The sequence below is a fragment of the Bartonella sp. TT121SHDZB genome (assembly GCF_042193415.1).
Classification (GTDB): Bacteria; Pseudomonadota; Alphaproteobacteria; order Rhizobiales; family Rhizobiaceae; genus Bartonella.
On sequence record NZ_JBHILR010000002.1, the window covers coordinates 115,344 to 173,014 of the forward strand.

Sequence of the window (57,671 nt, forward strand, 5' to 3'; positions counted from 1 at the left end):
CTTTTCTTCTATCACAAATTGTGAATGCTAATGCAACTCAGTTGAACAATAGCCTTCCCAAAGAAAGTTTTTCTGTTTCTGTAATAGAAAAAGCAACCAATATGGCTACTCTTTATATTTCAAATTTAAATTATGGAGTAGGAAATGAAGCTACTGTTGAAGGAAAAATCGAGAAAGTTCTTGAGCCTATTACAATAGGAACTTTCGGTATTTCAATGTTAGCTGGGTATGGAATAGGGATAACAGGTACACTTTTAGCGTGGCCCATATTGAAGATACAACAATTAATAAAATCTCGCTAATTAACAGTAATACCGACGACCTTATACTTAAACATTTGAGATATAAGAACGAAAATCTGAACATGGGGCATAGCTACATTATCTGCTCATTGTTATTAAACTAAGACACATAAATAGCTTTCCCCCAAAAATAACAAGATTAGAAAATATTTGAGGTGAAATTATGACAAAAGTGTTTAAAAATCATGTATTAAGTACTTTTATAGCGATTGCTTTCTTTCTTTCACAAATTGTAAATGTTAACGCAAATCATTTAAACAATAGCCTTCCAAAAGAAAGTGTTTCTATTTCCGTAATAGAAAAAGCAACCAATATGGCTACTCTTTATATTTCAAATTTAAATTATGGAGTAGGAAATGAAGCTACTGTTGAAGGAAAATTTGTAAAGGTATTTGAGCCCATTACGTTAGGAGCTTTTACTACAATAGGATCTTATATTTTTGGTGGACTTAGTGGATTTGTTATGGCCGCAGTCAGTGCGATGCTCGGAGGAGGAGTAGCTAGAAGTGTAAAGTAAAAATCTAAATAATCTGAAATTAAAAGCAATGCCTTAAATGGCGGACTGCCTCAGTAATTGGGGCAGTTTTTTTGTGTTTTCTATGGATAAATTTGTTCATTATGAATAATACCTGTGTAGTTTCAATATAATACCTATTAGCATAAAAACTGATAATTTAAACTGAATAAAAACCTCTCAAAATGCACAATTTAGGCACATAAAACTAGGAATTTATCTCATAAATCCTCCAACACAAGTTATAAATACCACTTTCCAGAAGCTAATTGTAATATGCATTTTGATTCTAAAAAGTCTAAGCAAAAATGGGTAAAATAAATGAATCTTTGCAAGAAAACTCTTTGAGAAATACCGCAATATGTAGAAAGCAATATAAATTATAAAATAGATTAACAAATAACAGAACAAAGTCTTTTGAAGATAAATTTTTAATATCAATATGTTATATCAAAATTTCTAAAGGACAATACCACTGTTTCATCATTATTGATAAGTATAAGCAAACAAACTTCCATTCATTTCACAATTCAAATATTATTAAAAATGTGAAATATACCACTGCATCAGTTTATCGACAATAAATAAATGAAAGAAAAAATTCATGAAATATATCAGCACAAGAGGCGTAGCCCCTGCTCTAGGCTTTACCGAAACGGTTATGGCTGGTCTCGCTAATGATGGCGGTCTGTACCTTCCAGAAAAATTTCCTCAATTATCACCCGATGCATTACGAGCACTGCGCGGACAATCCTATATGACCATTGCTAAAACTATTCTTTGGCCCTTTGTGAATAACGAAATCGAATATGTATCTTTTGAGAATATGATTACCGAATCGTACAATACCTTTCGTCACCCAGCAACCTGCCCGTTACTGCAAATTGGTCCAGATGAATTTATCCTTGAACTTTTTTACGGTCCTACCTTGGCATTTAAAGATGTTGCAATGCAGTTTCTTTCTAGATTGATGGATTATATTTTAACTAAACAAAATAAATGGGCAACGATTGTTGCTGCAACATCGGGTGATACAGGTGGTGCTGCAATACAAGCCTTTGCTGGAAGAAAAAATTCAGATGTTTTTATTTTATTTCCCAAAGGACGTGTATCATCCATTCAACAACGGCAAATGACCACCAGTCAAAGTGATAATGTTCATGCCATAGCTATCGAAGGAAATTTTGATGATTGCCAAGCACTCGTCAAAGCAATGTTTAATGACCATAACTTTCGTCAAAAAAGAGCGCTTTCAGGGGTTAACTCTATAAACTGGGCGCGCATCATGGCGCAAATTGTTTATTATTTTTCATCTGCCCTTTCCCTAGGTGCTCCTGATAGAGCCGTCTCATTTACTGTTCCTACTGGAAATTTCGGTGATATTTTTGCAGGGTATGTCGCTGCCCGTATGGGATTACCTATCGCACAACTGGTCATTGCAACAAATGATAATGACATCCTTCCACGCACATTAACCAGTGGCACTTACGAAATACAACCTATAACCCATACAACATCGCCTTCTATGGACATTCAAGTCTCTTCTAATTTTGAGCGCTTGTTGTTTGAAAGTGGTAATCGTGATCCAGTATGGATTCGCAATGCCATGGAGAACTTGAAACAATCAGGACGTTTTACTCTTGATGAAAAACAGCTTCAAAATATTCGCTCCCTGTTTTGTGCTGGGAAAAGTAGCATGGCTGAAACAGCACAAACAATTAATAGTGTTTATAAAGAAAGTGGCTATCTTATTGATCCACATACAGCCGTTGCACTCAAGGTAGCGCGCGAACACAAAAAGCCGCATATTCCAATGATCACTCTTGCCACAGCTCATCCTGCTAAATTTCCTGATGCAATCCAAAATGCCTGTGGTATTAATCCACCATGGACATCTTGCCTAGATGGATTGATGGAATCCAAAGAGTGCTTTACAAGTCTTGCTAATAATGAAAAAATAGTAAAAGATTATATTTCTTTAAAATCAAATGCATCTTACTAAGTTCAGCTGCATTGTAATTAAAATCACAAATATTCCAATGCCCTTATAGAGGTATTTGGCTTGCTTAATGGAGTCGTAAACACATGGGTGTAGATATCAGTCGCCTGAGTAACGGTTTGACTATCGCCACACAGACAATGCAACAAATTGATAGTGTAGCGCTCGGAATATGGGTTAAAGTGGGCGCACGCAATGAAACCTTTACACAACATGGCATCGCCCATCTCCTTGAGCATATGGCTTTCAAAGGAACCGCCAATCGTACAGCTCTTAAAATTGCAACTGATATTGAAGATGTTGGCGGTGAAATCAATGCCACCACCAGTATTGAAACAACAGCTTATTTTGCACGTGTACTTAAAAGCGATATCCCGCTTGCTATCGACATTTTAGCCGATATTTTGACGCATTCAAAATTTGACGAAGATGAACTAGAACGAGAAAAACAAGTAATTTTTCAGGAAATTGGTGCCGCCCATGACACGCCTGATGATATTGTTTTTGATCACTTTACAGAAACAGCCTTTCGTCATCAATCCCTTGGTCGCTCTATTTTAGGAACAGCTAAAACTATTCAATCATTTACATCCGCTGATCTCCATGATTTCATTAATAAACAATATAGTGCAGATCGTATGATTGTCGTTGCAGCAGGAGCTGTAAAGCACGAAAATTTCTTGCGAGAAGTTGAACGTCGCCTTGGTACTTTTCGCCCCCATTCAACTACCCCCCTTACTAATCTTGCAAATTATGTCGGAGGCGACTTTCGTGAATATCGCGATTTAATGGATACACAAGTTGTTCTAGGATTTGAAGGGCGTGCTTATCACGCGCGTGATTTTTATGCGGCCCAAATTCTTTCAATCATTCTTGGTGGTGGTATGTCTTCACGTCTTTTTCAAGAGGTAAGAGAAAAACGTGGATTATGCTATTCTATTTATGCTTTTCATTGGGGATTTTCAGATACTGGACTTTTTGGTGTTCACGCAGCTACCGGACAAAAAGGGCTCAAAGAACTTATTCCTATGATTCTTGATGAACTTTCCAAGATCAGCAAAAATATTCACGCCAATGAACTTCAACGAGCACAAACACAATATCGTGCTAATCTCATAATGTCACAAGAAAATCCTTCTAGTCAGGCACATCTCATTGCTCGCCAAATACTCCTTTACGGTCGACCAATTCCAATATCGGAAACAATTGAACGCCTCAATCTCATCACTCCTAAAAGATTAACTGATTTAGCGCATCGTCTTTTTACAAATTCCACTCCAACACTAACTGCTGTCGGACCTGTCGGCCCCCTCATGAATTTTGATGATTTAACATCAACTCTTTCATACAAGCTAAAGTAAAAAATTCTTTTCAAAGCAGCATCACAATAACATCACATATTTTATCATAAAATTTACCACAAAAGCTCTTCTCATTAAATAAGTTTTGGAAATATTGGGCAAAGAGGCATACAAAACTACCCAATTCATACTTCATGTGATAAAGATTCTAATGAGTGAAGGTATATCCGTGAATATCTGGAAATTCATGGTTTAACTTTGCCCTTTTAAAATATAAAACTTCATTCGCTTCAATTTCCATTGGAGCAAATGGGTGTGTGGTCTATTTGTATATAAAATCATATAACTTAAGAAAAAGTGATTACAATTTATTATGTAAATAAATTATAAAAGGTGGACGTTTTTTCTCAAAAATCGAAATGAAAATTAAACATCCTAAAATATTGAGAGTGGGACATTGTGAAGAGTTTGCGTAAAATAATTGACATCATTTTCATTGTAGTCGTTAGTTCTTTTGTCCATCTTACATCAGCACAAGCAATTGAGCCAGTTAAAATTTCTTCTCAAGATGCTGCTCTTGATCTCTCAAAAGCAATTGAAATTCACCATACAAACAACTCTATTTTTCAAACAAGTACAGCGCCAGGACCAGATGGTATTGTATGGCGTATTGAAGTGCAGGCAAAAAATGAAAAATTTTCCGGAAATTGGGCAGTTTTTTCTCTTGCAAATCCAACAGATGAACAAGTTGATCGTCTCATCGTTGCCCCCCATTACCGCATGGCACGTTCTGGATTTTTTTGGCCAGACCTTGGATCAGCAAGGATTCAATCCATAACGCCAAGCGAAGGTTTTTCCCTCGATCGTCAACTTAGTGCAAACTCTGATATCTTTCGTATTACCCTTAACCCTGGTGCTGTTGTTACATTTGTGGCCGAACTTAACTCTGCCACTCTACCGCAAATCTATTTATGGCAACCTGAAGCTTATAAGGATGCAATTAATTCTTATACGCTTTATCATGGTATTCTTCTTGGTATATCAGGTCTCTTAGCACTTTTGTTAACTGTTCTCTTCGTTGTCCGTGGGACAGGACTGTTTCCTGCAACAGCTGCTGTCGCTTGGGCGGTGCTTTTTTATATTGGTATTGACTTCAATTTTTTAAATAAATTCTTTGCTGTTACACTCACAACACAGCCAATCTGGCGTGCTGGTACAGAAGTAGCGCTTGCCGCTACACTCTTCATTTTTCTTTTTACTTACCTCAACCTTAATCGCTGGCATTATCATTTTAGTTATGGTGCTATCGCTTGGACCATTGCCTTTTGCAGTCTAGGAGCCTTTGCTATTTATGATCCAATCAGAGCTGCTGGAATTGCGCGTTTGTCTTTTGGCCTTACCGCTGTGCTTGGTATAATATTAATCATCTATTTCTCAATCAGAAGCTATGACCGTGCCATTATGCTTATTCCAACATGGTTGCTCATTAGCTTTTGGTGTGTTGGAGCCTATGCCTGCATAGCTGGACATTTAAACAATGATATTATCCAGCCAGCATTAGCGGGGGGATTAGTGCTCATTGTTCTTCTCATAAGCTTTACTGTCCTGCAACAAACTTTTTCTAATGATGCTTTCCATGAAGGAATATTTTCCGACCTTGAACAACAAGTACTCGCAGCAAAGGGAGCTGGAAATATTATTTGGGATTGGAATATTGAGCGTGACCGTATTGTTGTACACCCAAACATGGCAACCCTTTTTGGTACTGAAATTCATAATCTCAATGGACCTATGCGAAACTGGATTTCAGCTTTGCACCATGATGATCGTGAACGCTTTCAAGCCGTATTGGATATCATTCTTAAAAATAAAAAAGGGCGCATTGATCAAATTTTTCGGCTTTCTTCCGGGGGTGGTTACTATCATTGGTTTTCTCTTCGTGCACGTCCGGCGATGCAAAAAGATGGAAAAATCACACGTGTCATTGGAACCATTGTCAATATTACTAACCACAAAAAATCTGAAGAACGTTTATTGCATGATGCAATCCACGACAGCTTAACCGGACTTCCTAATCAACAAATTTTCTTTGATAGACTACAAAATTATACCTCTTTAGCGAAAGCAAATATCAAAATTAGACCAACCGTCTTTATGATTGATTTTGACAATTTTCGCCAAATTAATCGCAAATTAGGCATCGCTGTTGGGGATACTGTACTCCTTATAATCGCACGTCGTTTAAATCGTCTCATTAACTTTCAAGACACCTTATCGCGCCTTTCAGCAGACCGCTTTGCAATTATTTTACTCAGCGAAACTGAACCACAAAAAATTGCAGCATTTGCAGATCATTTGCACAAAACAATTTCAGCACCTATTTCACTTTCAGAAAACAAAATAATCCTTTCAACCTCTATCGGATTGGTTACATGGAGTGAAAATCGCTCAACTGCTAAAGATATTTTTAATGATAGCGAATTAGCGATGATTCGTGCAAAACAAATGGGTGGAAACCATATTGAACCTTTTCGTCCTAATTTTCGCACTTTGGGTCTCGAACATAATACTCTGGAGAAAGATGTTCATTATGCCATAAAACGTCATGAGATAAAAATCCTCTACCATCCTATTCTTAATTTATCAGACGGACATATTATTGGTTTTGAAACAATTGTAGAATGGCATCATCCAACTTATGGAAATTTAAATGTTTCTGATTTCATAAAGATCGTAGAAAACGAACACATTGTTAGGGATTTGTCACAATTTATTATCGATAATGCTATTATCGATCTTATAAATGTACAAGAAAAATTTTCTCAACAATCTTTCTTTATTTCAATTAATTTACCAAGCGCAGAAATGCTTCATCCTCGTTTTATCAGTCAATTGCGTACTGCTCTGCTTCGCCATCCTCTTCACAAAGGGCGTTTGATGATTGAAATATCTGAATTTGTCTTAAGAAATAATCCTGAACAATCAGCGCACTTTCTCGAACAAATTAAAACACTTGGAATGAATCTCGCACTCGATAATTTTGGAACAGGTTATTCGTCTCTGACCTATCTCGTACGTTATCCATTTGATATGGTTAAACTTGATCGTTCACTTATCTCAATCGACTCTCTTAAGAAGAAAATTGTTCTAAAGTCTATCATTAATATGGCAACAGATCTTAATTTGCAAATTATCGCAGAGGGTGTTGAAAATGAAAAAGAAGCAATCTTCCTCCGTCAAGAAGGCTGTAAATATGTTCAAAGTACACTTGTGACGAAACCGATTGCCATAGAAGAATTAATTACACTCGTTCAGAGCCATTTCCCTTATAAAATAAAAACATAAGGGATAAAATAACGTGAAAGTTAAAAAGCTTAGAAAAAATTCTAAGCGTGTCCCATTTCAGAAGCAAGGTAAGTTGGATCGATACCCATGCGTGTTAAACTTTTATCATACTTGCAGCTTAAATCGCTCTCAAAAAGAAAACTAGGTGATGTAGAACTGATTAGCCAACCATTTGTAGAAATTTCTGCCTCAAGTTGCCCCGCTTTCCATCCAGCATAACCTAATGCTACCAGTGCATGCTGCGGTCCTTGTTCACAACTGATCGCTTTTAATATATCAATTGTTGCAGTAAAACAGACCTTATCTGCAATAAAAACAGTTTCTTCACAAGCGTAATCATCTGAATGAAGGACAAAACCACGTGAAGGATCAACAGGACCACCATAGCGAACTGGAAACTTTTTTATCGGTTCAGAAAGACATTTTTTTTTGCCACTGTCTATGACTCCCAAGTGAAGCAAAAGCTCTGGAAAATCAATATGGTGTAATTGATTGAGAATAATGCCCATTGCACCAGCATCAGAATGCGCGCAAACATAAATAACAGAACGAATAAAGCGTTTGTTATTCATCCCAGGCATTGCTATGAGTAATTGTCCACCTAAAAAGCCATTACACCGCTTCATTAATCTGTTATTCTCCATAATTTACATGATAAAAGTTTATTCATTTAGCACACTAGGAAAATAAAACTCCAATGAAAAAAAGTCGTATATTTACAAATTTACAAAATATCGCAACTTTCTTTTATAAAAAGCTTTTCGTTACTTTAAGCTTAACATTCATAGTTTTAGAATTACTTAACATTCCTGTAAATGCTCAAACAGAACAAAAACTCCAGCTTTTCGCAACATCTTGGTATGAATCAGATGGTGGTCGTATCCGATTAGCGATCACTGAACCTTCTCTTTCTGGAATAAGAGAAGGCATTATTGAAATTGAGCTTAAACCAGGATGGAAAACTTACTGGCGTAATCCAGGTAATTCTGGCATGGCACCATTTTTTAATTTCAACCAACAGATTTCTTATGAAATCTTTTATCCTACTCCACAGCTTTTTGAAACAGAAAATGATTGGTCATTAGGTTATAAAGATAAAGTAATATTGCCCTTCAATCTTTCTGGTTCAAGCAAAAATTTAAGTGGTGCTTTCACTCTTGGATTATGTAACAAAATCTGTCTTCCATTTACTATTAACTTTGATTTTTCGCCATCTACTCTTAAAAACAAACATCTTCCCGTTTCCTTCTTAAAAAATGCTCAAGATTCTTTGCCTCGCATGATGCAGAATGCACTAAAAATAAGCGCCGAAAAAAATAACAATACCCTCTTTATAAAAATCAAAAATAACAACAAAAACACTCCTTCCTCTCTCTTTTTAGATGGAGGAGAAATGCAAATTGGAGCAGCAAGAAAAGTCAGTGATAACGCAGAATATACACTCTTCAGTGCTCCACTCTATTTCGCACCAGAAGAAATAAACCAAAAAATTTTTTATACAATTTCTTTTAAAGATCACGCCTTAAGTGGAACATTCATATTCCATACGCAGCCAACCCCTCTTGCAACTCCGTGATAAAAGAAAAAACTCCCAAACAGCAATTATGCTGGAAAACGTCCATTTTCACGATATTGAGTAATTGCTTTGCGAGCAAGGGCATCTGCGCGTTCATTTTCTGGATGTCCCGCATGCCCTTTTACCCAGTGCCATCTGACTGTATGACAAGAACTAGCATCCTCAAGAGCTTGCCATAGCTCCATATTTTTAACAGGATTTTTTGATGCGGTGCGCCAATTATTCTTTTTCCAACCTTCAATCCATTTAGATATACCGTTACGCACATAAACTGAGTCTGTATAAAGATCGACCAAACAAGGCTCTTTAAGCGCATTTAATGCACAAATTGCCGCCATGAGCTCCATTTGATTGTTTGTCGTATGAACTTTACCGCCATAAAGCTCACGTTCATGACCATTCCAGCGTAAAATTGCCCCCCAGCCTCCAACCCCAGGATTCCCAGAGCAAGCACCATCTGTATAAATTTCAACGACTTTTTGTTGAGCTGCCATAAAATTTAAAAACCTAATTCACTCAGAGAATTTACATTACTGAAAAAACAAAGCTTGTGCCAATACTCCCATGGATCTTTCTTAATAACAAAGCTATTAGGCGGTGTATTAAACCAATCATATAGACGTGTGAGTAAGAAACGTAGAGACGCACCACGAGCTAATAAAACCATCTTGTCCAATTCTAAAGGGATCAATGGTCTTATTTTTTGATAACTTTCCAATAACTTACGTGCTTTGGTAAGATTATAGGAATGATCAGGCTCAAAGCACCAAGCATTTAAACAGATCGCTAAATCATAAGCAAAAAAGTCATTACAAGCAAAATAGAAATCTATCATCCCAGAAAGACGATGATTCACAAAAAAGACGTTATCATTAAATAGATCAGCATGAATAATACCTGTTGGTAAATTTAATGGCCAATTTTCTTGTAAAAAAGCCAATTCCCCCTCAATTTTTTGTCCAAATTCCTTTAACAATGCATCTTCTCTGGTTTGACAACGTTGCCACAATAACTGCCAATCCATAACAGAAAGAGTATTTTTACGACTGAGTGTAAAATCCTGTCCTGCTAAATGCAATTGTGCTAACCCCGTACCCACTTCGCCACAATGCCCCATATCGGGCTGTCGGACCCACATTCCTTCCAAAAAAGTAATAATAGCAGCAGGACGTCCTGCTAATTCACTAATCATCATTCCATCATTTTGAATAACGGGTTGAGGACAAGGAATTCCACGCTGTCCTAAATGCTGCATCAAGCGACAAAAAAAAGGTAAATCATCTTTTGAAATACGCTTTTCATAAAGTGTTAAAATAAACTGCCCTTGTGTTGTCTCTAGCATAAAATTAGAATTTTCGATCCCCTCCTCTATACCTTGATAAGACAAAAGTGAACCTATTGCGTAACGTGTTAAGAACGCTTTTAAATCATTTGGATGAATATCTGTATAAACGGCCATTATTCTACTTTCGTTTTAGACATGGCGGTATCTTGATGTTCATTTTTTGCGTTACTTGCTTGACCATTAACAAAAGCCATATCTTGAGACGTTAAAATGACATCACGTAATTCGCGACTCACTAAAAATTTTTCCGTTTCTACCGCTGTTTCAGCTAATTCTATTGTGACATCATAACGCTCACGAAATGCTGAAATAATTTCATCAATAATAATTTCAGGAGCCGAAGCCCCTGCTGAAAGACTGACAATAGAAAGAGATTTTAGGTTTTCAAAATTAATTTCATCAGCGCGCTGAACTAAAATAGCTTGCCGCGCACCAGACTTTTCGGCAACCTCTACTAAACGTCGTGAATTAGAGGAATTTGGTGCTCCAACAATCAAAAACAAATCGCTCCCCTGTGCCGCTGCTTTAACCGCATCTTGTCGATTCGTTGTAGCATAACAAATTGACTCAGCCGCTGGGGCTGCTAATGTAGGAAAACGTTGTTGTAATATATCGATAATTCCTGCTGTATCTTCAACAGAAAGCGTTGTTTGTGTCACAAATCCTAATTTATCCGGATCATCGGGTTGATAATGCAAAGCATCTTCTATCGTTTCAATGAGCGTCACAGCCCCTTCTTCAAGCTGTCCCATCGTTCCTATCACCTCAGGATGACCAGCATGACCAATCAATATAACATGACGACCATGACGTTGATGTCGTATCGCTTGTTTGTGAACTTTTGAGACCAACGGACATGTTGCATCAAGATAAAACAAATTATAGCATCGTGCTTCTTCTGAAACAGATTTTGGTACACCATGAGCAGAAAAAACAACCGGTTGATTGCGATGTTCTTCTGGGATCTCATCAAGTTCTTCGACAAAAACAGCTCCCCGTTGCTGTAATCCCTCAACCACGTAGCGGTTGTGTACAATTTCATGACGAACATATACTGGAGCACTATATTTTTTTAATGCAAGCAGAACAATCTGGATAGCACGATCAACCCCTGCACAAAATCCACGTGGACCACAAAGACGTATCGTTAAAGGGGGAAGTCCAGACATAAATCATCCTTAATCTCTATAGTTTTAGCTATATATTCAAACAACCTATCATTATGCACGAATAAGCAATGCAAAAAAGCTAGCAATACCATCTTTTGCATAAGAACACACTCTATCGTATTTTCTTACAGCATTTTCTTGCAGCAAAGCTCTTTTTAAATTTGCTCTTTCATTTTATTTGCCTAAAGAGCGATAAAATACCAAACAAGAGATTCAATCAAAAGAATGCTAAAGATACCTGCCAAATAAAGTAACGAAAAGAAAAACAGTTTTTTTGCCATCGAAACAGTTTCATTATGTGTATCAGCTTTCCATAAACGATAGGCAAAATAAATAAAGATAATGCTTAAAATTGTTGAAAAAATACCATAAAAAATTCCGCCAAGACCAGTAAAGCAAGGAGCAGCAGCACATAATGCCATCAAAATAGTATAAAATAAAATCTGTTTTTTTGTTGAATGTTTACCTCGTACATTAGGCATCATAGGAATCCCCGCAGCCTTATAATCAAGAGATGAAAATAAAGAAAGAGACCAAAAATGAGGGGGGGTCCACATAAAAATGATTAAAAATAATAAAAAGCTATCAATACTCACTGTCCCTGTTGCCGCGGCCCATCCAATCATTGGTGGAAAAGCCCCAGAAGCACCACCAATAACAATATTTTGTGGTGTGATACGCTTTAACCAAATTGTATAGATAACGACATAAAAGAAAATCGTAAAAGCAAGAAAAAATGCCGAAAACCAATTAATGAAGCTCCCCATAACTAATACTGAAAGCATAGAAAGAACCATACCAAAAATAAATGCCTTTCGGGGGCTTATTTTACCCATAGGAATGGGACGCTTTTTGGTCCTTTCCATCACAGCATCAATATCAGCATCATACCACATATTAAGTGCCCCCGCGCCACCGCCACCAGCAGCAATACATAAAATTGCTAAAAAACCATACCACGGATTGATAGGAACAGGAGACACCATCAAACCAACTAAAGCCGTAAAGACCACAAGAGACATAACACGTGGCTTCAATAATGTGATATAATCACTAATAGTGGATTTTGGTGGCGTTGACTTACCATTCGCAATCGATAGCTCTCCTGAAACTGACATGCCACTCAAAACCCTTTTCCATTTTTGTCATTCTCAAACCCAATATTATCTGACAAATATTATCTATTATCGAGCGTATGGGAATAACAAATTAAAACCAATCGTCTTGTTGAAAAAATATGGGATACCCCTCTTGTGTATGTATCCCCTAAAAATAGATAGAAACATTTGCAACAAAAATATTTTTTCAATCAACATTCTCTCTATAACATTACAAATGTATCCTACCAAACATCATAAAACCATACTGAAAATTTATCTTCTATAAAATGCTATTTTTTTCATTTTCCTTTATTTCTTGCATATGGATTAATATATTTGGGTAAATACTGATTTTGTGTTATAGTTTTTTATAGGGAATTCGTTTTTTATGTAAATCTATGTATGGTTGTGAGTGTTGAGTCGGATAGGATTTTCTGTGATACTTTATAAATTACTCAAAAAAGCTTTTTTTATTGGCACTGTTCTTTACACACTTTATAGTAGTTTTATCAGTCATGCATTTGCACAAACACCCTATGCGCAAAATGTCCCTGCTCCACAAACCTATGGTGCATGGACAAAAGTTTGTGCTCTACCACCAGGTACCCCTAATATGCAGTGTGAAGTTGTACAAAACGTTCGCACACAAGGGCGTCAAGATATTACCTTGCGTGTTACATTTTATAAACTTCCTCAAAAGCAAGGTGCTTTGATGCGTGTTTTTGTTCCGATTCGCGTTGAATTACGTCCTGGCGTTGGAATTAAAATTGACGATAAAAATATGGGAAGAATGGAATATCGTCGTTGTCTTGGTGATAATTGTGTTGCTGAAGCCTTTCTTAAAGAAGACATATTACAACTCTTTTTTAAAGGAAAAATGGCAACCTATTTTATCTTCACAACCCCTGAGCAAGGAATTGGAGGTCTCGTTGACCTTCATGGTCTTGGCGATGCCTATGCAACCTTACCAACATGAATGAAATCGACACATATTGAATGATTAAAATCTCATCGTATATTTTGAGAGCTTCTTAATTTAAATCAATAAAAATCTTCTAAGCCCCCATAGCAATAGGATAATTCTTATGAAATCGCTGATTGATCATTTTGATATTGCTTCTTCTAAAGTGCAATCACTTGTACAGGAAACGCTTCATCATGCTGATGATGGAGAACTTTACCTCGAGTATACAGAAAGCGAAGCTCTTTTATTTGATAATGGACAGCTTAAAAACGGCTCATTTCATCAAGATATGGGGTTTGGCCTGCGTGTCGTTGCTGGAGAAGCTACCGGATATGCACATTCTAGTGAATTATCAGCAGCAGCACTCAAGCGTGCCAGTGAAGCTGCTAAAGCTGTTACCTATAATAATCATGCAGGGACTTATAGTATAGCACCTCAACAAACAAACAAAAGACTTTATCAACCGCATAATCCCCTTGATGCTCCATCATTTGAAGAAAAAAGTGCTCTTTTGCAAAAAATTGATGCCTATTTACGTGCTAAAAATAATAAATTGCATCAAGTGACTGTTTCTCTTTCTGGCTCGCTACAACATGTTGAAATTTTACGTGCAGATGGTTATTTGGTTCGTGATATTCGTCCGCTTGTACGACTTTCTATATCTGTGGTCGTAGCTGAAGGCAATCGACGTGAAAATGGTTTTTATGGGTGTGGAGGGCGGCAAACATTTAACCAATTTATTCATGAAGACAATTGGAAAAAAGCTGCGGATGAAGCCTTACGTATGGCTTTAACAAATTTAGAAGCAGAAGCAGCACCTGCTGGATCTTTTGATGTTGTCTTAGCTAACGGATGGCCTGGTGTTATGCTCCATGAAGCCGTAGGTCATGGTTTAGAAGGTGACTTTAACCGTAAAAAAACATCCGCTTTTGCTGGACTTTTAGGACAACAAGTTGCGGCAAAAGGTGTTACAATTGTTGATGATGGAACAATCCCACAACGCCGTGGTTCTCTCACTGTCGATGATGAGGGGACTCCTTCAGGATATAACGTTCTCATTGAAGATGGAAAACTCGTTGGTTTTATGCAAGACAGGCTTAATGGACGACTTATGGGGGGAAAATCAACAGGAAATGGACGGCGTGAATCCTATGCTTATGCCCCAATGCCACGAATGACCAATACAATCATGCTAGGAGGAGATAAAACACCTGAAGAAATTCTTTCTTCACTTAAAAGTGGTATCTATGCTGTTTCATTCGGTGGAGGACAAGTTGATATCACTTCTGGAAAATTCGTCTTTGAATGTACTGAAGCATACCGAGTAGAAAATGGTAAAATTTGTGCACCAATCAAAGGTGCAACTCTTATTGGAAATGGACCGGATGCTATGAAACGTATTACAATGATTGGTAATGATAGTAAACTTGATAATGGTATCGGTATGTGTGGAAAAGCTGGCCAAAATGTCCCTGTTGGTGTTGGTCAACCTCATCTTCGAATCAATAATATGACAATCGGTGGAACTGCGCTGGAGTAAGCTTGCTTATTCCTTCCCAATATTCAATATTTTCCCCTTCTCGTTTATCAAGATGTCCTTGTGAAGAGTGAGCTTTTGCTACAAACATTAATTTATAAAGATAATTGAGCGTTATTCATATTTAAATTAGAACCTTGAATACCGTAAGATTTTCTCATTTTAAATTTGTGTCTGTTAAATTAATCAAAATTATTCGTTTGTACGTTACAAGCAGGGAGAACCGTGTGGAGTGAAACTGTACAAAAAAAGATAAAAACGCCATAATGAACCATCTTAAGTGCCAAGGGCTGTAACAACATTGGGAGTTGGCGAATATTACGATGGTGCCGGCAGACTTAGACATACCTTCTTCATGATACATTCGTTTTTTGTGTGGAGTAACTGTCTTGTATGTTTCATAATAAAGTTTAAAATAAAAAAACTTCCTGTATTCAGTGCTTTCATTCAATAAGAAAAGAAAAAGATTATTATTGTAGATAAATCTTAGAGAGATTTTATAATAATACTCAAATGAACTATGTCAAAAAACTTTCAGGCTAAAGCTTCCAACCTTTCTTCTTTTTATTTTTGCTCAAAACAGCAACAACTTCGACATGTGCTGACCATAAAAATTGATCAATTGGTATGATTTTTTCTACTGTATATCCCCCTGCAACAAGAAAAGATAAATCACGAGCAAATGTAGTAGGATTACACGAAATTGCCACAACACGTGATATTGTTGCCTTTGCCAGTTCATGTACTTGTTGCTCTGCACCAGCACGGGGAGGGTCAAAAACAACACTCTCAAAACACTCAAGTTCCTTTACAGAAAGGGGATGTCGGAAAAGATCACGTTTTTCACAAGTGACCGTTTTTAAACCAATCGCAAAACGTGCTGCTGTATTTAGATTTCTTAATGCATCTTCATTATTTTCTACTGCATGAACATTCATCTTTTTTGCCATACGCAAGGTAAATGTTCCTACCCCTGAAAACAAATCAACAGCATTCTTTGCTTTTTTTAAATGAGTTAAAATAATATTACCCATTATATTTTCAGCTTCACAGGTTGCTTGAAGAAAACCACCAGAAGGAAATTCAACACGAACATCTCCAAAGTAAATCACTGGTTTTTTTTGTTCAACCAAAACTTCACCGTCAACAGATAAACGTGTAATTCCATATGAAAGCGCTGCACTAATCATTTTCTGACGAAGTGTTTCATGGTGTATAACGCAACCATTTAAAGCAACATCTAAACCATTTTGAACGCGTGTTATCGTAATATGAAACCGTTTGACAGAGCTCTTTAAAAAAGCACAGAGCTCTCTGATATTATGCAACTGAGAAATAAGCTCTGGATGGCTTATTGGACATTCCTCAAAAGCCACAATCTCATGAGAGAGATAACGGTTAAAACCAACTTTTTGCCCCTGTGGGGTCATGGATGCTGTTAGAGTAATCCGCCGTCGGCTATAAGGTTTACATTCTATTAAAGGCGAAACAACATCATTAAGTCCATACTTTTTAAGCGCATCAACAACCAATTGTTGTTTCCATACGCGATAAGCATCCATATGCCAATGCTGAAGAGTACATCCTCCACATTCTCCAAAATGCTGACAAAGAGCATCAATGCGTTCTGATGATTTTTCTTTTAATGCTATATATGTTGCATATTTTCCATGAACCGTAATTTCAGCACACTCTCCTGGTAAAGTAAAAGGAACATAAACGAAGCCGTGAGACGTCTTAGCAATACCATAACCATTTGCTCCGATATGATCGATTATGACATTGTCATTCACTCTTGTTTTTCTCCGAATAGTAAATATTCCACGTTGCCATCACCACCTGTAATAGGGGAAGAAATTAAACCTTTTGCACTCCACCCTGTTTGTGTATTTAACCAAGCAAAAAGTGCCTCAGCAGTTTCTTTAGCACTTGATGGATTTAATATTCCTCCCTTACTAAAGTGTTTACGACCAACCTCAAACTGAGGCTTTACCAGTAAAACAGCTTGGGCGCCCTTCTTGGCTAAAGACAAAACGGGAGGCAATGCAAGTTTGAGAGAAATAAAGCTAACATCTGAAACGATAAGATCAATTTCTCGCCCACCTAAATGTTTCTGTTGAAAATCTCTAACATTCAAGCCTTCTAATAACGTTATAGCCCTGTTGCCCAATAAACGTGTATCAAATTGATGATGACCAACATCAACCGCAATGACATGGGCCGCTCCACGTTCTAAGAGAACTTGTGTAAAACCACCTGTTGATGCACCAACATCAATGGCTGTCACTTTATCCGTTATAATTGGAAATGCATCAAGTGCAGCAATCAATTTTAACGCTGCCCGAGAAACATAATTTTGCGCTGGATCACAAACGGTAATCTCTGCATCATCAAAAACGATTTGCCCAGCTTTAAAAACGATTTCTCCGTTAACTTTAACAGTTTGGCGCATAATTGCATCACGTGCGCGTGAACGTGTCGTAAAAAAGTTTTTTTCAACTAAAAGAATATCGAGTCTTTTTCTGGAAGCCATCTCATACTCGAATTTTCTATCCTGTTCGTATCTCGCGTCCCAAAACAGCAAAAACTGTGTTTAAAATACCCATAGCATCAAGTCCGACACGTGAAAGAACTTTTTCTGGTGAACCATGATTCAAATATTCATCAGGAAATTTTAGTGTACGAACTTTCAAACCATGCTCTAAGAGCCCTTCTTGCGCTAAAAATTGTAATATGTGCGCTCCAAATCCACCGATTGCACCTTCCTCAATTGTCACTAATACCTCATGTTCACGAGCCAAACGACACATCAAATCCTTATCTAAAGGTTTTGCAAACCGTGCATCTGCGACTGTTGTAGATAATCCTTCAGCATCCAACGCATCAGCAGCTTGCAACACTTCTAACATCCGCGTTCCAAAACAAACCAAAGCGATCTTATTCCCTTCACGCAGAACACGCCCTTTTCCAATTTCTAATAACTCACCACGTTGCGGTAAATCTATACCAATCCCCTCACCACGCGGATAACGAAAAGAAATTGGTCCCTGATCATAAGCTGCCGCTGTACGCACCATATGCATCAGTTCAAGCTCATCAGAAGGTGCCATAACAACAAACTCAGGAAGAGTGGACAAAAAAACAATATCAAAACTTCCAGCATGTGTTGCACCATCTGCCCCCACAAAACCTGCTCGGTCAATAGCAAAACGTACCGGTAATTTTTGAATTGATACATCATGAATAATTTGATCATAAGCACGCTGTAAAAAAGTAGAATAAATTGCAACAAAAGGCTTATACCCTTCACAAGCAAGTCCTGCCGCAAAAGTTACGGCATGTTGCTCAGCAATACCAACATCAAACATTTTTTCAGGAAATTTTTCTGCAAAAGAATCAAGACCTGTGCCTGTTGGCATCGCTGCTGTTATGCCCACAATCTTATCATCATGGCGCGCTTCTTCTGATAAAGCTTTAGAAAATACCTTGGTATAGGGTAGAATATCGCTTGATGCTTTAACCTGTTTTCCTGTCGTGACATCAAAACGATTAACACCATGATATTTATCAGACGAGGCCTCTGCAGGGGGATATCCCTTTCCCTTATGGGTTACAACATGCACCAAAACAGGACCATTAGGATATTCACGAACATTTTTAAAAACAGGTAATAAATGCCCCAAATTGTGCCCATCTATGGGGCCAACATAATAAAAGCCAAGCTCATCAAATAAAGTTCCCCCAACCAAAAGTCCACGCGCAAATTCCTCTGAACGACGGGCCTTATCCCCAAAAAACTTTGGCAATTTTTCGCTTAACATCTTTACGCGTTCACGCAAATGACGATAAGAAGGACGAGATACTAACCGTGCAAGATGTGCACTCATAGCACCTGTAGGTGGTGCTATAGACATATCGTTATCATTAAGAACAACAATCAAGCGTGCATTCAAAGCACCAGCGTTGTTCATGGCTTCATAAGCCATACCCGCAGACATTGCACCATCACCAATGACAGTTATGATATTGCGCCTTGTCTCTGCTTTCAAAGCACTTGCCACCGCCATGCCAAGCCCCGCTGAAATAGAAGTAGATGAATGCCCCGCTCCAAATGGATCATACACACTTTCTGAACGTTTTGTAAAACCAGATAATCCGCCCTCTTGACGTAATGTGCGAATTTTTTCTCTACGCCCCGTTAAAATCTTGTGCGGATAGGTTTGATGACCAACATCCCAAATAATCCTATCCTCTGGTGTATTAAAAACATAATGTAATGCAACAGTGAGCTCAACAACGCCAAGTCCTGCCCCAAGATGACCACCTGTTACAGAAACCGCATCAATTGTTTCTGCCCGCAACTCATCAGCCAACTGTACCAAATCAGACTCAGGCAATGCCCGCAAATCTTGCGGAAAACAAACACGGTCAAGCACTGGTGTTAAAACATGAGACAAAAAAAACTCCCTCCTGTTACCTTAACTCAAGAGAACGCAACGGTAAAAATACATCTTCTCTACTCTTTTATTGACAGCTTTGCATCTTTTTTACTAAAAAAGACTCTTCTCTATTCGAGAGAATTTATGATTTTTCCCATTTGTAACTTATTTTATAAAAAAGAAATCAATAAAATTTGTTATTCTACACAATAAGGTTATTGCACTGCTTAATCCCGCAACAAATATCCCCAAATATTTAATATTATTGAGCATCAAGTGGTTCTACTCCTTCTGGAGAACCTCCTTCTGAAAGCTGAATTTTTTCAACTTTAGCTTCAGCAACTTTCAAGAGTTTTTCACAATGTTTTTTAAGCGCTTCACCACGTTCATAAATATCAATGGATTGTTCCAAAGGCACATCGCCTCGTTCCAAATTTTCAACAATAACTTCAAGTTGCTTAAGTGCTTGCTCAAAACTTAAGGCTGTAATATCCCCCTCTTGTATCTCTTTTTTCATATGAACCTCAAAAAATATCTATTCTGGATATACGAATTCCAAAATTTTCTAAACCTACATAATGATGCTCTTTAGAAGCATAAACAATAACAGAGCCTATTCCTAAATATTTTAAAATTTGTGATCCTAAACCAATTTTGCGCCATTCTTCTTCGCGTTCAATCGCCTGCACATGGTTTTCTGAACTGTCTTTTGCCATGTTTTGAATACCAATAGTTGATTGTATAACAGATCCTTCACGCAAATAAATAAATACGCCACGTTTCTCTTTTTCCATCATTCTCTGCATCATCACCATAATATCTGAAGATTGACAAAAAACATCACTTATAATGTTTTCATGATGTAAATGCACGGGAATATCCTCACCCTTACAAATATCACCAAAAATAATTGCAATATGCTGAACGGCTTCCCAAGGGAGTTGGTAAATTTTAACAATAGCGGAACCTATAGATGTTTCAATAGGCATTTCTCCAACATGCTTGATCAATATTTCCTTACGTTGGCGATAAGCAATCAAATCTGCAACCGTTATAATATGCAACCGATGTTCTTGTGCAAATTTCGTAATCTGATCGCCATGTTTAATGCTTCCATCATCATTGACTAACTCACCGATAACACCAACCGGCGGCAAATTAGCTAATTTACATAAATCAACAGCAGCCTCCGTGTGACCTGAACGCATGAGCACCCCCCCTTCATGCGCAATCAAAGGAAAAACATGCCCTGGACGAACAAAATCATCCGCACTTGCATTTGAATTGGCAAGATTACGCACCGCTAATGTACGATCGTGCGCTGAAATCCCTGTTGTTATGCCGTGTTTAAAATCAACAGTAACTGTAAACTGCGTCCCATGTGCAGAGTTATTATCTAGTACCATAGGAGAAAGATTAAACCGTTGTGCTTCTTTTTTTGGCATAGGTGTACACACAATACCTGTTGTGTGACGAAGAATAAACGCCATCTTTTCTTCTGTACAATGCGCTGCAGCAACAGTTAAATCTCCCTCATTTTCACGGTCACCATCATCTGTTACCACAACGATTTCACCGCATTCAAAAGCTTTAAGTGCAGAAACAATTTTTTTTTCATCATATGCCATTGTTCACCTTCTCACTCACCCAACTTGACCGCGATGTCTTAGATAATGGTCAGCAATAGCACAAGCAACCATCGCTTCACCAACAGGAACAGCACGAATCCCAACACATGGATCATGACGTCCCTTCGTTATAACGTCTACATCATGACCATCAACATCTATGGAGCGACGAGGGGTTAAAATTGATGAAGTAGGCTTGACCGCAAAACGTGCAATAATTGGCTGTCCACTCGATATTCCCCCTAAAATACCTCCAGCATGATTGGATAAAAAAAGCGGTTTTCCATCATTTCCCATTCGCATTTCATCGGCATTTTCTTCTCCCCTTAAGCGGGCTGCCGCAAAACCATCACCAATTTCCACACCTTTTACCGCATTAATCGACATAAGTAACGAGGCAATATCTTGATCAAGCTTTGCGTAAATAGGGGCTCCTAAACCTGCCGGAACATTTTCTGCAACGATCTCAACAACCGCACCAACAGATGTCCCCTCTTTACGGAGTTCACTGATATAATCACTAAAAATGTGAACCATCTCTGCATCAGCTGTAAAAAAAGGATTATTATTAACTTCTGACCAATCCCAACGATCACGATTAATATTATGAGGACCAATTGCTATCACTGCTCCTCGTACAATCAAACCGGGAACGATTTTACGAGCAAATGCACCAGCTGCAACACGCGCTGCTGTCTCCCGTGCCGAAGCACGTCCCCCACCTCGAAAATCACGAATGCCATATTTAATATCATAAGTATAATCCGCATGTCCTGGACGATATTGATGGGCAATCGAGCTATAATCCTTCGAACGCTGATCTGTGTTTCGAATCAACAGAGAAATTGGTGTACCTGTTGTCACCAATGTCGTTCCATCGTCTTGAACAACAACTCCTGAAAGGACCTCTACTTCATCTGGTTCTCGGCGCTGCGTTGTGTATTTTGATTGTCCTGGTTTGCGTTTATCAAGATAAGCTTGAACTTCTGCAAGAGTAAAAATAATTCCAGGTGGACAACCATCAATGACACAACCAAGAGCAGCACCATGACTTTCACCCCATGTTGTTACACGAAACAAATGACCAAATGTATTATGCGACATGAAAAAAGATCCATTTCTCTGTCAAATATATACAACGATAACGTATGTTGTGTGCTATACACAAGACAACTCTTTTCTCCCAAATACTCTTGGACACCTTAAATTTGGTCAAATTATTGCTGTCTAATAAAATCTTATAAACCAAACTTTATTCTTTAACGACAGAAATGTCTGGTGCATCAACTGCTTTCATACCTATGATATTATAACCCGAATCGACATGATGGACTTCACCGGTAACAGAACGAGACAAATCTGAAAGAAAATAAAGTGCAGAATCACCAACCTCTTCAATTGTTACCGTACGACGTAATGGAGCATTATATTCATTCCATTTTAAAATATAACGAAAATCACCAATACCAGAAGCCGCTAACGTTTTAATTGGTCCAGCAGATATAGCATTAACACGAATATTTTGGGGACCTAAATCTACCGCTAAATATTTCACGCTCGCTTCAAGAGCTGCTTTGGCAACCCCCATTACGTTATAATTGGGAACAACTTTTTCTGCACCATAATAGGTTAGTGTCAAGATTGAACCACCATCTGACATTAATTTCTCTGCACGCTTTGTTAGAGCTGTTAGGGAATAAACGGAAATATTCATGGTCATCATAAAATTTGATTCGCTGATATCAATATAACGACCGCTTAATTCATCTTTATCAGAAAAACCAATAGCATGAACTAAAAAATCGAGTTTTCCCCATTTCTTCTCTATTTCTCTAAAAACCGTATCAATAGAGACACTGTCAGAAACATCACAATGTCCACAAACAAATCCCTTTAATTCTTTAGCCAAAGGCTCAACACGCTTTTTCATTGCTTCACCCTGATAGGTAAAAGCAAGCTCTGCCCCTGCGTTACTTGCCGCTTTAGCGATTCCCCAAGCGATGGAGCGATTATTGGCCAACCCCAAAATTAAACCACGCTTACCGTACAATAAACCATTACCCTTAGCCATCAGCACTGCCCCATTGTTACTTAAAATTGATATTATTCACCTGCCTATGACACAGGTCAACTTTTTCTTCAAGCAATTGGTTTAAAATCAAACAAAAACTACGCTTATATATATAATTTTAAAATTAATCTTGTTGCATTTGTAAAAACTGTTCTAGCGCGGCATTTTCATTTCCCGGCAACATAATACGAACATGCACATAAAGATCATCCCTTGTACCATTTTTTAAACGAAGCCCTTTCCCTTTCAACCGTAACACGCGATCAGAACTTGACCACGCAGGAATCGTTAAAACCACACGTCCCTCCAACGTCTCAACTTCTTCTTTTGCTCCCAAAACAGCATGTTTAAGAGAAACTGGTAAATCAAGATGGAGTGCTCTTCCTTCAACCCGAAAACGAGGATGTTTTTGAATCTGAATGGTTATTAACGCATCTCCTGCTTGCCCGTGAGGTACCGCTTCTCCCTGACCTTTTAAACGAATAATCTGTCCGTCTTCAATATAATCTGGAAGTTTAATTTTTAACTTTTTTCCATTTGGAAAAACAGCCTCCACCTTTTCTGCACCAACCATCTGCTCTAATGTTATGATAAGATTAGCACGAACATGTGCTCCTTGTTGGGAACGGTTATAGTGTGTGGAATTCGAAAAGCTACCACCTCCTCCAAACAGATCACGAAAAATATCACTCGCATCAAAACCTGCACCACCTGAAGAGGAAAAATCAAATCCCTTTGTTCTTCCTGAAAAGGGATTTTGTTTATTGCTAAAATTTTCACCAGCACCATAGGCTTGATAAAGCGGTTTTCCTTCCATATCAATTTCACCGCGGTCAAATTGTGCCTTTTTATCTTTATCACCTATAATTTCATAAGCTTGATTAATTTCAGCAAACTTTTCTTTAGCCTTTGTATCATCTTTATTGTGGTCTGGATGATACTTCTTTGCTAATCTTCTAAATGCCGATTTAATCTCTTGCGATTTTGCGGTACGTGCCACACCCAGAATCGTGTAGGGATCACGCATATTGCCCTCTTTTCAATTTCTTCGTTTTCAAAATATCAACTGATATGTTGTTCAATATCCCTTATAGCTTCATCAGTCTATTCTAGAGAATAATTTCTTCTTTTCTCTTTATATGTCTATCAATAAACTAAAATACCAGATAAAATGAGACATTTATTTAATATAGCTTATTGTAGTCTATGCTAAAGTAAAAATAATTAAACTACCATAGAAATACACGATAGCATTGGCTTTTTGAAAATAAGAAAAAATGGTACTGTAACTTCTTGATGATAAAGTAAATGAGAAAATGCCTCACCCATGCTCACTGATATTTGGAGAAACTATGAGCCCCAAAATACCAACAGATGATCATTTTATGAAAATGCAAAAACCTTTTGAACTTTTCGCAAAGTGGTTTGAAGAGGCAAAGATAAGTGAAATAAATGATCCGAATGCTATGGCATTAGCAACAGTTGACGAAACAGGACTCCCTAATGTTCGTATAGTTCTCCTCAAAGACTACAGTCCCCAAGGATTCGTCTTCTATACCAATTATGAAAGCTGTAAAGGACAAGAACTTTTAAAATCAATGAAAGCATCCTTAGGTTTTCATTGGAAATCGCTCCGTCGTCAAGTCAGAATTAGAGGAATCGTTGAAAAAGTAAGTCAACAGGAAGCCGATGCCTATTTCCAATCGCGACCACGTGGTAGTCGAATTGGTGCATGGGCATCTAAACAATCTCAACCTTTAGACAATCGTTTTGTGCTCGAAAAAGCAATTGCTCAATATACTGCGCGTTATGCTCTAGGTAATATTCCACGACCACCTTATTGGTCTGGGTTTCGTGTTAAACCCCTTTCTATAGAGTTCTGGTGCGATCGCCCATTTCGTTTACATGATCGTCTGCTTTTTATACGAGATTGTGTTGAACACAGCGATTGGAAAAGACAAAAACTTTATCCCTAATCCTTCAAACATCATCGTTATGAAGATTTTTTCTTCCCAACAATTAAAAAAATATTTTTTATTCGAAAAATTCTAAAAGAAGATGATTTATTTTATTTAAATAGAGGAATTTCATTTTCACTGTAAAGGTTAATTGGTAATATTTTCTACTGTATTGCTTAAAAATAGATTAGCAACAAGCTTATTAAAAAAAACATACTGTATTCAGTAGAATACTATGATTTTAGCTAACTTATTTTTAGACCGCAGAATAAAATATCGTCCATATACCCCCACATACTAAACCAGCAAAAATCACAAAACCAATAAGCGAATTAGATTTGAAAAGCCTGAGACATTGTGAACTGTCATCTATATCAATGACTTTAATTTGAATAAACATATGGATACTTGCCACAAAAACCCCAAAAAAACTAAGAACAGGGACTCCAGCTAAATAAAATGCTAGACTAACGAACACCACAAAACCACCATACAAAAATACTAAAGCACGCTTGGTTGCTTTACCAAAGAGAAGAGCCGTAGAACGGACACCAACAGTAACGTCATCTTCTTTATCTTGATGTGCGTAGATTGTATCGTATCCTATGGTCCACAAGATTGATCCCACATAAAGCAAGATTGGTGCCCAGCTTAAACTTCCAAAGACAACAGCCCACCCCATTAATGCCCCCCAATTAAATGCAACGCCTAAAAAAAACTGCGGCCAATATGTTACGCGTTTCATAAAAGGATAAAATGCAACAGCTATCAATGACGAAATACCTAGAAAAAAACTAAACCTATTAAATTGTGATAAAACGCCTAAACCAACCAAACATTGCACAAGTATAAAAACTCTTGCTTGAAACCGACTCACATGACCTGTCGGCAATGGGCGAGAACGTGTTCTTTCTACCTGAGCATCAATTTTATGGTCAATAAGATCATTCCAAGTACATCCTGCCCCTCGCATAGCAATAGATCCCAGAAAAAAAAGAAAAAGATACCAAACCCAATGAAGAAACATTGATAAAAGAGTATCGTAATGCATGTTATAAGAGAAAAAAGCCATTGTTGTTGACCAAAAACAAGGCCACATCAACAATTGCCATCCAATAGGCCGATCCCAACGCGCCAATTGCGCATAAAACCATAAAGAACGGGGAAGGAAGCTGTAGACCCATTGTTTGGAAGATGCATCCATAACCCGTCCTTGGCTATCATAGGACTGAACATGCGCGATATTTTTATTTTTTTTCATCAAATGATTTACCTTTGGTCTTGCGATAGAGACATTTCATTCTTATGAGAAGGGGATGAGATTAATCATCTTTTATGAGAGGAGCAAGCAATGAATATTCTTCTTATTGGCTCAGGTGGACGAGAACATGCTTTAGCATGGAAAATAGCAGCATCACCACTGCTAACAAAGTTATATTGCGCTCCTGGAAATCCTGCAACAACAGAATTTGGTGAAAATATTAATTTAGATATTGATGATCACCCCCTTATTATTAACTTTTGTAAAGCACATTCTATTGATCTTGTAATTGTGGGACCAGAAGCACCATTGGTTGCGGGTATAACAGATTCTCTTAATAGTGCTAACATCTGTGTATTTGGTCCTACTCAAAAAGCTGCTCAACTAGAAGGTTCAAAAGCTTTTACTAAAGATTTATGTCATAAGAATAACATTCCTACAGCAAGTTACCAATGCTTTGATGATGCCGCTAAAGCCAAAGCTTACATTCATCAACAAGGTGTTCCTATTGTCATTAAAGCTGATGGCTTAGCCGCCGGTAAAGGTGTCGTGGTTGCAACAACTATAGAAGAAGCATTTAATGCTGTTGATGCCTGCTTTAAAAGTGCATTTGGAGATGCAGGAAACAAAATTGTTGTAGAATCTTTTCTGGAAGGTGAAGAAGCAAGCTTCTTCTGCCTTTGTGATGGTAAAGTTGCGCTTCCCTTTGGATCTGCTCAAGATCATAAGCGTGTAGGGGATGGAGATACCGGAGCAAATACCGGTGGTATGGGTGCTTATTCACCAGCGCCAATCATGACCCAAGAAACAGTGAATCGTACCCTCAAAGAAATTGTTGAACCAGCTTTAAAAAGCATGAACGAAATGGGAACCCCCTTTAAAGGCATTCTCTTCGTCGGTTTGATGATAACGCAAAAAGGACCTGAATTAATTGAATTTAATGTACGATTTGGTGATCCTGAATGTCAAGTTTTAATGATGCGCCTTAAAGATGATATTCTACCGATTTTTCTTGCCGCTGCTCAAGGAAATCTTGAAAATAAACCTCTTCAGTGGTCTGAAAAAACTGCTCTCACCGTTGTTATGGCTGCTAATGGTTATCCAGACTCTTCCCAAAAAGGAACTGTTATCCGTAACGTTGATAAAGTAAACACTCTTTCCGATGTGAAAGTTTTTCAAGCTGGTACAGCATTGCGAAATGGACAACTCATTGCAAATGGTGGACGTGTTCTCAATATAACAGCAACAGGAAAAACGATTACGCAAGCACAAAAACGTGCTTATGAAGCCGTTGATTATATTGATTGGCCAGAAGGTTTTGTTCGTCATGATATCGGATGGCGAGCCATTGCGCGAGAAGACTAAATCCTTTGAATATTCTTTTTTATGATTTGATTATTTCACGTAAGAGCATGATATACAAATTTTATCATTGTTTTGCATTGATCATAACTTTGAAAAAATGAGTGTGCTTTCCTTTGAACAATCGAATATTGTAAATAGGATATCTACTCATGATAAAATAGGAAAATTTTCTGAATCTGAAGATGTAATATAAAATAATCCTTTTACTGTTGTTTTTATTTTAAACGCATTTTTTCATCATTTTTATAAACACTTTCTTTCTTATAAAATCCTGAGGAAAAATGTATATACTATCATTTCTTTTATTTATCGCGTTTTTAGTGAAATTCCACTTTTACGAAAAATAAAATGTCCAAAAAAGATAGTTATGTTATTCACATACAAATTCTTAAACAATATCTCTCATGCTCATCATTCCCATTTTACGACACTACCTGCAAATAGTATAAATCCATTCTGCCAGCTTTCTGGAATAAAAATAAAAACCTATACCATCATTGTATTTTCCAATTCTCAATATTACGATAACCATTTCTATCTAAATGATTTTTATTATAAAAAAGAGATGAATTAAGAATATTCTGCAATATTCAAAGCTTTCATTCAACATGGAGAAATGTTTTATAAAAAAATTCAAAAACGCTTCCAGTAATCTTCTAATGTTTTAATAATGTGGCAAAAACCCAAAATTATACCGCAAAAAAACAGTTTCTATTGTTATGAAAACCGTTTTTACCTCTCCGAAAAAAGCGTTTAACGTAATTGATTCCTGCTGCAAATGTATGGTGTTAAAAAATTCTTCATTTACAATCATTGACTTTCTCTTTGTTTTTAAGAACCAAAAGTCACACCAAATCCCGTCTGTAAAGGTCTGGATTCTTATTGAGCGGGTTCCTCTTGCTTCCCACTCATATGCTGCACTTACACAAAGACCTACAAGCAAACTTAAGAATATTCGCCATATCTTCTAAAAACAACTTTATGTGTGAAGTTTACATGCCTTATGTTACCTCCCCAAACAACGATGTTTTACAGCACAACAAGATAAATGCTGACGGTCGTACAAAAATAAATGCATGTTAATTTACTGGAGTGCAATTCGATTCGCAATCACCAAACGCAAGCCTAACGGATTTCTATAACGAAGTAAAAAATGCTTTTGTTTAGAATGTGCTGTTGTACCAAAAAATCGATGTAAATCAGAACGATCTTTTACAACCAGAATGCGATTATCTTCATTGATCATAAGCATGGGAAGGCCATAAGTATCCGACCATAACCGCCAATCCAGAAGAACATTATTCAAATCTCTGGAAACCAAAAGCGGTATACAAGCTTCCTCATCGGCATGAAGTAATTCTAATGCAACAGCTCTTTCTCCTGAACGCGTTTTTACGGTACGTGCTGCAATTCCTTGGAAATGATAAGGGGGTATTAAATGCGATAAACTTGAAGGCATATCCGTTTTAAAAAAAACACCACGCTCATTTAACGAACAAATTACCTGATTGCCCGTTTTTGATGAAAAATATGTCGTGGTTTGTGGCAAATGGCACGGATCTAACCGAAACTCAAGCACCGCTTTTGCCTGATTAAAGCATTGATTAGCCATATTATAGTGTCCCAATTTATCTTAAATAATATACACCTTTTAGCAGCTTTTCCTCATTGGATTATTAAAAGTTTGAATAAAAAACAACTGGTTTCTTTTTTGGTTATTAAAATCTAAATGAAAATAAATGATAAAACTTACCATTTTTGAATTATAATATTTTTCCGGGATTCATTATCCCTAAAGGATCGAGCGTTTTCTTAATCCCTTGCATAATTTCCAATGCGACCGATGATTTAAAAGAACGAAGTTCTTCGCGCTTAAGCTGACCGATTCCGTGCTCAGCAGAAAATGCACCTTTATAATCCATCACTAAACTATGAATGCGATGGTTCATTTTTGACCATAACTGCAAGAATACTGTCGTATCAACTCCTACAGGTTGTGTAACATTATAATGCAAATTTCCATCACCCATGTGTCCAAAACAAACCACCCGTGCTCCTGGAGAAATATCTTCAACAATAAGTGCTGCTTCAGCAATAAAATCAGGAATGGAAGCAAGCGGTACTGCAATATCGTGCTTAATGGATCCTCCCACCAACTTTTGTGCCGATGATATACTTTCTCGCAATTGCCAAAAAAAATCTTGCTGTTTTAAAGATTGCGCAATAACTGCATCTTCTATCACCGCATTCTTTAAAGCTTCTTCTAAAATAGTACTCAATACCGATAACGCCTCATCATTGCCTTGCAACGATGAAATGTTCATTAATACATACCATTCATGTTTCTGCTGGAGAAGAGGCTTCTCACACCTCTTATAATCTAAAGCCATTTGCAAACTGAGATTTCCCATGAGCTCAAAACCTGTCAACATCCCTCCTCCATATTCTTGAGCCAGAGATAAAAACTCTAAAGCCTTCGCCGGACTATATAATCCCACCAAGGCAACTGCTTTTCCTTTTATTTTTGGAAAAATCTTCAAAACGGCTGCAGTTATAACGCCTAGCGTACCTTCTGCACCAATAAAAAGATTTTTTAAATCATAACCGCTATTGTCTTTTTTAACAAAACGCAAATCATCTAAAATACGCCCATCCGGTAAAACAACTTCCAAACCAAGACAAAGATCTCGCATATTGCCATAAGCCAAAACAGCTGTCCCTCCAGCGTTCGACGAAAGATTTCCCCCTACTTGGCAAGAACCTTCAGATGCCAAAGAAAGAGGGAAAAAACGACCTGATGCATCCACTTTTTTCTGCAAATCCTGTAAAATAACACCAGCCTCTACAACAACGAAATTTCCTTCAAGATTTATAACTCTAATCTTATTTAATCGCTCCATGGATAAAAGAACGCCCTCTCCTCTTTCATCTGGTTGTTGTCCCCCCACAAGCCCTGTATTTCCCCCCTGTGGCACAATCGGTGTGCGTGTTTTGCTCGCTAACTGCATAATCAATGAAACCTCCGCGCAAGAAGATGGACGTAAAAGTAAAGGTGTTTTTCCATGAAAAAGCCCACGCTCTTCAAGCAAATACGGTGCAATCAACGCTTGATCTGTTATAGCATGCTTAGCACCAACAATTTCCCTAAACCCCTCAATTAATTCCTGCTCCATGTTCATTTCTCCTTTGGAGCCGCAGCCCGTATAAGACGATCATTGATAGCCTCCCCTAATCCGTATAATGGAATAGGTTCTACTGCGATACATCTCACTTTAAATGAATCTAATTCCTTCATATATTGAAATAAATGAGAGGCTGCCTCTTCTAACTGTCCATCTTCGCTAAGATTTAAAATAGAAACGGCATTTTCAGCCCCCATAACACGCTTTGAACCAAATGCTAAAAGCGCTTCACCATTTTCCACCTTTTCTACATTCAAACGAATCGCTGCGTTGGGAGCATAATGCGACTTTAACATCCCTGGAGCTTCAATCGCTGCCCTTTGATCTATCCGTTTGAGTGACTTCCCTACAACTTCTTCAATTTTTTCAGCCGCGAGCCCCCCTGGACGTAAAAGATAAATATCTTCACCACAAATTTTAATAATCGTTGATTCAAGTCCTATTTTAGAAGGTCCTCCATCCAATATCAAAGAAACAGATTCCCCCAAAGAGGTAAAAACAGCCTCAGCAGAAGTAGGACTAAGACGTCCTGATTGATTCGCACTAGGAGCAGCAAGTGGGCGTCCAAAATATTGTACAACTTCCGCAAAACGACTGTCTGGAAAACGAATAGCCAATGTATTCAAACCGGCAGTCGTTAAAGGATGGATATTATGCTGTTCCTTTAAAGGCAAAACCAATGTCAAAGGCCCTGGCCAAAACTCCTCCATTAATTGGCGTGAAAGAAAGTCAATTTTAACATAACGTTGTGCCATTTCGATGCCGCTGACATGCGCAATAAGAGGATTAATTTGCGGACGACCCTTTGTAGAATAAATAGAGGAAATTGCCCTCCCATTGGTCGCATCGCCCGCTAATCCATAAACAGTTTCCGTTGGTAACGCTACTAACTTCCCTTGTTCAAGAAGCGCTATTGCCTCTTTTATCGAAGCGCTATTGAGTGGTAGAATCGTCATGATACATCATTCCTATAACGTTCTTTTAGTGGCGCAAAACTATAACGATGTAATCCTACGATTGGACCATATTTATTAAGAGCTGTACGATGAACTAACGTCGCATATCCTACATGCTTCTCTAAACCATAGCCTTTATAAACTTGTCCTGCACATTCCATCATCCGGTCACGCGTTACCTTCGCAATAATAGATGCGGCTGCAATTGAAATCGAACGCTGATCGCCCTTAATCAACGCAATTGCAGGACAAGATAACCCAGAGGGAATATCACGTCCATCAACAAGGACATAGTGGGCTGGAACAGCTAACCCTATAATACAGCGACGCATTGCTTCCAAAGTTGCTTGTCTAATATTAGATTGATCAATTGTACGAGCGCAAACACTAGCAACTGAAACCGCTAATGCACTTTGCAAGATTTCATGATAAAGTCTACTCCGTTGGAGAAAAGAAAGTTTTTTTGAATCATTTAATCCATCAGGAATATGATCTTTATCCAAGATAACTGCTGCCGTTACCACCGGACCAGCAAGAGGTCCTCGTCCTACTTCATCAACACCGGCTATATGAAAAAAACCCTGTTTCTGCAAATTCAATTCACACGAGAAATTTGGCTGAAGCGGCAAATTAAACATCTTTGATAAATCACAAATACAAACAAATATACACTTATTTCTGTAGCCTGTTTATTTTTTGCAAGCATTACAGTTTTAAATCGCTCTTCAAACATTTAGCGAATTCTTACACAAAAGATAAAAACAAACCATGAGATAAAGAGTATCCTATTATCCATTTTTTCTTCTAAAAAATTATTCTAGCATGTATTCATTTTGTTTAAAAAATAAAAAATAGATTTCTTTAGTTATCCTCTTCATTGTGTATAATAGAATCAGGACAAAATAAAAGTTTTTATTTCTCAAATAGTTCCTAAAGTCATGATCGGTTTTACAAACCAATTTGGGTGCATCGATTTGATAAAAAGAGCTGCTTGTTGCGCTGCTTGTTGATTTTTAAAAATGCCAAAACAAGTTGCCCCCGTTCCAGACATACGAGAAAAAAGAGAGCCACATTCATCTAATACAGATAACACTTCGGCTAACTGAGGTGCCATTTTTAATGCCGGAGAAAAAAGATCATTACGCGTTGCTTGTAAAGCTTCAACCAATGAATCAACAGTCTTTAAAGCGACCGGATCAATTTTTAAAGAAGAATGATGACGCTTTTCTAACGCTTTAAAAACAGCTTGTGTTGAAATCTCTTGTCCATGATTAACCAATACTATTGCTAATGAACAGGCTTCTTTTAGTCGTATAATCTTTTGACCAATCCCTTTAACCAAAAGTGGCTGCTGATATTCCAGTGCAAAAAGACACATGGGTACATCCGCACCAAGAACTAGGCTCATTTTTGCTAATTTTTCATAAGGGCAATCAAGATTCCACTGTTGATGCAACATGCTAATAACCCCAGCAGCATCACCTGAGCCACCACCAATGCCTGAAGCAACAGGTAATGTTTTTACAAGTCGAAAAAAAGCAGGTTGAGCACATTCCGGAAAAGTCTTATGCATAAAATCCCGTGCGCGAATAACCAAATTATCTGAATGAGAAATAAGTCCTTTTGCAAATGGCCCCGTTAAAACAAACTGGTCACTTTCACAAGGCGCATAGTGTAGGCAATCACCACTGAGACTAAAATAAACCAAACTTTCTATTAAATGATAGCCATCAGCACGTTGCCCCACAACATGCAAAGCTAAATTCAATTTAATAGGTGTAAACACATAAGAATGTCTTTGGATCAAAGCTTTTACATTTGATATCATATGACGTAATATTAATCTATACAGAGTTCTTTTACAATGAGCTCCTTTTATCCATCCCTTGTAGCACCCCCCCTATAAACAGCTTGGAATATTCTTACTCGTTTTCTAAACAAATAATAAAGAAGAGTTCTCAATACAAAATAAACCACATGCTCTCATTCGTATCATTTCAAGCCTTTTTTCTTCTACCATCTGTTTTTAGATAAAAACCCTTCTCGAATGATTCGTTGCCTCACAAACCGTAGCGCTGCCAAAGTGCCCGCTCTTCTGCCGCCATTAATGCACTGTCAACTGCTGTATAAACTGTATGAGCTGTTACTCCTGAAGGCGTTTTAGGGCCTAAAAAACTTTTTGGAGGCATAATAAGTCGAAGTTTTGCATCATTACCAAAGCGCTCTTTAATAACAGAACGTACATCATTCAATCCATCAACAAGACCAAGCTCAACGCTTTGTTTTCCACTCCAAAACATTCCTGTAAAGAGATTCGAATCATCTGATAATTTTTCAGCACGCCGTTCTTTAACCAAATCAATAAAAGTTTGATGCACTTCAAGTTGGAGAGATTTCAAATGCTCAATATCCGCCTTTTTTTCTGGCTGAAATGGATCTAATGTAACTTTGTTCTTTCCTGCTGTGTATACACGCCGTTCAATACCAATTTTCTTCAAAAGTTCCGGAAAACCAAAGGAAGCTGAAACCACTCCAATGGAACCAACAATTGAAGAAGGATCTGCAAAAATTTCATCTCCCGCACAAGCAATCATATAACCACCAGATGCTGCTATATCTTCAATAAACACAAGAACCTTTTTATTTTTTTCTTCTGCCAAGTCACGAATACGCTTGAAGATCAAACGCGATTGTACAGGTGAACCACCAGGAGAATTAATAATAAGGGCAACAGCCGGTGACTTTTTGTGTGCGAAAGCCTTCTCTAAAAGATTTGCACACCTACTGAGGGAAAGGGTACGAGATATAGATGCTGATGAATCCATAATTGCTCCTTGAAGGCGCACCACAGGAATTTCAAGTTTATCGGAAGAAAAACGGCGTGGAATAAAACTTTTAATAAAATCCATCAAAACAAAATCTCCTTATAAATTAAGAACAATTAAATAGGAAAGGATAACAAAAAGAAGGACGCAATAATATCCAAAAGCGCCAATTAATCCCCACATGACAAGCAGAAATATAACTTCATCCAAAGTCAAACCTCCCTAATAACAAAGTTTGAACTTTAAATAATAAACTAAAAAACACAAGATACTATTAGAAAAGTTCCCACAAGCTTATATATCCATTATTAATTGCATCAACCCGTGGTGAAAAAGTATGGTCATTATTTTCATGTATCACCAATGCCGGTAAAATAGATAAAGCTGCTCTGCTTCCTCGTTTTGCGTAAAATAAAAGACGAATTGCTGCTGTTTTCGCACGTGCATGCACAGGAATTATACAAATACCACCAAAGCGTCCTTCTAAAGCACGCAAAATATCTGTCAGTGATTGTGGACGCGCAATGAGCCCTAAATATCCACCTGGCTTAACAATTGCTGCTGCAGTCCGCAACCAGTTATCAAACATCGCTTCAGGCATAACGTGTGCTTCAGATTTTTGTTTATCAGGTGTCTTACGATCAGTAGGATTATTAAAAGGTGGATTCATAATCGCAAAATCAAAGCTATTATCTATCAAACCTGCTTTTATACGGGTATTTCCTTTAAAGGTAACATCTGCTTCTAGCAAACAAATGCGACCAGCAAATTGTTTATTTTGTTTTAGCATAAGCGTTTTTTGAGCGTAAGATACCATAAAAGCTGAACGTTCAACTAAGGTAACATGAACTTTCAGACAACGCGAAGCAACAGCCAACCCTGCAGCTCCAGTACCTGCACCTAAATCAACAACCTTGCCCTTTAAATCACTTGGAACCAAACTGGCTAATAACATTGCATCCATTCCAGAACGATGACCATATTTATGGGGTTGAACCAAATAAAATTTTCCGCGGTGAAAACTGTCTATTGTTTCACCACTTTGATTCGCTGCTTTATCCATTTAAAAGCCTAATGCTCACCTTTATACACTGCATTTTTACCATTCAGCTGCTATTTTAAATTTTTTATTATTTCATAACAATAAGATTATACTCGCTAAAGAACATTTCTTGCCAATAACATTCCAAGCTAATACTTTTAAACGACATCAAAAGCTTGAGTCAAAACCAAACCCCCTTTATGTTAATAAATAATATGTCCATTGCAATACTCTAGGAGTAAACACATTGAGTGCAGCTATCAAACCAGAACAAATAAGAAATAATCAAATTTCTCTTCAATCTCTTGTCAATCTTACTCAAAAAGATATGGATTGCGTAGATCAATTTATTCTCTCTATGGCAAAATCAGAGGTTGAGATGATCCCTGAAATTTCTAACCATCTTATTTCATCAGGTGGAAAGCGATTACGCCCAATGATTACGCTCGCTTCTGCTCATATGTTCGGTTATCAAAGTGACGGGCATATAAAACTTGCAACAGCTGTTGAATTTATGCATACAGCAACATTACTACACGATGATGTGATTGACGAAAGTAATTTACGACGTGGAAAATCTACAGCACGGATGATTTGGGGAAATCAAGCAAGTGTACTTGTTGGTGATTTTCTGTTGGGTCAAGCCTTTAAAATGATGGTCGATGTCGGTTCCATAGAAGCGCTCTCTGTCTTAGCCAACGCTGCTGCAATTATTGCTGAAGGAGAAGTTATGCAACTTTCTGCCGCAAAAAATATAAAAACCAGCCCTTCAGAATATCTCAAAATCATCAATGCAAAAACAGCAGCACTTTTTTCAGCAGCCGCTGAAGTAGGACCCATTATTGCTGGCTATGGAAATCAAGAGCGTTCTTCATTACGTGAATATGGAACATCCTTAGGTTTAGCTTTCCAATTAATTGATGATGCACTTGACTATAGCGGTAGTGCTCAAAACTTAGGAAAAAATATAGGGGATGATTTTAGAGAAGGAAAAATCACAATGCCTGTTATTCTCGCATATGAGCGTGGGAATATGGTAGAAAAAGATTTCTGGAAAAAAGCGCTTGAAGATGGCAATAATAATGATGAATCCTTCGCACACGCGCAACACTTAATGGAAAAGTATGATAGTATCACAGATACAATAGAACAAGCACGCATCTATGGAAAATATGCAATTGATGCTCTTGTTCCCATGAATGAAAATCTTGCTTATAATGCTCTCGTTGAGACTGTTGAATTTTGTATTGCGCGCGTAAACTGAATTCTTTGCAAGAATCGCAGTATTTCTCAACAAAGTAATGAGATATGATCTATAAACAACACCATCAATTGATTATCTTGAAAAGGATTAGCTCCATGTGCTCTGCAACGGTATCTCGACTTTTTGCCCTCTTTATCGTGGGTATCATGCTGATACCATCCCCCACCTACAGTAAAATAAGTACAGCAACTCATACAAGCTCATTTACAGGTGCTTATTTAGCTGGAAGGGTTGCAAATCATGAAAATAAAACAGAACTTGCTATCAATTATTTTAAACAAGCACTGGTTTATCAACCTGATAACATTGAAACACAAAAAGAGCTCCTTGAAGCTATGCTCTCGGTCGGAAACTTTAAAGAAGCTGTCCAACAAGCCCAAAAACTCAAAGAAAACGATGTTATAACTCCCTTTGTTTCCTTAACTTTGTCAGTAGAAAGTCTCATCAAAAAAGATTATAAGAATGCCAAGGCTCTTCTGAAATTAAAGGAACTTCCTACGTCCAATAATCCAATACCTGAACTCATCGGCGCTTGGATTACATTTGGATCTGGACAAAAATCTCAGGCAATCGATGATCTTAAGAAACTCAAAGGTCCTGTCTGGTATGATCTTTTTATATCTTATCATCTAGCACTTATGAGCGACCTTGCAGAACGGCCAAAGGATGCAAAAAAATATTTCATTAAAGCACTGAGTAACAAACAGGGAACTCTTATCGCTCCTAATACTTATGAGCGTATTATCATAGCCTATGCCTCATTCCAATTGCGCCATAATATGCGCAACCAAGCTCTTCAAACAATCCAGCATGGCGAACAAATGTTGTCAGGTCGAGAAGTCCTTAAAAACTTTCAAGAAAAAATTGAAAAAAATTCTTTCTTAGAGAGAGTTATTAAAACACCTCAACAAGGAGCTGCCGAGGTATTATATAATTTTGGAACAGCCCTCAACTACAAAAACTCAGGGCAAATTGCACGTATTTTTAAGCAATTATCTTTCGCCTTATACCCTCAAAATGACGCAACACTGTTTCAGCTCGCACACATTTCTGCTAAATTGAACGATCCACATCAAGCAATTAAACTTTATCGCGCTTTATCCCCTAAATCTCCTTATTATAAAGATGGACAACTTCATCTTGCATTCCTTCTTGCCAATAACAACAATTACAAAGAAGCAATAAAATTACTCATATTGTTAAATAAAAAATTTCCCAATGATCGTAATATTTTGATAACGCTCGTTGCTTTTTATATGCAGGATAATAAATTTCTTGAGGCCATTAAAACTCTAGACTACGCTATTACAAAGATAAAAAACTTTCAGCAGGACGATTGGAAACTCTTTTATCAGCGTGGTATTGCTTTTGAACGTTTAAAGCAATGGCCAAAAGCAGAACTTGACTTGCGAAAATCACTTGAATTTTTCCCAAATCAACCGCAGGTTCTTAATTATTTAGCCTATTCCCTTGTGGAACGTGGTGAGAAGCTTGAAGAATCGCTCCGTATGCTACAAAAAGCCTCTGCTTTACAAGCTCACAACAGTCATATTCTCGATTCTTTAGGGTGGGCTTATTATAAACTAAAAGAATATAATAAAGCAGTGCAAATATTAGAAAATGCTGTCAGATTACAACCTGAAGACCCAACACTAAATGATCATTTAGGGGATGCCTATTGGAAAGTTGGGCGTAAACGTGAAGCAATCTTTCAATGGAACCACGCAATTGACGGAAAACCAGAAAATTCTGAACAAATTCAAGAAAAGTTGAAATTTGGTTTGCAATAAATGATGCTTAACCATAAACCACATGAAATAATAAATAGAGAAACTAAAATTACTTTGGTTTTTTGTTTAGTCCAATATAAAGAGTATAAAGCGTGAAACTGCCTGAACATCTTAACCCCAAACGTTCTTTTCAGGGACTAATCTTAACTTTGCAAAATTATTGGGCACACTATGGATGTGCAATTTTGCAACCTTACGATATGGAAGTCGGAGCTGGGACTTTTCATCCAGCAACAACATTACGCTCTCTAGGTCCACGCCCTTGGAAAGTTGCTTATGTCCAACCCTCTCGACGTCCAACAGATGGCCGATATGGTAAGAATCCAAATCGTTTACAACACTATTATCAATTCCAAGTGCTTCTCAAACCCTCTCCGCTCAATTTACAAGAACTTTATATAAAGTCGCTACAAGCTATCGGGCTTGATACAAAACTGCATGATATTCGCTTTGTTGAAGATGATTGGGAAAGTCCCACTCTTGGTGCTTGGGGGCTCGGATGGGAATGCTGGTGCGATGGAATGGAAGTCTCTCAGTTTACTTATTTTCAACAAGTGTGCGGCATTGAATGCGCTCCAGTTTCAGGGGAACTCACATACGGTCTTGAGCGTCTAGCAATGTATATCCAAGGGGTTGATAACGTCTATGACCTTAACTTTAATGGTTTGGAGGGAGAAAACAAAATAAGCTATAGAGATATTTTTTTACAGCCAGAACAGGAATACTCATATTACAACTTCGAATTTGCTGATACAAAACTGCTCCACCAGCATTTTATCGATGCAGAACGCGAATGCAGCGCACTTCTTGATGCTGGAACACCAAATAAAGAAAATGTATTCCATCGCTGTGTTTTTCCTGCCTATGATCAATGTATTAAAGCGAGCCACATCTTTAACCTTTTGCAAGCACGTGGCGTTATTTCTGTAACCGAACGACAAAATTACATTCTTCGCGTTCGTAATCTCGCGCGCCGTTGTGGGGAAGCCTTCTTACTCACAGAAGCTGGACAAATATACACTGGAGAAGCCTAATGTCTGATCTTCTTCTTGAACTTTTCAGTGAAGAAATCCCCGCACGTATGCAACGAAAAGCTGCTGCTGATCTTAAAAAATCTGTTACAGATCAACTTGTGAATGCTGGATTGATCTATGAAGCTGCTCGTGAATATTGGACACCTCGTCGGCTAACATTGGACATACGCGGACTTTCCACACGCTCCAAAGATGTCCATGAAGAACGCAAAGGTCCCAATATAAAATCACCACAGCATGTAATTGATGGTTTTCTACGTGCAACAGGATTAAACGATATTTCTGAAGCGCATATTGGACATGATGATAAAAAAGGTGATTTTTATATTGCTAAAATTGTTAAAAAAGGTCGAGCTGCAGAAGAAATTATTGCCGATATTTTACCGGATATTATCCGCAACTTTCCGTGGCCGAAATCTATGCGTTGGGGAAAAGATTCAGCACAAAGTGGTACTTTGAAGTGGATTCGACCTTTACAAAACATTCTTTGTATCTTCGGACCAGAAATTGGTGAAACACATGTTATTCCATTTACAATTGGTTCTCTTAAAAGCAATAATTTAACTTATGGTCATCGTTTCTTAAGTGATGGAAAGCCATTTCAAGTGCGCCGCTTTGATGATTATATTACTCAACTTGAAACCCATAAAGTCATTCTGGATGCCGAGAGACGAAAGAATATTATTTTAGCTGATGCCCAAAATCTCTGCTTTGCAAATGGTTTAGAACTGGTTCAAGATAATCCTCTCCTAGAAGAAGTTGCTGGTCTTGTTGAATGGCCTGTTATCCTGATGGGTGATTTTGAAAAATCATTCCTTGATATTCCTCCAGAAATTATTCGCTTGACCATTCGAGCCAATCAAAAATGTTTTGTCACCCGTAAACAAGGAGAAAAAGTAAAACTTTCTCATCATTTTATTCTCGTTTCTAATATTCTTGCAAATGATGAAGGCAAAGAAATTTCGAAAGGAAATAGTAAGGTTGTCCGTGCCCGTCTTTCTGATGCACTTCATTTTTGGCAAACCGATCAGCGTGATTTGCCTGATATTCAACAATTGGAATCTTCTATAAAAAAATTTGAACTTGATATAAAAAAACCTCTCGATCAAAGAATGGCGCGACTTGATCATTTGAATGTAACTTTTCATACTAAATTAGGTACACAAGGTGAAAGAGTAGAACGCATTGCTACACTCGCACAAGAAATTGCCCCTTTGATACAAACAGATCCTCTTTTAGCAAAACGTGCAGCCATCCTTGCAAAAGCTGATTTGCAAACAGAAATTGTCGGAGAATTTCCTGAACTACAAGGTGTTATGGGGAAAAAATATGCCCTTCATCAAGGGGAAGATCCTCGCGTAGCTGTAGCAATCGAAGACCATTATAAACCTCAAGGACCAACAGATCGTCTTCCACAAGAACCACTTGCTATAACCGTTATGCTCGCCGACAAAATTGACATGCTCGTTGGCTTTTGGCTCATTAATGAAAAACCAACGGGCTCAAAAGATCCCTATGCATTAAGACGAGCAGCATTGGGAATTATTAGGCTTGTACTTTCGCGAGATTGGAAAATCAATCTTATGCCACTGTTTCAGTTGGCAACAAATCTTTTTTTACAACAAAAAAATAAATATGAAATCTCTCAAAGAGAAAATTCACAATTGCAAAATCTGCTTCCAGAAAAAACAGAATATATTTTATCAGATTTGTTATTCTTTTTTCATGACCGTCTGAAAATCTATCTAAAAGAGGAAGGCGCTCGTTACGATGCCCTTGAAGCCGTTTTAAACAAAGATTCTGATGATTTTTTATTGGTTGCACGTCGTGTCGAATCGCTTATCGCTTTTATCAATACCTACGATGGAATGAACTTTGTAGCCTCTGTAAAACGTACTGCCAATATTCTTGAAAATGAATTTCAAAAAAGCACAACAATAGCGAATGAAATTAATCCTGAGCTCTTTGTCGAGAAAGAAGAAAAGCAGCTCTATCATGCAATCTGTGAAGTAGAAAGAAAGGTTCTTGCCCCCATCAATGCAACAAATTTATCATTTGCCCTCAGTGTGCTAGCGCCACTTGGAAAATTGATTGATATATTTTTTGAAAAAGTATTGGTAAATGATAAAAAACCTGATGTTCGTGCTAACCGTCTTGCTCTTCTCAAACATACTCACATTGTTACACAATCAGTTGCAGACTTCTCAAAACTTGTCATTTAAAATCAAAATACCCTATTAACTGATAAAAACAATGAAGATAATTTTTTCTTTTTTATGGCTTTTATTAATTAATATTGAGAAAATTATGCAACCAAAGAGACTGTTCTTTATCTCTCAAATATCATTAATTAAGATATGTTTTCATTTTGATAAATGATTCTTTCTCAAGAGACTCTTTGATAAGTTCATCTGCCTTGTTAGAATCTATTTCCCTTGTAATAAGGGTACGTGCTGTAGAAATTGCCAAATCAATAGCCGATGAAGAAACCATGCGTATTGCATCTGCTTCTGCTTGGGCAATTTTTTGTTCTGCCAATTTATTGCGGTTTTTTACATATTCTTCTGCTTTTGCACGGGCCTCAACAATAATAGATTCAACTTCATGCTTTGCTGCTGCAATAATTTCTTGCGCATCTTTTTCTGCTTCTGCATGTTTGCGTTGATATTCAGCCAATATTTCCTGTGCCTCTTCACGAAGACGCAGAGCCTCATCCAGTTCATCTTTGATACGTTTCGCGCGCGCATCAAGATGGTGTATAACCCTCTGTGGAATTTGGAAATAGACTAAAAGAGCCAAAAAAAGAACTAACCCAACAAATGCCCAAAAAGTATCAGTCATCTTTATCTTCCTCAATAATCCGCAGTTTTAATAACTGAACGAACAACTTCTTTACTGATATCAACGTCAATCAATTTTTTCACAATTTCAAGAGCTACTTCTTCAGCGATAGAACCAACATTTTGCATCGCTTTATCCCGAATTTTTGCTATCTGTTTTTCAGCATCTGCGAGTTTTTTCTCTAAACTCTCCTCAATTTCTTTCCGTTCAAGCTCTGCCTTTTCTTTTAATTCTTCACTAGCTACCTGCGCTATAGCCTGCGCATTCAAACGCGCTTCTGCTAATTTCCGCTCATAAGTTTCAACGACAATGTCTGCTTCCTGCTTCATGCGCATTGCCTGATCTAAATCAGATGCGATTCGATCTCGCCGTGTTTCAATAACACCACCAATACGTGGTACAATTACACGAGAGATAAAAAGATAAAAAAGCCCGAAAGAAATTGCCAACCAGAAAAAATGCGAACCAAAATGCACAAAATCAAAAGGCGGAAACACACGATTTGCATGCTCTGCCACCTTTTTAATATGTTCTATCGACGTTTCAGTGTTCTGTGCATAAGCGCTTGAAACAAACATCTTCTTTCATCCTTTAAATAGCTTATTAAAGCCCTCTATAACCGATGATAACTGACTAACACCCTTCTGGCATCTCTCTGGTTAAGAGCTAAAAGGGTAAATCTTTCCTTATGCAAGAACAGATATACCCTTTTGATGATGATTAAACCCCAAAAAGAAGTAATAAAGCAATGAGCAATGAAAAAATTCCCAAAGCTTCTGTTACAGCAAAACCAAAGACGAGACGTCCAAACTGACTATCTGCTGCAGATGGATTTCGTAATGCACCAGAAAGATAGCTACCAAAAATATTACCAAGTCCTAAAGCTGTTCCAGCCATACCAAAGCAAGCAAGACCAGCACCAATATATTTTGCTGCAAGCACCATTTCCATGTTATTCTCCTTTAAAGCAAAATTGCATTATTCGACGGAAAACCGCCAGTTCTATTAATGTCCTGGATGAATTGCATCATTAAGATACATACAAGTTAAAACCGTAAAGACGTAAGCCTGAAGGAATGCTACCAAAAACTCAAGAGCAGTAATTGCTACAGTCATAATAAGCGGTAAAATCGAACCACCCACACCTACAAGTCCTACCCCAATCATTGAAACAACAAACCCAGAAAACACTTTAAGCGTAATATGACCAGCAAGCATATTCGCAAAAAGACGAAGAGAAAGACTAATTGGACGGGAGAGAAAAGAAATAACCTCAATCATTGTCACCAGAGGTAAAACCACAACAGGAACTCCACTGGGAACGAACAGTTTCAAAAAACTGACCCCATGCTTATAAAAGCCATAACCAATCACCGTCAAAATTACCACCATTGCTAACGAAAACGTGATCATGATTTGAGACGTAACCGTATAAAAATAAGGAAAGAGACCAATAAAGTTAGCAACTAAAATAAAAGTAAACAGAGAAAAAACTAAAGGAAAAAACTGCATCCCCTGCACACCAGATGATTCCCGCAGAGTCGATGCTACAAATTCATATGCCATTTCCGAAAGAGACTGCATCCGCGTTGGAACCAATCCACGACTCGATGACGAAATAAAGAGAAAAATAGAAGTTACAACAACCGTAAGGACTGTAAACAATGATACATTTGTAAACGATAAATCCATATTTCCTATGGAAATCTTAATCAGCCTTAAAACCTCAAACTGATGAATAGGATCTGGAGCGTGCGCTGTCACTTCAACCTCATTTATCGGACCTCTCATTGGCCCCTTTATCTTGTTTTTGGCGCAATGCGCCTTTTTTTCCTAATTGACTGGAGGAAACATACCCCACAGACCGAAGAATACTCAATACACCAGCAGCAAATCCAAAGAAGAGAAAAAATACCAATCCCCAAGGCCATGAACCTGCTAACTTATCAAACCCCACCCCCAAAACAATACCAACTATAATACTTGCCAGAAACTCACTGGAAAGCTTAATTGCACCTGCCATCCTTCCTTGTGATTTTTCCCGCTTATTCCTATGCTCCCGCTTCTTTAATGCTTGCTTGCGCACTAAAGCTACGCTTAAGTTCCTACTACGACATTCCAAATCCTCTGAATGAAGACACTCTCCTTGCTTTTCTTCTTCAGCCTCCTTACGGCTCATAACGGGTTTCTCGCCCATTGCCATCATTGGCTCCTTAATTAAAAAGCAACGTAAGAATACATTTTATAAAACCTTGCGCATCATATTGTTCCCGAATTTATTCGTCAAGATACTAAAAGAAATCTATCACCAATTTATCGTATAAATTTTATTGCAGAAATAACGTATTTTTCAATTTACATGTTTTCTTAAAAAGATATTCTGAGCACCTAAACCGATTTCACGACAACACCCGTGAATGTATAACGAAAAGTTCCCGTGAATAATATAAAGCTAAAAAACAGTATGAGAGCGTTAATTTGCTTCTTTTATTCAAATAAACTTGCACTTTTTATTTTATGAAAATAATAATAATCAATAGTTTCTATATGATCCTATTCGCAAAGTATTTTATATACGCCATTACAGGCCCCATTACGAAATGAGCTTGAGGGTATTAAGAGAAGTTTCTTTAAATACGAAATATTAATAAATCTAAAATTTCAAATAGATCAAGCCAATAGAACACAATAAAATTTAAATACGATTACCATACCACTTTATACAATTTTAATCCACTTTTATGAACTTCGCTCTTTACAATTGAATATCGTTAGATTTAGCAAGTATTTTTGCTTTTTATTCAGACAAACTATCGTAAGCAAAAGCGCTTATTCATAATCTTTATTTTTATGAAACGATAATCTAATGCTGCTTTTCAAAAAAGCATTATAATTATATTTCCCTCCCCTCATATTGCATCTATTTTTGCACTTAAATAACCTATTAAGAGGATTATGTACTCTTTCTTAAATACTCCCGTCAAACTCTTCTCATAACATGCAAATAAATGATTTTTATCAAGATGAAAGAGCTCTATTCAATAGCGCTTATGATAAATAATCATCAATAAAATTAAAACTTTAGCAAATAAAATTTTAATTTTGTGAAACGAGAAACCATTGAAAAAACTTATTTTTAAGATTCTTAGGTATAGATTTCAGTTACTGAAAAAATTAAAAGAGTTATCATTTCTTCTTGGAACGTGTCGCAAAAGGATTATCAGAGGCTCGTAATGATATGCGAACGGGTATACCAGACATATCAAAAGTTTCACGTAACCCATTAACAAGATAACGCAAATACGACTGGGGCATACTTTTGGGGCGCGAGCAGGAAATCATAAATCCAGGAGGACGTGTCTTAACCTGTGTGATGTATTTAACCTTAAGTCGACGTCCAGAAACCGCAGGAGGTGGATGATGTGCCACAACAGTTCCAAGCCATTGGTTTAATTTAGCCGTCGAAATGCGACGATTCCATACACGGTGCATCATCATGACATTTTCCATAAGTTTATCAATCCCTTGACCATATTGTCCTGATAAAGGAATAGCTCTCAAACCACGAACTTGAGGAAGAAATCGCGTACATTTTTCATGCAAATCAATCAATGTGGTCTGACTGTTTTCAATAAGGTCCCACTTATTGAAAGCAATAACTGGAACACGCCCTTCACGAATCACAAGATCAGCAATTTGTAAATCCTGCTTTTCAAAAGGTATCGTTGCATCAAAAACAATGACCACAACTTCTGCAAAGCGAATAGCACGTAAAGTATCTGCAACAGATAGTTTTTCTAATTTTTCTTGAATTCTCGATTTTCGACGTAAACCTGCAGTATCAAAAAGTTTAATATGACGACCACGCCATTCCCAATCTACAGAAATAGAATCACGCGTGAGTCCTGCTTCTGGTCCTGTTAACAATCGCTCTTGTTTCAACATACTATTGATAAGAGTGGATTTTCCTGTATTGGGACGCCCCGCAATTGCAATCCTAATGGGCTTACTTTCATCGTAAATAAGCTCCTCTTCTTCCAAATCCTTTACATCATCACCAACAGATGCAGGTTGTATCATTCTATCTTCTTCTTTGTTGTTGCCAAAAACATGCTCTGACCCAACAGCATCTATAATTGCATCACGCAGATCACTAAGTCCCAAACCATGTTCAGCCGATATTGGGCACGGCTCCCCCAAACCTAATGACCACGCCTCATACTCTCCTCCTGTTGCCGCTCTTGACTCAGACTTATTGGCAACAAGCACAATTGGCTTTCCTGATTTGCGAACCAATGAAGAAAAATTTAAATCACTTGGTGTTATTCCGCTCTTTGCGTCAAATACAAATAAAATTAGATCCGCTTCATCAATTGCAACTTTTGTATGAGAACGCATACGCCCCTCAAGTGTATGATCACTTGCTTCTTCCAGCCCAGCCGTATCAATCACATCAAAACGTAGATCTTGAAGTTTTGCCGCATGAATACGCCGATCACGTGTTACACCAGGCTTATCATCAACCAAAGCCAATTTTTGCCCAACCAAACGATTAAATAGTGTTGACTTCCCAACATTGGGACGACCAACGATAGCAATGGTAAGGCTCATCGATTTATTCCTTATTTGCCTTGCCCTCAGCTTGTATAAGCTCAAGCATCATTCGAGCCCGATTTGTTATTTTTAAACCCAAAGCACCTTCTTCAGAAATTTTCTTAAAATAATAAACCGCTTCATCCATTTTATCCGCCTTATAAGCAGCTAAGCCTAAAGCTTCTCTTGCAGACATACGCATAGGATCGGTATCACTTGCCATATCTTTGATACGCTTTTCAACATCAGCTAATGTCCCTGTATCAACCAGAATATAAGCCGCCCGAATTTTTGCAACTTTCTGCAAAATCTGCGGTGCTTTCTCATCCGCTGCAACAGAATCAAAGATCTCCACTGACTTAATAATATCACCTTTCTCCATGAGTAAAGAAGCCTCACGTAAACGAGCAAGAAAAGGATACCCCCCAAAATGAGAGGTTTTAACAGTTTCTAATTGCTTTATCGCTTTATCAAAATCACGTGTATCCGCAAGATCAAGACTTTTTACAAATGCATCACCAATATAATCAGCTTTCTTTATTTGCGTATAATGATAAACTTGATAAGCAACTATCATGAATATAAAAAGAATAGCTGCTCCAATAATTGAAAAGCCATACCGTCTCCAAAAAGCAAGCGCCTTTTCATGACGGAATTCTGCATTAACTTCAGCAATAAAACTATCATACGACATATATCATACCTTGAAAAAAGTTACTTTATCTGTGCTTTTACGCATAAATGGATAAAGATGGTAGTCCTAATTAACTAAAAATCTTTAAATTGCTCGTTTATTTATTTTAAATCAATATGTAGCCAATTCAATCAGATTTTTGCAACAGTCTTAATTGAAAATGATGTAAGCCCCTATTTGTACACATTACAGCTTTTACATATATTGAGTCTTATGAAAAATTCACTGCCTTAATATTCATCATGATTGCCTATCATCTCAAGCGAACTTTCTCTCCATTATATAGAGGATAATCTTTTAAAATCTTCAACCACAATCGTTGGTTGTATTGGATTACAGAATTATAATAGAAAAACCAATTCTTAAAAAAACAGTAAATTTCCACGAATATCTACTAAAACCAAATAGATAAATTTTTATCTGTATCAAAAATACCGAAGCGCCATGATTACAGTGTGGTATAATTCCAAATCTTCAGTTAAAGCTCTTTATATAAAGTATATCCCTTCAACTTATCTTCATACGATTAACAACCTTTTATAATTGATTCTTAAAGTTTCTAAAAATATCCTATTGTAAGGGCCAAACCCACATAAGCATTGGAACAGCAATAATAACGATCAACACCGCCAATGGAGCACCTAAACGTGGATAATCACTAAAACGATATCCTCCTGGCGCCATCACGAGCATATTACTTTGATGTCCAATAGGTGTAAGAAACTCACAGCCCGCACCAATTGCAACAGCCATCAAAAAAGCTTCAGGCTTATAATGAAGGGAATGAGCAAAACTTGACGCAATTGGTGCGACCATCATCACTGTTGCTGCATTATTCAAAAATGGCGTGACCAACATAGCTGTCACCAACATAAGCGCTAAAGCACCAGATGGCGGGAAAAATATTGCTAATTGGCTCAGCCATTGACCAATGAGATCCGTACATCCTGTTTTCTCTAACGCTTCACTCACTGGAATAAGAGCCGCTAATAGCACTAGTATTGGACCATCTAATGCCTGATACAGATCACGTGCGGGCAAAACACGAAAGATCACCATTGCAGCAGCAGCAGAAAAGAAAGAAAAAGCAACTGGAACAATATGAAAAGCTGTAAAAATAATTGCTATAAATAAAATAGCTAACGAGATGAAACCATGTCGTAAATTTCCAAACACAATATTTCGTTTTGCTAGGGGCAAGCATTTCAATTCTCTTAATAAATTGGGAATAACTGCATCCTGCCCTTGCAAAACAATCACATCTCCAAGATGGAAAATAATATCATCAAGTCTTCCCCGCACCCTTTCATGTTGACGACTTAACGCAAGCAAATTTACATTATAGCGATCAAATAAGGAAAACTCTTTCGCACTAATACCGATAAGAGGTGAATTATGGGTAATGACTGCTTCAATAATATCAATATCACTGTCCTTATCACCTGCAGCAATAATTCGCCCCTTAGAAAACTCTAAACGAGCAGAATTCATCACGCTATCTAACCCTGTATGTGACCCTTCCAGCAAAATAATATCATTTTCAGACAAAACAAAATCTGGTAATGGTGAAATAGATACTTTGTTTCTAATAATTTGAATTACCATAACATCACCACTTGATGGCTTAACCAAATCAACAATATTTTTCCCTACAATCGGTGAATTTATTGGAATATGCACTTCTGCAACATAATTACGGATATCAATGGCATCATCAAACGATACACCTGAACGCACACGCACAGGCAAAAGCCAATAAAAAAGAACCAAATATAAAACACCAACCGTCGCAATAACCGCACCAACTGGTGTAAAATCAAACATAGTAAAAGGTGTTCCTGTTAAACGTTCTTGCATCGCTGAAATAACAACATTGGGAGATGTTCCTATCTGTGTCATAAGCCCCCCCAACAAAGAACCAAAAGCCATGGGCATCAAAAAGACAGAAGGAGAAACCTGAGAACGACGAGCAAACTGAAAAGCTATTGGAAGCATAATAGCTAAAGCACCAATATTTTTAACAAACATTGATAATACAACAACAGAAAGAACCAAAAACGCTAATTGAAGACGCACCGATTTCACGTCTGGCCATATCCGTTGAATAATAAATTCCATTATACCAGAGCGAGATACAGCAGTACTGACAACAAACACACTCCCCACGATAATAACGATATCATTACTAAAACCGCTAAAAGCTTCCTTCGGGCTGACAAGACCAGTAGCACAAGCTATCAATAATGTACAAATAGCAACAAGATCATAACGAAATCGATCCCAAATAAAAACAACCATCATGAGACTAATGATCGAAAAGGCCATTATTTGATTTTCTGTCATAACACTCACTTCTCCCCATTAAATTATAATGAACAAAAACATATCTTTTATGTTTTAAATATTCCTATAAACAGCAGCAAGATAAAAGCAGACATAGGAATATTTTAGGATAATTTAAAGTGATAAAAAATTATAGATGCCCATAAACTTACCTCTCCTTATTATGCGTGCTTTTCTATAACGTACTAAATCCAAAGAAAATTAATAAAAGTTGATAAAGCTCTATTGCAAAAAAGATAAGAATACCTCTAATATAGAGCGTAAATGGCTGTTGAAATTGGTACATGCTATATTTTAACCTTTGTCGTTGCTTAAAAGAGTTTATCTTCACTCTCCATTCAAAGAGTGATAAAAATGGAAGAAAAAATGGTTAATCTCAATAGTGGGTATCAAAGTAATCTAAAATATTGGCTCACGTGCATTATTGGATTTGTTGCTATCTTGGCAATTATAGTTGTTGGTGGATTTTATATCGCAAAACCCTATCTTGACAATTTTGTAAGACAAGAGATAGCCCGTCATGCCATAAAAGCAGAAACATCTGAAGTAAGCATTCTAGGTAAAGTTAATTTGAAAAATGTTACCTTACCCGTTCCAGCCGGTACATCACTTAAAATTGGTGCCATTTCTGGCCGCCCTCCTTTTTCCTTTATTCCTGGAACTTTCATACTCTATAATGTTGATTTAAAATATAACGATAAGCTTAACAATATTCGTATAAAAATACCCCAAATTTCTCTCAATAGCGTCTTTTTAAAGGAAAAGGATAGTGCAATCACGTCGCGTCTTTTGCAGTCAATTATGCGCATTGAGCTTTCCTCTATCGTTGCTCCTAATATACAACTTTTTATAAACAATCCAAATGAACGAACAGAAACGTTTGAAGTCAAAAATTTCCGACTTTCTGATTTTAGAAATGGTCGGATTCGTTCTATTGGCATCAAAAATATGAACCTTAAAGCGATCATTATAGATGATGACAAACAGATGCATATGATAACTAAAAGTGATGCAATAGAAGCACATGATATTGATATAAACTATGCCTATGCTATTCTTCTAGGAAAAGCTAATTCTGTCAATCAAGTAAAAAACATTACTGGTTCTATTTCTCTAAAAAATCTAATAACTGATATTTTCAAAGGAAAAGAGAAAGACACTTCTCTGGCTATTGGTGCATTTAAAACATCCGGCTTTAAAATGAGATCGTTCAAACAAACACCTCAAAAATTGTTTGACGCTTACCTTAATGCACGAGAAAAAAATAATTCTGTAGCTGAAAAAAAAGCTCTGCATGATATTATTATAAATAACTTCTCTAACATTACCTTAGCTGATGCAGAAGTGAGTAACCTCGCCTTCGATGCACCAGAACTTGAAGAAACACTTGAGTCATTCCAATTCAAACAAAGCTTATGGAAGCAGCCTATACCAAAAAAACTTCTTATCTCTTTCAATAATCTTTCAATTTTACCTAAAAAAATGAATGAAAAAGACTTAAATTTGCTTAAAAAGATCAATCTTGAGCGCTTTAACGTTTCAGGAAAAGTTGATATTTCTTACGATGAAAAAAAACGTATGCTCTTTCTTGATACAATGTCTTTCAATATGAAAGACGTTGGATCTGGGAACATATCGGCTAAAATTATTGATGTTGATGAAAAGCTTTTTTCTGGTCAGAAAAATGTAATGATTGCTGCTTCTCAAGACCTTGGCATCAATGAAATTGATATACAATATAGGGATGTAGGTTTCATTGATAAGCTTTTTTCTTATCTTGCGCAAAATCTTAATGATAGCAAACATGACCTTAAAAAGGAACTCTATGATGACTTCTATCTAATGATGACGCAAACCCCTAAAATTCTGCTAAAAAATCATGACGAAGCAGAAAAAATCTCAAAATCCTTAGGTGAATTTGCTAAAAATCCACAAACATTGAGCGTTAAAGTTAAAGCAAAAGATAATAAAGGGCTCACAATAGTTGATCTCGAATCCGCTTTACAAAATGATCTATCCAAAGCTTTAAGCAAAGTAGATCTCACTATTAAAAATGAAGCATCACCTTAAAAACTTTATGCTTTAAACATGATGATCTTGTCTATAAATTAAGAACTTTATTCCTCTTTTTGCTTTTATATGATACAGAAGGTGTCATATAGAGTCATTTATACAGAGAAATCATAAAATTGTCGATACTGAGAGTTGTTCATGTCTGATTTATCTTCAAATCGCCTGCCTAATCGTGCTTCTCGTGTCACCAATCAAGCGCTTTCTGCCATCGAGCGTTTTCTCCATATTGAAGCTCTTAGTGGTATTGTTCTTTTATTAGCTGCTGCTTCTGCACTCATTTTTGCCAATTCTAAATATGCTGCTTTCTATGAATCTTTTTGGCATACACCTCTTGGCTTTAATTTGGGTCATTTCACTCTTTCATGGGATTTACATTTCTGGGTTAATGATGCCCTTATGACTATTTTCTTTCTCGTCGCAGGAATGGAAATTCGACGCGAAATTCATGAAGGGGCTCTTGCCGATTTTAAACAAGCAATCTTACCAATTGTTGCTGCAATAGGGGGCGTTTGTGTTCCTGCAATTATTTACTTTATCTTCAATTTTAACGAGGGACATATGCACGGTTGGGCTGTGCCAACAGCAACAGATATTGCCTTTGCTCTAGGTATTCTTGCTCTTCTCGGAAAAAAAATCCCTTCTAATCTTCATATTATTCTTCTATCATTAGCAATTATTGACGATATTATCGCTGTTCTTATTATTGCTTTTTTCTACTCAACAAACATTGATCCTAGCGGTTTAATGATTGCAGGAGCGGGTATTGCTTTGGTACTATTTTTTCAGTGGATCGGGCTTGCATCAGCATGGCTTTACATTTTACCTGGTGCAATCATTTGGTGGGGGTTAATGGTAACAGGCGTTCACCCATCGCTTGCTGGCGTAATCTTAGGGATGATGACTCCCGTTCTTCCTACCCGTACTCTTGTAGCGCCACTCACCATGCTCAGTAACGCTATGCAAATTCTTCAAGAAAAAAATACAAAAACAGATCTCCATCATATTTCAACAGCATTGAAAAAAATGCGCAAAGGACAACGGGCCATAATTGCTCCAGTAACCCGTGTTCAGAAAGCATTGCATCCATGGGTTGCATATGGTGTAATGCCGATTTTTGCCTTCGCAAATGCAGGAGTAAGTTTTGCAAACTTTGACCTTTCTTCTGATAAATCATTCTTGATTGTTCTTGGTGTTGTTATTGGGCTTTTCATCGGTAAACCTCTTGGCATTATCACTGCCAGTTATTTAGCTGTAAAATCAGGTTTATGTCGCCTCCCTCCTCATATGACATGGACAGGTCTTTTACTTATTGGTTTTTTAGCAGGAATTGGCTTTACAATGTCTATCTTTGTTTCAATGCTTGCTTTTAAAAATATTATCCTGCTTGATGCTGCAAAAATTGGGGTGCTTTGTGGTTCTGGTTTATCTGCTCTTATCGGTCTAGGATATGGATTTATTTATATTAAGCGCAGTAAAGACGTTTCTCATAGCTCCCAGTAAACTAACTAAAAATGGGCTTTTATGTAAGATTTTTAAAAAGTGATTTTACTCATTTGTTGGATTTGGACAATACTGAACGTAAAAACCGTTGTTTTGCCTCATCTTTACACCTATGAAGGCGTAAACTGACATCATCGTGCTACTTATCAGCCTCTAATGTTGCAACAACCCTTAACACTCGAGAGAAATCATAAGGGATGTTTTTATTCTTTTCTTCAATAACCTTTTACTCATACACCAACCCTGCTTGTGACGGGCACAAATGTGTTTCTAATTGATTTAATATAAAAGGCTTCGTGATAAGAAAAACTGTCTTCCCTCAAAGCTATTATCCATTATGAAGAAACAATGAACTATTATTATAAATTAATATATTATATTTAATTATAAGGAAAAAATAATTCTTTTACTACGCTTTATACCCCAATAGCTCTTCCAATCTTCACCTATCACTTATAACGTCAACATAGCAAGCAAAACTCAATAATCAGTTAAGTAATCCTATGGCTTATTTTTCCAACCAACCAACCTCCTCGTCACTAATTTTATTGCCAGTACTCTTAACAGCTTTCATCCTAGCCTTTTTTAAAGACATATTATTTTTTCGGTAAATATATTTTTAAGGATAATTTATCCTTTTATAACGCGAATGAGAAAGCAAAATACCGGAAGGTTTCCTTATTTCAAAGCAAAAGTTGCACAACATTGGAAACTGAAAATAGCCTTGGTGCTGCTCGCTTGCTCCTTTATAAGCGCAAAGATGAGTATTAATTTTCACCTTTACGATTTCATATTCTCCCAGAGTTAAACTGTCTTCCCGTTTTCAAGATCACGAATAAGTTTAAAATGAGAGAGTTTTGCTGTATTAAATATTCTATTTAAGTTGAAAATATAAATTGTTCTTAACAAAAATTATTAACATATATTAAAACTTTATGTTATTAAAACTTTGTTGGAACTAAAAAATGCTCATCCCTTATCAAGAGCATAAACAGCATGTAATGTTCTAACCGCAAGTTCAGTGTAAGCACTATCAATCAAAATAGAAATTTTAATTTCTGAGGTTGTGATTGCTTGAATATTAATACCCTTTTCAGCCAAAGCCTTAAAAGCTGTAGCTGCAACACCTGCATGGCTGCGCATTCCAATACCAATCACAGAAACCTTGGCAAGATCGCTTTCAAATTGGAGAACATCAAATCCAATTTCTTTACGATTTTTCTCAAGAAGTGCAACAGCTTTTTCTACATCTGATGACGGTACAGTAAAAGTCATATCAGTTTTTGAGCCATCTTCAGAAATATTTTGCACAATCATATCAACATTAATGCGTTCTTCAGCCAAGGGGCCAAAAATTGCTGCCGAAATCCCTGGGCGATCGGCAAGCCGACGAAGGGAAATTTGTGCTTCATCCTTAGCAAAAGCAATACCAGTAACATTTTGTTGTTCCACGATTTCATCCTCATCGCAAATAAGTGTTCCAGAAGAACTCATTGGATCCTCCATGCCTAAAGCATCAGGATCCTCAAAACTTGAACGCACAAAGGTACGAACCTTATGAACCATAGCCAATTCAACAGAACGAACCTGTAAAACTTTTGCACCAAGAGAAGCCATTTCCAACATTTCTTCAAAAGCTACTTTTGGTAAACGACGCGCTTTCGGTTCTATACGTGGATCGGTTGTATAAACACCATCCACATCTGTATAAATATCACAGCGATCAGCTTGTACAGCCGCTGCTATAGCAACAGCACTTGTATCTGATCCCCCTCGCCCTAAGGTAGAAATCCGGTTATCCGGAGCTAACCCCTGAAAACCAGCAATAACGGCAACCTGACCTTCCTGAAAACACTCGATTAAAAAAGATCCATCAATATTAGTAATACGTGCACGACCATGCGCATTGTCTGTATGAATAGGAATTTGCCAACCAAGCCATGAACGTGCATTCACCCCCATTTCTTGAAGTGTCAAAGCCAACAAACCTGAAGTAACCTGTTCGCCTGAAGCAACCACAACATCATATTCACGAGCATCTCTATGCATGGAGGAAGCATCTCTCGTCCACTGAACAAGTTCATTTGTTTTACCAGCCATCGCAGATACGACAACGGCAACCTCATTGCCTGCATCAACCTCTCTTTTGACATGCCGTGCAACATTATGAATACATTCCATGTTTGCTACAGATGTTCCACCAAATTTCATGACAATGCGCGCCATTAATAACACTCTTACCTTTACATCTTTTATCTCAAACAGTAATGAGAATTAGATGCTGTATCAACTAACCATTTTCTCGACATAGCGAATATCTATCATTTGTGCAAGTTTCATTATGATTATATTAATTTCTCTTGACTTTGTATAAAATCTACTTGACCTGATCATTAAAAATAAAAGGAAAGCAAAATGATAGATAAAACGCCGACAACTATTGATCAAAGTGAAATTGATCACTTTTCACGTATTGCTACAGAATGGTGGAATCCACAAGGAAAATTTCGACCTCTTCATCAATTTAACCCAACACGCCTTGCTTACATCAGAGAAAAAATTTGTTTAGAGTTTAATCGTGACCCTGCTTCACTTACACCCTTTGACAATTTAAAAATTCTTGATATTGGCTGTGGAGGAGGCTTGTTATCTGAACCAATGGCACGTCTTGGTGCTATGGTCGTAGGCGTTGATGCTTCACAAACGAATATTGAAGTCGCAAAAATTCATGCAGCCCAAAATGATCTTTTAATTGACTACCGTACCACTACGGCAGAAGCACTCGCCAATGAAGGAGAAAAATTTGATATCATCCTTAATATGGAAGTTGTTGAACATGTCGCTGACGTTAATCTCTTCATAGCAGCTACAGCAAAAATGCTGAAACCACAAGGGTTGATGTTTGTTGCAACACTCAACCGCACGTGGAAAGCATGGGGACTTGCTATTGTAGGTGCTGAGTATATCCTACGTTGGCTTCCTAAAGGAACACATGATTATAAAAAATTCCTAAAACCGCGAGAACTTAAAAAATTCTTATCACAAAACGCTCTAACTGTCACTGATGAGATAGGTATTACTTATAACCCATTAAAAGACAGCTGGAATCGCTCAAAAGACATGGACGTTAACTACCTCCTTCTCGCAAAACGGTCTTAAGAATATCTCATTTACAACTATTGTATGCCTTGTAATAAAGAATTGAGCTTTCCCTCAGCCTCTAAAGCATAAAGATCATCACAACCGCCAACGTGATAATCACCTATAAAAATTTGCGGAAATGTATTACGTCCATTTGCGCGCTGTACCATTTCTTGGCGACGGGATGTAGAAGCATCAATATCTGTATATTTTACGCCTTTTTTATCAAGTAAATCACGAGCTTTTATGCAATAAGGACAACCGGGGCGTGTATAAATTATTATCTCTTTCATAGTATTATCCTCCAATATTTTTTAATAATATTCACTTTAAATTCCTCTTAAGAAGAGGGGGAAATAGAATCTTCTTTGAGAACACGCGAAAATGTTAGCACATCAACCTGTCGTGCACCTGCATCTTTTAATGTAGCAGCTGCTGCCGTAACCGTTGCACCCGTTGTAAAAACATCATCAATCAGCAAAACAGAACATCCTTTAAGGTATTTTTTAACCTTATGCG

The 57,671-nt window shown here is 37.3% G+C and carries 49 protein-coding genes (2 of these 49 cut by a window edge); 17 read left to right on the forward strand and 32 right to left on the reverse strand.

The genetic code is table 11. The annotated features are described in order from the left end of the window. The 5 genes from ACFIKI_RS01840 to ACFIKI_RS01860 all read left to right on the forward strand — a co-directional run. Window positions 1-302 carry the 3' portion of a hypothetical protein gene (locus ACFIKI_RS01840; protein ID WP_375665405.1) on the forward strand. 49 nt of this gene lie to the left of the window's left edge, so 302 of the gene's 351 nt are visible here — the last part of the coding sequence; its start codon lies beyond the left edge, outside the window; it ends in the stop codon at window positions 300-302. 163 nt (window positions 303-465) lie between these two features. Then, window positions 466-819, forward strand: coding sequence for a hypothetical protein (locus ACFIKI_RS01845; RefSeq protein WP_375665407.1), 354 nt, complete (start codon window positions 466-468; stop codon window positions 817-819). A 601-nt stretch (window positions 820-1,420) separates the two neighbouring features. Further along, window positions 1,421-2,818 carry a threonine synthase gene (gene thrC, locus ACFIKI_RS01850; protein WP_375665408.1) on the forward strand — a complete coding sequence of 466 codons (1,398 nt, stop codon included), beginning with the start codon at window positions 1,421-1,423 and terminating at the stop codon, window positions 2,816-2,818. A gap of 83 nt (window positions 2,819-2,901) precedes the next feature. Next, entirely contained in the window at window positions 2,902-4,176 is a 1,275-nt protein-coding gene (locus ACFIKI_RS01855) for a M16 family metallopeptidase (protein ID WP_375665409.1), read from the forward strand. 399 nt (window positions 4,177-4,575) lie between these two features. Then, window positions 4,576-7,461 carry an EAL domain-containing protein gene (locus tag ACFIKI_RS01860; RefSeq protein ID WP_375665410.1) on the forward strand — a complete coding sequence of 962 codons (2,886 nt, stop codon included), beginning with the start codon at window positions 4,576-4,578 and terminating at the stop codon, window positions 7,459-7,461. Window positions 7,462-7,502: 41 nt separating this feature from the next. On the opposite strand, the gene ACFIKI_RS01865 is transcribed toward ACFIKI_RS01860, so the two are convergent. Beyond that, on the reverse strand, window positions 7,503-8,087 hold the full coding sequence (locus ACFIKI_RS01865) for a YqgE/AlgH family protein (RefSeq protein WP_375665411.1): 585 nt from the start codon (window positions 8,085-8,087) through the stop codon (window positions 7,503-7,505). Between the two features lie 71 nt (window positions 8,088-8,158). Here ACFIKI_RS01865 and ACFIKI_RS01870 point away from each other — a divergent pair, with 71 nt between their 5' ends. Further along, window positions 8,159-9,037, forward strand: coding sequence for a protein-disulfide reductase DsbD domain-containing protein (locus ACFIKI_RS01870; RefSeq protein WP_375665412.1), 879 nt, complete (start codon window positions 8,159-8,161; stop codon window positions 9,035-9,037). 26 nt (window positions 9,038-9,063) lie between these two features. Here the strand turns inward: ACFIKI_RS01870 and rnhA are convergent, their stop codons facing one another. The 4 genes from rnhA to cyoE form a co-directional block, all read right to left on the reverse strand. Next, window positions 9,064-9,531, reverse strand: coding sequence for a ribonuclease HI (rnhA, locus tag ACFIKI_RS01875; protein ID WP_375665413.1), 468 nt, complete (start codon window positions 9,529-9,531; stop codon window positions 9,064-9,066). Between the two features lie 5 nt (window positions 9,532-9,536). Further along, window positions 9,537-10,496 carry a homoserine kinase gene (locus tag ACFIKI_RS01880; RefSeq protein WP_375665414.1) on the reverse strand — a complete coding sequence of 320 codons (960 nt, stop codon included), beginning with the start codon at window positions 10,494-10,496 and terminating at the stop codon, window positions 9,537-9,539. Then, the gene (gene ispH, locus ACFIKI_RS01885) at window positions 10,496-11,551 is read right to left on the reverse strand and encodes a 4-hydroxy-3-methylbut-2-enyl diphosphate reductase (RefSeq protein WP_375665416.1); all 1,056 of its coding nucleotides are present in this window, start codon (window positions 11,549-11,551) and stop codon (window positions 10,496-10,498) included. Before ispH ends, ACFIKI_RS01880 begins: the two co-directional genes overlap by 1 nt. Before the next feature lie 182 nt (window positions 11,552-11,733). After that, a complete protein-coding gene (cyoE, locus tag ACFIKI_RS01890) occupies window positions 11,734-12,669 on the reverse strand; it encodes a heme o synthase (RefSeq protein ID WP_375665535.1) in 936 nt (311 codons plus the stop codon). 418 nt (window positions 12,670-13,087) lie between these two features. Here cyoE and ACFIKI_RS01895 point away from each other — a divergent pair, with 418 nt between their 5' ends. Further along, complete coding sequence (locus ACFIKI_RS01895) at window positions 13,088-13,627, forward strand: invasion associated locus B family protein (RefSeq protein WP_375665417.1); 540 nt, start codon at window positions 13,088-13,090, stop codon at window positions 13,625-13,627. A 109-nt stretch (window positions 13,628-13,736) separates the two neighbouring features. Then, complete coding sequence (tldD, locus tag ACFIKI_RS01900) at window positions 13,737-15,155, forward strand: metalloprotease TldD (RefSeq protein WP_375665418.1); 1,419 nt, start codon at window positions 13,737-13,739, stop codon at window positions 15,153-15,155. Between the two features lie 536 nt (window positions 15,156-15,691). On the opposite strand, the gene ACFIKI_RS01905 is transcribed toward tldD, so the two are convergent. The 8 genes from ACFIKI_RS01905 to ACFIKI_RS01940 form a co-directional block, all read right to left on the reverse strand. After that, on the reverse strand, window positions 15,692-16,945 hold the full coding sequence (locus tag ACFIKI_RS01905) for a class I SAM-dependent RNA methyltransferase (RefSeq protein ID WP_375665419.1): 1,254 nt from the start codon (window positions 16,943-16,945) through the stop codon (window positions 15,692-15,694). Further along, window positions 16,942-17,685, reverse strand: a complete 744-nt coding sequence (locus ACFIKI_RS01910; RefSeq protein ID WP_375665420.1) for a TlyA family RNA methyltransferase — start codon at window positions 17,683-17,685, stop codon at window positions 16,942-16,944. Before ACFIKI_RS01910 ends, ACFIKI_RS01905 begins: the two co-directional genes overlap by 4 nt. A gap of 16 nt (window positions 17,686-17,701) precedes the next feature. Next, the gene (dxs, locus tag ACFIKI_RS01915) at window positions 17,702-19,609 is read right to left on the reverse strand and encodes a 1-deoxy-D-xylulose-5-phosphate synthase (protein ID WP_375665421.1); all 1,908 of its coding nucleotides are present in this window, start codon (window positions 19,607-19,609) and stop codon (window positions 17,702-17,704) included. A gap of 244 nt (window positions 19,610-19,853) precedes the next feature. Beyond that, a complete protein-coding gene (locus ACFIKI_RS01920) occupies window positions 19,854-20,108 on the reverse strand; it encodes an exodeoxyribonuclease VII small subunit (RefSeq protein ID WP_375665422.1) in 255 nt (84 codons plus the stop codon). Between the two features lie 7 nt (window positions 20,109-20,115). After that, on the reverse strand, window positions 20,116-21,219 hold the full coding sequence (gene ribB, locus ACFIKI_RS01925; RefSeq protein WP_375665423.1) for a 3,4-dihydroxy-2-butanone-4-phosphate synthase: 1,104 nt from the start codon (window positions 21,217-21,219) through the stop codon (window positions 20,116-20,118). 15 nt (window positions 21,220-21,234) lie between these two features. Beyond that, window positions 21,235-22,323, reverse strand: coding sequence for a chorismate synthase (gene aroC / locus ACFIKI_RS01930; protein WP_375665424.1), 1,089 nt, complete (start codon window positions 22,321-22,323; stop codon window positions 21,235-21,237). Between the two features lie 148 nt (window positions 22,324-22,471). Continuing rightward, window positions 22,472-23,290: an enoyl-ACP reductase FabI gene (gene fabI, locus ACFIKI_RS01935; RefSeq protein ID WP_375665425.1), complete on the reverse strand. Its 819-nt coding sequence runs from the start codon at window positions 23,288-23,290 to the stop codon at window positions 22,472-22,474. Between the two features lie 124 nt (window positions 23,291-23,414). Then, window positions 23,415-24,317 carry a DnaJ C-terminal domain-containing protein gene (locus ACFIKI_RS01940; RefSeq protein WP_375665426.1) on the reverse strand — a complete coding sequence of 301 codons (903 nt, stop codon included), beginning with the start codon at window positions 24,315-24,317 and terminating at the stop codon, window positions 23,415-23,417. A gap of 325 nt (window positions 24,318-24,642) precedes the next feature. Between ACFIKI_RS01940 and pdxH the strand changes: the two genes are divergently transcribed. After that, window positions 24,643-25,266, forward strand: coding sequence for a pyridoxamine 5'-phosphate oxidase (gene pdxH, locus ACFIKI_RS01945; protein ID WP_375665427.1), 624 nt, complete (start codon window positions 24,643-24,645; stop codon window positions 25,264-25,266). Window positions 25,267-25,504: 238 nt separating this feature from the next. Here the strand turns inward: pdxH and ubiA are convergent, their stop codons facing one another. Beyond that, complete coding sequence (gene ubiA / locus ACFIKI_RS01950; RefSeq protein WP_375665428.1) at window positions 25,505-26,509, reverse strand: 4-hydroxybenzoate octaprenyltransferase; 1,005 nt, start codon at window positions 26,507-26,509, stop codon at window positions 25,505-25,507. A 90-nt stretch (window positions 26,510-26,599) separates the two neighbouring features. Between ubiA and purD the strand changes: the two genes are divergently transcribed. Continuing rightward, entirely contained in the window at window positions 26,600-27,874 is a 1,275-nt protein-coding gene (purD, locus tag ACFIKI_RS01955) for a phosphoribosylamine--glycine ligase (protein WP_375665429.1), read from the forward strand. A 1,084-nt stretch (window positions 27,875-28,958) separates the two neighbouring features. Here the strand turns inward: purD and ACFIKI_RS01960 are convergent. From ACFIKI_RS01960 to ACFIKI_RS01990, 7 genes are all read right to left on the reverse strand, one after another. Next, window positions 28,959-29,486 carry a DUF6101 family protein gene (locus tag ACFIKI_RS01960; protein ID WP_375665430.1) on the reverse strand — a complete coding sequence of 176 codons (528 nt, stop codon included), beginning with the start codon at window positions 29,484-29,486 and terminating at the stop codon, window positions 28,959-28,961. A gap of 151 nt (window positions 29,487-29,637) precedes the next feature. Then, entirely contained in the window at window positions 29,638-31,047 is a 1,410-nt protein-coding gene (locus tag ACFIKI_RS01965; protein WP_375665432.1) for an FAD-binding oxidoreductase, read from the reverse strand. 2 nt (window positions 31,048-31,049) lie between these two features. After that, window positions 31,050-32,012: an L-threonylcarbamoyladenylate synthase gene (locus ACFIKI_RS01970; RefSeq protein ID WP_375665433.1), complete on the reverse strand. Its 963-nt coding sequence runs from the start codon at window positions 32,010-32,012 to the stop codon at window positions 31,050-31,052. Beyond that, window positions 32,009-32,650 carry a ribonuclease HII gene (locus ACFIKI_RS01975; protein ID WP_375665434.1) on the reverse strand — a complete coding sequence of 214 codons (642 nt, stop codon included), beginning with the start codon at window positions 32,648-32,650 and terminating at the stop codon, window positions 32,009-32,011. Before ACFIKI_RS01975 ends, ACFIKI_RS01970 begins: the two co-directional genes overlap by 4 nt. A gap of 281 nt (window positions 32,651-32,931) precedes the next feature. Continuing rightward, window positions 32,932-33,840 carry a 4-(cytidine 5'-diphospho)-2-C-methyl-D-erythritol kinase gene (locus tag ACFIKI_RS01980; RefSeq protein WP_375665435.1) on the reverse strand — a complete coding sequence of 303 codons (909 nt, stop codon included), beginning with the start codon at window positions 33,838-33,840 and terminating at the stop codon, window positions 32,932-32,934. Between the two features lie 232 nt (window positions 33,841-34,072). Continuing rightward, window positions 34,073-34,921, reverse strand: coding sequence for a S49 family peptidase (locus ACFIKI_RS01985; RefSeq protein ID WP_375665436.1), 849 nt, complete (start codon window positions 34,919-34,921; stop codon window positions 34,073-34,075). A 190-nt stretch (window positions 34,922-35,111) separates the two neighbouring features. Then, window positions 35,112-35,900, reverse strand: a complete 789-nt coding sequence (locus tag ACFIKI_RS01990; protein ID WP_375665437.1) for a tRNA1(Val) (adenine(37)-N6)-methyltransferase — start codon at window positions 35,898-35,900, stop codon at window positions 35,112-35,114. Window positions 35,901-36,126: 226 nt separating this feature from the next. Between ACFIKI_RS01990 and ACFIKI_RS01995 the strand changes: the two genes are divergently transcribed. The 4 genes from ACFIKI_RS01995 (at window position 36,127) to glyS (ending at window position 42,189) form a co-directional block, all read left to right on the forward strand. After that, complete coding sequence (locus tag ACFIKI_RS01995; protein ID WP_375665438.1) at window positions 36,127-37,143, forward strand: polyprenyl synthetase family protein; 1,017 nt, start codon at window positions 36,127-36,129, stop codon at window positions 37,141-37,143. Between the two features lie 95 nt (window positions 37,144-37,238). Further along, complete coding sequence (locus ACFIKI_RS02000; RefSeq protein ID WP_375665439.1) at window positions 37,239-38,933, forward strand: tetratricopeptide repeat protein; 1,695 nt, start codon at window positions 37,239-37,241, stop codon at window positions 38,931-38,933. 92 nt (window positions 38,934-39,025) lie between these two features. Continuing rightward, window positions 39,026-39,967 carry a glycine--tRNA ligase subunit alpha gene (locus ACFIKI_RS02005; RefSeq protein WP_375646381.1) on the forward strand — a complete coding sequence of 314 codons (942 nt, stop codon included), beginning with the start codon at window positions 39,026-39,028 and terminating at the stop codon, window positions 39,965-39,967. Beyond that, window positions 39,967-42,189 carry a glycine--tRNA ligase subunit beta gene (glyS, locus tag ACFIKI_RS02010; protein WP_375665440.1) on the forward strand — a complete coding sequence of 741 codons (2,223 nt, stop codon included), beginning with the start codon at window positions 39,967-39,969 and terminating at the stop codon, window positions 42,187-42,189. The genes ACFIKI_RS02005 and glyS overlap by 1 nt, the downstream gene beginning before the upstream one ends. Before the next feature lie 124 nt (window positions 42,190-42,313). Here glyS and ACFIKI_RS02015 read toward each other — a convergent pair whose 3' ends face one another. The 8 genes from ACFIKI_RS02015 to ACFIKI_RS02050 all read right to left on the reverse strand — a co-directional run bounded on the left by ACFIKI_RS02015 (window position 42,314) and on the right by ACFIKI_RS02050 (window position 50,438). Continuing rightward, window positions 42,314-42,808, reverse strand: a complete 495-nt coding sequence (locus ACFIKI_RS02015; RefSeq protein ID WP_375665441.1) for a F0F1 ATP synthase subunit B — start codon at window positions 42,806-42,808, stop codon at window positions 42,314-42,316. 11 nt (window positions 42,809-42,819) lie between these two features. Next, complete coding sequence (locus ACFIKI_RS02020; RefSeq protein WP_375665442.1) at window positions 42,820-43,386, reverse strand: F0F1 ATP synthase subunit B; 567 nt, start codon at window positions 43,384-43,386, stop codon at window positions 42,820-42,822. Between the two features lie 142 nt (window positions 43,387-43,528). Next, on the reverse strand, window positions 43,529-43,759 hold the full coding sequence (locus ACFIKI_RS02025) for a F0F1 ATP synthase subunit C (protein ID WP_005773968.1): 231 nt from the start codon (window positions 43,757-43,759) through the stop codon (window positions 43,529-43,531). Window positions 43,760-43,813: 54 nt separating this feature from the next. Continuing rightward, window positions 43,814-44,572 carry a F0F1 ATP synthase subunit A gene (locus ACFIKI_RS02030; RefSeq protein WP_375606478.1) on the reverse strand — a complete coding sequence of 253 codons (759 nt, stop codon included), beginning with the start codon at window positions 44,570-44,572 and terminating at the stop codon, window positions 43,814-43,816. A gap of 7 nt (window positions 44,573-44,579) precedes the next feature. After that, a complete protein-coding gene (locus ACFIKI_RS02035) occupies window positions 44,580-45,011 on the reverse strand; it encodes an AtpZ/AtpI family protein (RefSeq protein ID WP_375665443.1) in 432 nt (143 codons plus the stop codon). A 983-nt stretch (window positions 45,012-45,994) separates the two neighbouring features. Further along, on the reverse strand, window positions 45,995-47,419 hold the full coding sequence (der, locus tag ACFIKI_RS02040; RefSeq protein WP_375665444.1) for a ribosome biogenesis GTPase Der: 1,425 nt from the start codon (window positions 47,417-47,419) through the stop codon (window positions 45,995-45,997). 4 nt (window positions 47,420-47,423) lie between these two features. Next, window positions 47,424-48,095 carry a tetratricopeptide repeat protein gene (locus tag ACFIKI_RS02045; protein WP_375665445.1) on the reverse strand — a complete coding sequence of 224 codons (672 nt, stop codon included), beginning with the start codon at window positions 48,093-48,095 and terminating at the stop codon, window positions 47,424-47,426. A 570-nt stretch (window positions 48,096-48,665) separates the two neighbouring features. Beyond that, window positions 48,666-50,438 (reverse strand): SLC13 family permease, encoded by a 1,773-nt coding sequence (locus ACFIKI_RS02050; protein ID WP_375665446.1) that lies wholly within the window; start codon window positions 50,436-50,438, stop codon window positions 48,666-48,668. 354 nt (window positions 50,439-50,792) lie between these two features. Between ACFIKI_RS02050 and ACFIKI_RS02055 the strand changes: the two genes are divergently transcribed. Both ACFIKI_RS02055 and nhaA read left to right on the forward strand, forming a co-directional pair. After that, window positions 50,793-52,508 carry a hypothetical protein gene (locus ACFIKI_RS02055; protein ID WP_375665447.1) on the forward strand — a complete coding sequence of 572 codons (1,716 nt, stop codon included), beginning with the start codon at window positions 50,793-50,795 and terminating at the stop codon, window positions 52,506-52,508. A 141-nt stretch (window positions 52,509-52,649) separates the two neighbouring features. Next, on the forward strand, window positions 52,650-54,011 hold the full coding sequence (nhaA, locus tag ACFIKI_RS02060; protein WP_375665448.1) for a Na+/H+ antiporter NhaA: 1,362 nt from the start codon (window positions 52,650-52,652) through the stop codon (window positions 54,009-54,011). Between the two features lie 969 nt (window positions 54,012-54,980). On the opposite strand, the gene ACFIKI_RS02065 is transcribed toward nhaA, so the two are convergent. Next, on the reverse strand, window positions 54,981-56,237 hold the full coding sequence (locus ACFIKI_RS02065) for an aspartate kinase (protein WP_375665449.1): 1,257 nt from the start codon (window positions 56,235-56,237) through the stop codon (window positions 54,981-54,983). Between the two features lie 189 nt (window positions 56,238-56,426). On the opposite strand from ACFIKI_RS02065, the gene ubiG reads away from it, so the two are divergent. Continuing rightward, window positions 56,427-57,170 carry a bifunctional 2-polyprenyl-6-hydroxyphenol methylase/3-demethylubiquinol 3-O-methyltransferase UbiG gene (gene ubiG, locus ACFIKI_RS02070; protein ID WP_375665451.1) on the forward strand — a complete coding sequence of 248 codons (744 nt, stop codon included), beginning with the start codon at window positions 56,427-56,429 and terminating at the stop codon, window positions 57,168-57,170. A 17-nt stretch (window positions 57,171-57,187) separates the two neighbouring features. Here the strand turns inward: ubiG and grxC are convergent, their stop codons facing one another. Both grxC and ACFIKI_RS02080 read right to left on the reverse strand, forming a co-directional pair. Next, window positions 57,188-57,445: a glutaredoxin 3 gene (grxC, locus tag ACFIKI_RS02075; protein WP_375606442.1), complete on the reverse strand. Its 258-nt coding sequence runs from the start codon at window positions 57,443-57,445 to the stop codon at window positions 57,188-57,190. 47 nt (window positions 57,446-57,492) lie between these two features. Continuing rightward, on the reverse strand, window positions 57,493-57,671 hold the 3' end of the coding sequence (locus ACFIKI_RS02080; RefSeq protein ID WP_375665453.1) for a ComF family protein. It continues 607 nt past the right edge of the window; the window shows 179 of its 786 coding nt (coding positions 608-786); its start codon lies beyond the right edge, outside the window; its stop codon occupies window positions 57,493-57,495.

What these genes read in the sequence shown, in the direction of transcription:
- ACFIKI_RS01980 (WP_375665435.1), bottom strand. Translation starts at nt 33,840, where the DNA reads ATGATATCAAATGTAAAAGCTTTGATCCAAAGACATTCTTATGTGTTT.
- aroC (WP_375665424.1), bottom strand. Translation starts at nt 22,323, where the DNA reads ATGTCGCATAATACATTTGGTCATTTGTTTCGTGTAACAACATGGGGT.
- ACFIKI_RS02035 (WP_375665443.1), bottom strand. Translation starts at nt 45,011, where the DNA reads ATGGCAATGGGCGAGAAACCCGTTATGAGCCGTAAGGAGGCTGAAGAA.
- ACFIKI_RS02045 (WP_375665445.1), bottom strand. Translation starts at nt 48,095, where the DNA reads ATGTCGTATGATAGTTTTATTGCTGAAGTTAATGCAGAATTCCGTCAT.
- ACFIKI_RS01880 (WP_375665414.1), bottom strand. Translation starts at nt 10,496, where the DNA reads ATGGCCGTTTATACAGATATTCATCCAAATGATTTAAAAGCGTTCTTA.
- ACFIKI_RS02025 (WP_005773968.1), bottom strand. Translation starts at nt 43,759, where the DNA reads ATGGAAATGGTGCTTGCAGCAAAATATATTGGTGCTGGTCTTGCTTGC.
- ispH (WP_375665416.1), bottom strand. Translation starts at nt 11,551, where the DNA reads ATGTCTGGACTTCCCCCTTTAACGATACGTCTTTGTGGTCCACGTGGA.
- thrC (WP_375665408.1), top strand. Translation starts at nt 1,421, where the DNA reads ATGAAATATATCAGCACAAGAGGCGTAGCCCCTGCTCTAGGCTTTACC.
- ACFIKI_RS02015 (WP_375665441.1), bottom strand. Translation starts at nt 42,808, where the DNA reads ATGACTGATACTTTTTGGGCATTTGTTGGGTTAGTTCTTTTTTTGGCT.
- ACFIKI_RS01970 (WP_375665433.1), bottom strand. Translation starts at nt 32,012, where the DNA reads ATGACGATTCTACCACTCAATAGCGCTTCGATAAAAGAGGCAATAGCG.
- ubiA (WP_375665428.1), bottom strand. Translation starts at nt 26,509, where the DNA reads ATGAAAAAAAATAAAAATATCGCGCATGTTCAGTCCTATGATAGCCAA.
- ACFIKI_RS01870 (WP_375665412.1), top strand. Translation starts at nt 8,159, where the DNA reads ATGAAAAAAAGTCGTATATTTACAAATTTACAAAATATCGCAACTTTC.
- glyS (WP_375665440.1), top strand. Translation starts at nt 39,967, where the DNA reads ATGTCTGATCTTCTTCTTGAACTTTTCAGTGAAGAAATCCCCGCACGT.
- nhaA (WP_375665448.1), top strand. Translation starts at nt 52,650, where the DNA reads ATGTCTGATTTATCTTCAAATCGCCTGCCTAATCGTGCTTCTCGTGTC.
- ACFIKI_RS01940 (WP_375665426.1), bottom strand. Translation starts at nt 24,317, where the DNA reads ATGCGTGATCCCTACACGATTCTGGGTGTGGCACGTACCGCAAAATCG.
- ACFIKI_RS01985 (WP_375665436.1), bottom strand. Translation starts at nt 34,921, where the DNA reads ATGGATTTTATTAAAAGTTTTATTCCACGCCGTTTTTCTTCCGATAAA.
- ACFIKI_RS01990 (WP_375665437.1), bottom strand. Translation starts at nt 35,900, where the DNA reads ATGGATAAAGCAGCGAATCAAAGTGGTGAAACAATAGACAGTTTTCAC.
- ACFIKI_RS02000 (WP_375665439.1), top strand. Translation starts at nt 37,239, where the DNA reads ATGTGCTCTGCAACGGTATCTCGACTTTTTGCCCTCTTTATCGTGGGT.
- der (WP_375665444.1), bottom strand. Translation starts at nt 47,419, where the DNA reads ATGAGCCTTACCATTGCTATCGTTGGTCGTCCCAATGTTGGGAAGTCA.
- ACFIKI_RS02050 (WP_375665446.1), bottom strand. Translation starts at nt 50,438, where the DNA reads ATGACAGAAAATCAAATAATGGCCTTTTCGATCATTAGTCTCATGATG.
- ACFIKI_RS01865 (WP_375665411.1), bottom strand. Translation starts at nt 8,087, where the DNA reads ATGAAGCGGTGTAATGGCTTTTTAGGTGGACAATTACTCATAGCAATG.
- fabI (WP_375665425.1), bottom strand. Translation starts at nt 23,290, where the DNA reads ATGGCTAAGGGTAATGGTTTATTGTACGGTAAGCGTGGTTTAATTTTG.
- ubiG (WP_375665451.1), top strand. Translation starts at nt 56,427, where the DNA reads ATGATAGATAAAACGCCGACAACTATTGATCAAAGTGAAATTGATCAC.
- pdxH (WP_375665427.1), top strand. Translation starts at nt 24,643, where the DNA reads ATGAGCCCCAAAATACCAACAGATGATCATTTTATGAAAATGCAAAAA.
- grxC (WP_375606442.1), bottom strand. Translation starts at nt 57,445, where the DNA reads ATGAAAGAGATAATAATTTATACACGCCCCGGTTGTCCTTATTGCATA.
- tldD (WP_375665418.1), top strand. Translation starts at nt 13,737, where the DNA reads ATGAAATCGCTGATTGATCATTTTGATATTGCTTCTTCTAAAGTGCAA.
- ACFIKI_RS01845 (WP_375665407.1), top strand. Translation starts at nt 466, where the DNA reads ATGACAAAAGTGTTTAAAAATCATGTATTAAGTACTTTTATAGCGATT.
- purD (WP_375665429.1), top strand. Translation starts at nt 26,600, where the DNA reads ATGAATATTCTTCTTATTGGCTCAGGTGGACGAGAACATGCTTTAGCA.
- ACFIKI_RS01965 (WP_375665432.1), bottom strand. Translation starts at nt 31,047, where the DNA reads ATGGAGCAGGAATTAATTGAGGGGTTTAGGGAAATTGTTGGTGCTAAG.
- cyoE (WP_375665535.1), bottom strand. Translation starts at nt 12,669, where the DNA reads ATGTCAGTTTCAGGAGAGCTATCGATTGCGAATGGTAAGTCAACGCCA.
- ACFIKI_RS01920 (WP_375665422.1), bottom strand. Translation starts at nt 20,108, where the DNA reads ATGAAAAAAGAGATACAAGAGGGGGATATTACAGCCTTAAGTTTTGAG.
- ACFIKI_RS01960 (WP_375665430.1), bottom strand. Translation starts at nt 29,486, where the DNA reads ATGGCTAATCAATGCTTTAATCAGGCAAAAGCGGTGCTTGAGTTTCGG.
- ACFIKI_RS02055 (WP_375665447.1), top strand. Translation starts at nt 50,793, where the DNA reads ATGGAAGAAAAAATGGTTAATCTCAATAGTGGGTATCAAAGTAATCTA.
- ACFIKI_RS02065 (WP_375665449.1), bottom strand. Translation starts at nt 56,237, where the DNA reads ATGGCGCGCATTGTCATGAAATTTGGTGGAACATCTGTAGCAAACATG.
- ACFIKI_RS01975 (WP_375665434.1), bottom strand. Translation starts at nt 32,650, where the DNA reads ATGTTTAATTTGCCGCTTCAGCCAAATTTCTCGTGTGAATTGAATTTG.
- rnhA (WP_375665413.1), bottom strand. Translation starts at nt 9,531, where the DNA reads ATGGCAGCTCAACAAAAAGTCGTTGAAATTTATACAGATGGTGCTTGC.
- ACFIKI_RS02020 (WP_375665442.1), bottom strand. Translation starts at nt 43,386, where the DNA reads ATGTTTGTTTCAAGCGCTTATGCACAGAACACTGAAACGTCGATAGAA.
- ribB (WP_375665423.1), bottom strand. Translation starts at nt 21,219, where the DNA reads ATGGCATATGATGAAAAAAAAATTGTTTCTGCACTTAAAGCTTTTGAA.
- ACFIKI_RS01855 (WP_375665409.1), top strand. Translation starts at nt 2,902, where the DNA reads ATGGGTGTAGATATCAGTCGCCTGAGTAACGGTTTGACTATCGCCACA.
- ACFIKI_RS01910 (WP_375665420.1), bottom strand. Translation starts at nt 17,685, where the DNA reads ATGGCTTCCAGAAAAAGACTCGATATTCTTTTAGTTGAAAAAAACTTT.